At 71.4% G+C, this 57671-nt stretch carries 48 protein-coding genes (2 of these 48 only partly in view); 25 read left to right on the plus strand and 23 right to left on the minus strand.

All coding sequences use genetic code 11. The features are described 5' to 3' along the window. The 3 genes in view from HW130_RS02185 to HW130_RS02195 are tightly spaced (at most 1 nt apart) and all read right to left on the minus strand, a layout consistent with a single transcriptional unit that may run on beyond the window. Positions 1-75, minus strand: partial view of an AIM24 family protein gene (locus HW130_RS02185; protein ID WP_177147627.1) — the 5' end (the start) only. The gene continues 708 nt to the left of window position 1, outside the view; the window shows 75 of its 783 coding nt (coding positions 1-75); it begins with the start codon at positions 73-75; the stop codon falls past the left edge of the window. Next, positions 72-722, minus strand: a complete 651-nt coding sequence (locus tag HW130_RS02190; RefSeq protein ID WP_177147628.1) for an AIM24 family protein — start codon at positions 720-722, stop codon at positions 72-74. Before HW130_RS02190 ends, HW130_RS02185 begins: the two co-directional genes overlap by 4 nt. Position 723: 1 nt before the next feature. After that, positions 724-1362 (minus strand): AIM24 family protein, encoded by a 639-nt coding sequence (locus tag HW130_RS02195; protein ID WP_177147629.1) that lies wholly within the window; start codon positions 1360-1362, stop codon positions 724-726. Between the two features lie 167 nt (positions 1363-1529). Here HW130_RS02195 and HW130_RS02200 point away from each other — a divergent pair, with 167 nt between their 5' ends. The 5 genes from HW130_RS02200 to HW130_RS02220 all read left to right on the plus strand — a co-directional run bounded on the left by HW130_RS02200 (position 1530) and on the right by HW130_RS02220 (position 5028). Next, positions 1530-1874 (plus strand): DUF3817 domain-containing protein, encoded by a 345-nt coding sequence (locus HW130_RS02200; protein ID WP_177147630.1) that lies wholly within the window; start codon positions 1530-1532, stop codon positions 1872-1874. After that, positions 1871-2164 carry an MTH1187 family thiamine-binding protein gene (locus tag HW130_RS02205; protein ID WP_177147631.1) on the plus strand — a complete coding sequence of 98 codons (294 nt, stop codon included), beginning with the start codon at positions 1871-1873 and terminating at the stop codon, positions 2162-2164. The genes HW130_RS02200 and HW130_RS02205 overlap by 4 nt, the downstream gene beginning before the upstream one ends. 193 nt (positions 2165-2357) lie before the next feature. Beyond that, a complete protein-coding gene (locus HW130_RS02210) occupies positions 2358-2867 on the plus strand; it encodes a MarR family winged helix-turn-helix transcriptional regulator (protein ID WP_177147632.1) in 510 nt (169 codons plus the stop codon). A gap of 51 nt (positions 2868-2918) precedes the next feature. Beyond that, positions 2919-3248 carry a DUF3817 domain-containing protein gene (locus HW130_RS02215; RefSeq protein ID WP_177147633.1) on the plus strand — a complete coding sequence of 110 codons (330 nt, stop codon included), beginning with the start codon at positions 2919-2921 and terminating at the stop codon, positions 3246-3248. Positions 3249-3327: 79 nt separating this feature from the next. Next, the gene (locus tag HW130_RS02220) at positions 3328-5028 is read left to right on the plus strand and encodes a methylmalonyl-CoA mutase (RefSeq protein ID WP_177147634.1); all 1701 of its coding nucleotides are present in this window, start codon (positions 3328-3330) and stop codon (positions 5026-5028) included. A 193-nt stretch (positions 5029-5221) separates the two neighbouring features. Here HW130_RS02220 and HW130_RS02225 read toward each other — a convergent pair whose 3' ends face one another. Then, a complete protein-coding gene (locus tag HW130_RS02225; protein WP_256355782.1) occupies positions 5222-5857 on the minus strand; it encodes a TetR/AcrR family transcriptional regulator in 636 nt (211 codons plus the stop codon). A 226-nt stretch (positions 5858-6083) separates the two neighbouring features. On the opposite strand from HW130_RS02225, the gene HW130_RS02230 reads away from it, so the two are divergent. The 4 genes from HW130_RS02230 (at position 6084) to HW130_RS02245 (ending at position 10306) form a co-directional block, all read left to right on the plus strand. Next, complete coding sequence (locus HW130_RS02230) at positions 6084-7052, plus strand: tetratricopeptide repeat protein (protein WP_177147636.1); 969 nt, start codon at positions 6084-6086, stop codon at positions 7050-7052. A 648-nt stretch (positions 7053-7700) separates the two neighbouring features. Beyond that, positions 7701-8357: a DUF6230 family protein gene (locus HW130_RS02235; RefSeq protein ID WP_177147637.1), complete on the plus strand. Its 657-nt coding sequence runs from the start codon at positions 7701-7703 to the stop codon at positions 8355-8357. Between the two features lie 97 nt (positions 8358-8454). Further along, on the plus strand, positions 8455-9012 hold the full coding sequence (locus HW130_RS02240) for a DUF6114 domain-containing protein (protein ID WP_177147638.1): 558 nt from the start codon (positions 8455-8457) through the stop codon (positions 9010-9012). A 1-nt stretch (position 9013) separates the two neighbouring features. Then, positions 9014-10306 (plus strand): hypothetical protein, encoded by a 1293-nt coding sequence (locus HW130_RS02245; protein WP_309140292.1) that lies wholly within the window; start codon positions 9014-9016, stop codon positions 10304-10306. 189 nt (positions 10307-10495) lie between these two features. Here the strand turns inward: HW130_RS02245 and pyk are convergent, their stop codons facing one another. From pyk to pta, 3 genes are all read right to left on the minus strand, one after another. After that, entirely contained in the window at positions 10496-11926 is a 1431-nt protein-coding gene (gene pyk, locus HW130_RS02250; RefSeq protein WP_177147640.1) for a pyruvate kinase, read from the minus strand. Between the two features lie 74 nt (positions 11927-12000). Next, entirely contained in the window at positions 12001-13221 is a 1221-nt protein-coding gene (locus tag HW130_RS02255) for an acetate kinase (RefSeq protein WP_177147641.1), read from the minus strand. Beyond that, a complete protein-coding gene (pta, locus tag HW130_RS02260) occupies positions 13218-15311 on the minus strand; it encodes a phosphate acetyltransferase (RefSeq protein ID WP_177147642.1) in 2094 nt (697 codons plus the stop codon). The genes HW130_RS02255 and pta overlap by 4 nt, the downstream gene beginning before the upstream one ends. 264 nt (positions 15312-15575) lie before the next feature. Here pta and HW130_RS02265 point away from each other — a divergent pair, with 264 nt between their 5' ends. The 4 genes from HW130_RS02265 (at position 15576) to HW130_RS02280 (ending at position 21120) form a co-directional block, all read left to right on the plus strand. Beyond that, a complete protein-coding gene (locus tag HW130_RS02265) occupies positions 15576-16601 on the plus strand; it encodes an ATP-dependent 6-phosphofructokinase (RefSeq protein ID WP_177147643.1) in 1026 nt (341 codons plus the stop codon). A 252-nt stretch (positions 16602-16853) separates the two neighbouring features. After that, positions 16854-17906: an XRE family transcriptional regulator gene (locus HW130_RS02270; RefSeq protein ID WP_177147644.1), complete on the plus strand. Its 1053-nt coding sequence runs from the start codon at positions 16854-16856 to the stop codon at positions 17904-17906. A gap of 492 nt (positions 17907-18398) precedes the next feature. Next, a complete protein-coding gene (locus tag HW130_RS02275) occupies positions 18399-19949 on the plus strand; it encodes a M4 family metallopeptidase (protein ID WP_177147846.1) in 1551 nt (516 codons plus the stop codon). A 196-nt stretch (positions 19950-20145) separates the two neighbouring features. Continuing rightward, positions 20146-21120: a helix-turn-helix transcriptional regulator gene (locus HW130_RS02280; protein WP_177147645.1), complete on the plus strand. Its 975-nt coding sequence runs from the start codon at positions 20146-20148 to the stop codon at positions 21118-21120. Between the two features lie 22 nt (positions 21121-21142). Here HW130_RS02280 and HW130_RS02285 read toward each other — a convergent pair whose 3' ends face one another. From HW130_RS02285 to HW130_RS02310, 6 genes are all read right to left on the minus strand, one after another. Then, entirely contained in the window at positions 21143-21754 is a 612-nt protein-coding gene (locus HW130_RS02285; RefSeq protein ID WP_256355806.1) for a helix-turn-helix domain-containing protein, read from the minus strand. A 218-nt stretch (positions 21755-21972) separates the two neighbouring features. After that, the gene (locus HW130_RS02290; protein WP_256355783.1) at positions 21973-22809 is read right to left on the minus strand and encodes a carbohydrate ABC transporter permease; all 837 of its coding nucleotides are present in this window, start codon (positions 22807-22809) and stop codon (positions 21973-21975) included. Next, positions 22809-23675, minus strand: coding sequence for a carbohydrate ABC transporter permease (locus tag HW130_RS02295; RefSeq protein WP_177147647.1), 867 nt, complete (start codon positions 23673-23675; stop codon positions 22809-22811). Before HW130_RS02295 ends, HW130_RS02290 begins: the two co-directional genes overlap by 1 nt. A gap of 7 nt (positions 23676-23682) precedes the next feature. After that, positions 23683-25041 carry an ABC transporter substrate-binding protein gene (locus HW130_RS02300; protein WP_177147648.1) on the minus strand — a complete coding sequence of 453 codons (1359 nt, stop codon included), beginning with the start codon at positions 25039-25041 and terminating at the stop codon, positions 23683-23685. A gap of 143 nt (positions 25042-25184) precedes the next feature. Then, positions 25185-25865 carry a response regulator gene (locus tag HW130_RS02305; protein ID WP_177147649.1) on the minus strand — a complete coding sequence of 227 codons (681 nt, stop codon included), beginning with the start codon at positions 25863-25865 and terminating at the stop codon, positions 25185-25187. Between the two features lie 355 nt (positions 25866-26220). Continuing rightward, positions 26221-27882, minus strand: a complete 1662-nt coding sequence (locus HW130_RS02310; protein WP_177147650.1) for a sensor histidine kinase — start codon at positions 27880-27882, stop codon at positions 26221-26223. A 96-nt stretch (positions 27883-27978) separates the two neighbouring features. Here HW130_RS02310 and HW130_RS02315 point away from each other — a divergent pair, with 96 nt between their 5' ends. After that, positions 27979-29370 (plus strand): cation:dicarboxylate symporter family transporter, encoded by a 1392-nt coding sequence (locus tag HW130_RS02315; RefSeq protein ID WP_218183033.1) that lies wholly within the window; start codon positions 27979-27981, stop codon positions 29368-29370. Positions 29371-29589: 219 nt separating this feature from the next. Here the strand turns inward: HW130_RS02315 and HW130_RS02320 are convergent, their stop codons facing one another. Continuing rightward, positions 29590-30468 (minus strand): aldo/keto reductase, encoded by an 879-nt coding sequence (locus HW130_RS02320; RefSeq protein ID WP_177147651.1) that lies wholly within the window; start codon positions 30466-30468, stop codon positions 29590-29592. Then, positions 30465-31385 carry an NAD-dependent epimerase/dehydratase family protein gene (locus tag HW130_RS02325; RefSeq protein ID WP_177147652.1) on the minus strand — a complete coding sequence of 307 codons (921 nt, stop codon included), beginning with the start codon at positions 31383-31385 and terminating at the stop codon, positions 30465-30467. Before HW130_RS02325 ends, HW130_RS02320 begins: the two co-directional genes overlap by 4 nt. 84 nt (positions 31386-31469) lie before the next feature. Between HW130_RS02325 and HW130_RS02330 the strand changes: the two genes are divergently transcribed. From HW130_RS02330 to HW130_RS02340, 3 genes are read left to right on the plus strand one after another with little or no spacing between them, the layout of a single operon-like run. Further along, positions 31470-31991: an Lrp/AsnC family transcriptional regulator gene (locus tag HW130_RS02330; protein ID WP_177147653.1), complete on the plus strand. Its 522-nt coding sequence runs from the start codon at positions 31470-31472 to the stop codon at positions 31989-31991. A 52-nt stretch (positions 31992-32043) separates the two neighbouring features. Next, positions 32044-32436 (plus strand): MerR family transcriptional regulator, encoded by a 393-nt coding sequence (locus HW130_RS02335; protein WP_177147654.1) that lies wholly within the window; start codon positions 32044-32046, stop codon positions 32434-32436. A gap of 3 nt (positions 32437-32439) precedes the next feature. Then, positions 32440-32778, plus strand: coding sequence for a co-chaperone YbbN (locus HW130_RS02340; protein WP_218183034.1), 339 nt, complete (start codon positions 32440-32442; stop codon positions 32776-32778). 82 nt (positions 32779-32860) lie between these two features. Here HW130_RS02340 and HW130_RS02345 read toward each other — a convergent pair whose 3' ends face one another. Continuing rightward, the gene (locus tag HW130_RS02345; RefSeq protein ID WP_256355784.1) at positions 32861-33508 is read right to left on the minus strand and encodes a DUF6817 domain-containing protein; all 648 of its coding nucleotides are present in this window, start codon (positions 33506-33508) and stop codon (positions 32861-32863) included. Between the two features lie 141 nt (positions 33509-33649). On the opposite strand from HW130_RS02345, the gene HW130_RS02350 reads away from it, so the two are divergent. After that, the gene (locus HW130_RS02350) at positions 33650-35917 is read left to right on the plus strand and encodes an ATP-binding domain-containing protein (RefSeq protein WP_177147655.1); all 2268 of its coding nucleotides are present in this window, start codon (positions 33650-33652) and stop codon (positions 35915-35917) included. 96 nt (positions 35918-36013) lie between these two features. Here the strand turns inward: HW130_RS02350 and glgB are convergent, their stop codons facing one another. The 5 genes from glgB to HW130_RS02375 all read right to left on the minus strand — a co-directional run bounded on the left by glgB (position 36014) and on the right by HW130_RS02375 (position 45710). Beyond that, positions 36014-38365: a 1,4-alpha-glucan branching enzyme gene (gene glgB / locus HW130_RS02355; RefSeq protein WP_177147849.1), complete on the minus strand. Its 2352-nt coding sequence runs from the start codon at positions 38363-38365 to the stop codon at positions 36014-36016. A gap of 770 nt (positions 38366-39135) precedes the next feature. Beyond that, positions 39136-40500: a phosphotransferase gene (locus tag HW130_RS02360; protein ID WP_177147656.1), complete on the minus strand. Its 1365-nt coding sequence runs from the start codon at positions 40498-40500 to the stop codon at positions 39136-39138. A 178-nt stretch (positions 40501-40678) separates the two neighbouring features. Next, entirely contained in the window at positions 40679-42433 is a 1755-nt protein-coding gene (treS, locus tag HW130_RS02365; RefSeq protein WP_177147657.1) for a maltose alpha-D-glucosyltransferase, read from the minus strand. Beyond that, the gene (locus HW130_RS02370; protein WP_177147658.1) at positions 42430-44529 is read right to left on the minus strand and encodes an alpha-1,4-glucan--maltose-1-phosphate maltosyltransferase; all 2100 of its coding nucleotides are present in this window, start codon (positions 44527-44529) and stop codon (positions 42430-42432) included. The genes treS and HW130_RS02370 overlap by 4 nt, the downstream gene beginning before the upstream one ends. A gap of 233 nt (positions 44530-44762) precedes the next feature. Continuing rightward, complete coding sequence (locus HW130_RS02375; RefSeq protein WP_177147659.1) at positions 44763-45710, minus strand: SDR family oxidoreductase; 948 nt, start codon at positions 45708-45710, stop codon at positions 44763-44765. Between the two features lie 118 nt (positions 45711-45828). Between HW130_RS02375 and HW130_RS02380 the strand changes: the two genes are divergently transcribed. The 6 genes from HW130_RS02380 (at position 45829) to glgP (ending at position 55251) form a co-directional block, all read left to right on the plus strand. Beyond that, complete coding sequence (locus tag HW130_RS02380) at positions 45829-46794, plus strand: AraC family transcriptional regulator (RefSeq protein WP_177147660.1); 966 nt, start codon at positions 45829-45831, stop codon at positions 46792-46794. A gap of 148 nt (positions 46795-46942) precedes the next feature. Beyond that, entirely contained in the window at positions 46943-48403 is a 1461-nt protein-coding gene (locus tag HW130_RS02385) for a 4-hydroxyphenylacetate 3-hydroxylase family protein (protein ID WP_177147661.1), read from the plus strand. Further along, entirely contained in the window at positions 48400-49860 is a 1461-nt protein-coding gene (locus HW130_RS02390; RefSeq protein WP_309140295.1) for an MFS transporter, read from the plus strand. The genes HW130_RS02385 and HW130_RS02390 overlap by 4 nt, the downstream gene beginning before the upstream one ends. 107 nt (positions 49861-49967) lie before the next feature. Then, positions 49968-51089, plus strand: coding sequence for a monodechloroaminopyrrolnitrin synthase PrnB family protein (locus HW130_RS02395; RefSeq protein WP_177147662.1), 1122 nt, complete (start codon positions 49968-49970; stop codon positions 51087-51089). Positions 51090-51132: 43 nt separating this feature from the next. After that, entirely contained in the window at positions 51133-52416 is a 1284-nt protein-coding gene (locus HW130_RS02400; RefSeq protein ID WP_177147663.1) for a flavin-dependent oxidoreductase, read from the plus strand. A gap of 180 nt (positions 52417-52596) precedes the next feature. Further along, complete coding sequence (gene glgP / locus HW130_RS02405; protein WP_177147664.1) at positions 52597-55251, plus strand: alpha-glucan family phosphorylase; 2655 nt, start codon at positions 52597-52599, stop codon at positions 55249-55251. A gap of 313 nt (positions 55252-55564) precedes the next feature. On the opposite strand, the gene HW130_RS35550 is transcribed toward glgP, so the two are convergent. Both HW130_RS35550 and HW130_RS35555 read right to left on the minus strand, forming a co-directional pair. Next, complete coding sequence (locus HW130_RS35550; RefSeq protein ID WP_256355785.1) at positions 55565-55717, minus strand: hypothetical protein; 153 nt, start codon at positions 55715-55717, stop codon at positions 55565-55567. Between the two features lie 155 nt (positions 55718-55872). After that, the gene (locus HW130_RS35555) at positions 55873-56370 is read right to left on the minus strand and encodes a hypothetical protein (protein WP_256355786.1); all 498 of its coding nucleotides are present in this window, start codon (positions 56368-56370) and stop codon (positions 55873-55875) included. A 1282-nt stretch (positions 56371-57652) separates the two neighbouring features. Here HW130_RS35555 and HW130_RS02415 point away from each other — a divergent pair. Further along, a protein-coding gene (locus HW130_RS02415; RefSeq protein ID WP_309140296.1) for a VCBS repeat-containing protein crosses the window boundary here: on the plus strand, positions 57653-57671 show its 5' portion. 1427 nt of this gene lie beyond the right edge of the window; only the first 19 of its 1446 coding nucleotides appear in the window; its start codon is at positions 57653-57655; its stop codon lies beyond the right edge, outside the window.

Consider the following 57671-nt stretch of genomic DNA (forward strand, 5'->3'; position numbering starts at 1 on the left):
CACGCAGAACGTGTGCGCGTTGACATTGTCGTCGCTCGGCAGGGTCGTCGGGTCGAGAATGACGGGCGTGCTCACAGCTTCTCCTCCGACGCCTGGACGTACACCGCACCACTGCCGCTGAGCTCCAGCTGGAACGCCTCGCCCGAGCCGCGCCCCACCATGTCGCGCCAGCCGAGCGCCGTGGAGAGCTTGTTGCGTACGTCGCCGTGGTGCGCGACGTACGCCTGGGGGTCGACATGGACGGCCCGGCCCGGGGTGATCGGCAGCTCGATCACTCCTCCGTGTGCCATCACCGCGACCGCGCCGTGGCCCTTGAGTGTCGTGGTGAACAGACCCTGGCCGGTGACCTGCCCGCGCACCATGCCCATGACCCCGCCCTGGGAGCCCATGAACATCGTGCCCTGCTGCAGCGTCCCGTCGAAGGCGAGCAGCCGGTCGGCCTCCACGTAGAGCGTGTCGCCGGTCAGCTGGATCACCTGGATGTGGTGGCCGCCGTGGCCGAACAGCACCGTGCCGCGGCCGTCGACGGTCATCAGGGGCGTCGCCTCGTTCGCCACGCGGCGGCCGATCATCGACGCCAGCCCGCCCTGGCCGCCCTGGATGTTCGGGGTGAAGGACACCTCGCCCTGGTAGGCGAGCATCGCGCCCCGCTGGCTGAACATCTTCTGGCCGGGAGCGATCGTCGCCTCGACCATCTTCGAGTTGATCTCGCGGAACGGCATGTCAGACGTCCCCTCCCACCGTGTTGCGCTCGCTGGGCTGGACGTAGACGAGCCCGTCGCCCTCGAAGCGGATCTGGAACGCCTCGCCACCGCCTTCGCCCAGGAAGGTGCGGAACGTCACACCGGACTGGAAGTCCTGGCGCAGGTTCCCCTGGTGGGCGATGTAGGCGCCGGGGTCGACGGAGAGCGGGTAGGCGGGCGTCACCCGCAGGACGACGGCCGGGCCGTCCGACATGACGGCGACCTGGCCGCTGCCCTCGACGGTCGTCGTGAACAGGCCGTTGCCCTGCGAGGCGCCCCGCAGGCCGGTGAAGGTGGTGCCGGTGCGCAGTCCGCCGTCGGTGCACAGCAGGTTGCTCGACTCGACGTAGAGCTTGTCCCCGTGCAGGTGCACCAGATTGATCTCACTGGCGCGGTCGGCGAAGTAGCAGGTGCCCTGCCCCTTCACCTCCATCATCTCCATCTGCTCGCCGGTGAGCCGGCGGGTCACCATCCCGCGGATGCCCTCACCGCCGCCGGACATCTTCTTGAACGCCATCTGGCCGTCGTACGCGACCATCGAGCCGTTCTTCGCTTTGACGGCGTCGCCGGTCATGTCGACGGCGAGCACCTTGCTGCCTTGGAGTCGGAACGTTGCCACGGGCTGACGTTAACCGGTCATTCGGCCTGCGGACAGCATTCCCGGGGAGGACTCGGACCCTGACAAAGGCTTGGCGAAGAGAGCTGCCACAATGGGGGACGGCGCTTGTGCATTCGTTCACAAGATCGCCCGCCCGTCATGCCCGCCCGACGTCGAAGGTGCCTTCCGTGGACATCAAGACCGCCTCCTCCCTCCACCGCCTCCGCCTGGTCTCCGCGCCGGAGGCCGTGTCGTTCCTGCTGCTGCTCGTCTGCTCGGTGCTCAAGCGGACGACGGAGTTCAACGCGGTCCCGGTCATGGGTGCGATCCACGGTGTGCTCTTCATCCTCTACGTCCTGTTCTGGCTGGACGCCTGGAACCGCACCAAGTGGAGCCTGAAGACGGCGGCGCTCTACTTCGTGCTCTCCGTCCTGCCGTTCGGCGGCTTCTTCGCCGAGCGCAAGCTCAAGCGCGAGGCCGAGGCCGCCGTCATCGCCTCCCGCGCCCGCCGGGAAGGCAAGGTCGACGCATGATCGTCGCCTTCTCCGTCACGCCCCTGGGTGTCGGTGAGGACGTCGGCGAGTACGTCGCCGACGCCGTCCGCGTGGTGCGCGAGTCCGGACTGCCCAACCGTACGGACGCGATGTTCACCTCGGTCGAAGGCGACTGGGACGAGGTGATGGACGTGGTCAGGCGCGCCGTCGCCGCGGTCGAGGCCCGCGCTCCACGCGTCTCGGTCGTCCTGAAGGCCGACATCCGCCCCGGCGTCACCGACGGCCTCACCTCCAAGGTCGACACCGTCGAGCGGCACCTGAGCAGCTGAGCGCCGCTCGCTCCGCGAACCCCCGGCCGGTGCGGCCGGGGGTTTCCCGTGCTCGCTCCTCCTGGTACGGGAGTGCGCCGGGAGGGCCGGGAAGCCGGCCGGACCGCCGCCGGAGCGGCAACCGCACCGGCAACCGGGACCGAAGAGCGAGACAGGGCTGACCACGATATGACCAGTCGGTAAGGTCTCTGCCGTGCCGAAGCCGCTCAGCCTCCCCTTCGACCCGATCGCCCGCGCCGACGAACTCTGGCAGCAGCGATGGGGCCCCGTGCCGTCGATGGCGGCGATCACCTCCATCATGCGCGCGCACCAGATCCTGCTCGCCGAGGTCGACGCCGTGGTCAAGCCGTACGGACTGACCTTCGCCCGTTACGAGGCGCTGGTGCTGCTGACCTTCTCCAAGGCCGGCGAACTGCCCATGTCCAAGATCGGCGAGCGTCTGATGGTGCACCCGACCTCCGTGACGAACACCGTCGACCGCCTGGTGCGGTCCGGCCTGGTCGACAAGCGTCCCAACCCCAACGACGGACGCGGCACGCTCGCCTCCATCACCGACAAGGGCCGCGAGGTCGTGGAGGCGGCCACCCGCGAGCTGATGGCGATGGACTTCGGGCTCGGCGTGTACGACGACGAGGAGTGCGCCGAGATCTTCGCGATGCTGCGGCCGCTGCGGGTTGCGGCGCACGACTTCGAGGAGAAGTAGCCCGGCAACCCGGGCGAAGATCGCCCCTTGCGCCCCGTTACGCTCGATGCCATGAAAGCGAATGTGCTGACCCGCTACCGGGTGATGGCCTACATCACCGCCGTGTGGCTGCTCGTGTTCACCGGCGCCATCGTCCTGAAGTACGGGTTCGACACCGGCGACACCATGCTGATCTCGCAGATCCACGGTGTGCTGTTCATCATCTACGTGATCTTCGCCTTCGACCTCGGCTCCAAGGCGAAGTGGCCGTTCGGCAAGCTGCTGTGGGTGCTGGCCGCCGGCTGCATCCCGTTCGCCTCCTTCTTCGTCGAGCCGAAGGTGACCCGCGAGGCCCGCGCCCTGGTCACGGACGGCGCGACCCCGGTCAAGGCCGAGGCGTAATACCTGGTCACGGCCGCGAGCAGGGGCTCGCGGCCGTCAGGCGTCGACATTTACTAGGACGTCCTAGTAAATTTGAAGCATGGACGCTGACGCGATCGAGGAAGGCCGCCGACGCTGGCAGGCCCGTTACGACAAGGCCGGCAAGCGGGACGCCGACTTCACCACGCTCTCCGGGGACCCGGTCGAGCCCGTCTACGGGCCGCGGCCCGGGGACACCTACGAAGGATTCGAGCGCATCGGCTGGCCCGGTGAGTACCCCTTCACCCGCGGGCTGCACCCCACCGGCTACCGGGGCCGCACGTGGACCATCCGCCAGTTCGCCGGCTTCGGCAACGCCGAGCAGACCAACGAGCGCTACAAGATGATCCTGGCCGCCGGCGGCGGCGGGCTCTCCGTCGCCTTCGACATGCCGACGCTGATGGGCCGCGACTCCGACGACCCGCGCTCGCTCGGCGAGGTCGGCCACTGCGGTGTGGCCATCGACTCGGCCGCCGACATGGAGGTCCTGTTCAAGGACATCCCCCTCGGCGACGTGACGACGTCGATGACCATCTCCGGCCCGGCCGTCCCGGTCTTCTGCATGTACCTGGTCGCCGCCGAACGCCAGGGCGTCGACCCGGCCGTGCTCAACGGCACCCTGCAGACGGACATCTTCAAGGAGTACATCGCGCAGAAGGAGTGGCTGTTCCAGCCCGAGCCCCATCTGCGCCTGATCGGCGACCTGATGGAGCACTGCGCGCAGGGCATCCCCGCCTACAAGCCGCTGTCCGTCTCCGGCTACCACATCCGCGAGGCCGGCGCGACGGCCGCCCAGGAGCTCGCGTACACCCTCGCCGACGGCTTCGGCTACGTCGAACTCGGGCTGTCCCGCGGTCTGGACGTGGACACCTTCGCGCCCGGCCTGTCCTTCTTCTTCGACGCGCACCTCGACTTCTTCGAGGAGATCGCCAAGTTCCGTGCCGCGCGCCGGATCTGGGCCCGCTGGATGAAGGAGGTGTACGGGGCGAAGACGGACAAGGCGCAGTGGCTGCGGTTCCACACCCAGACCGCCGGCGTCTCGCTCACCGCCCAGCAGCCGTACAACAACGTGGTGCGCACCGCCGTCGAGGCCCTGTCCGCCGTCCTCGGCGGCACCAACTCGCTGCACACCAACGCCCTCGACGAGACCCTCGCGCTGCCCTCCGAGCAGGCCGCCGAGATCGCGCTGCGCACCCAGCAGGTGCTCATGGAGGAGACCGGCGTCGCCAATGTCGCGGACCCGCTGGGCGGTTCGTGGTACGTCGAGCAGCTCACCGACCGGATCGAGGCCGACGCCGAGAAGATCTTCGAGCAGATCAAGGAGCGCGGACTGCGCGCCCACCCGGACGGCAGGCACCCCATCGGCCCGATGACGTCCGGCATCCTGCGCGGGATCGAGGACGGCTGGTTCACCGGCGAGATCGCCGAGTCCGCCTTCCGCTACCAGCAGGCGCTGGAGAAGGGCGAGAAGAAGGTCGTCGGCGTCAACACCGCCACCGGCTCGGTCACGGGCGACCTGGAGATCCTCCGGGTGAGCCACGAGGTCGAGTGGGAGCAGGTCCGCGTGCTCGGCGAGCGCAAGGGCCGGCGCGACGACGCGGCGGTGCGGGCCGCGCTGGACGCGATGCTCGTCGCCGCGCGCGACGGCTCCAACATGATCGGCCCGATGCTCGACGCCGTCCGCGCGGAGGCGACTCTCGGCGAGATCTGCGGGGCGCTGCGCGACGAGTGGGGCGTCTACACGGAGCCGCCGGGCTTCTGACGGCCGGCTCGCGCCGCATGCACGGGCCGGGGCCGGGTACCGAATCCGGCCGCCCGGCCTCGGGCGGGCGGGCCAACGGTCGCCTGACCTCGGCCCGGCCCGGCCCGGTGACGGTCATCCGGCCTCGGTCCGGCGTGGCCGGGCGCGCCCGGCCGCCGGGGCAGCCGGGCGCGGGGACGTCGGTCCACGGCCGTCAGGCCGAGAGCGCGCCGAGGCCGGACACCAGCAGGGAGGTGAACCGGCGCGCCCACTCCTCGTCCACCGGCTCCGCGCTCACCAGCGCCCGGTGGACCACGGCGCCCGCCACCACGTCGAAGATCAGGTCCGTGGTGCGGGCCTCCGCCACGGGGTCGTCGTCGTACGGAAGCTCGCCCCGGGCCTGTGCGCGTTCCCGGCCCTCCACCACCAGCCGCTTCTGCCGCTCGACGATCGCCTCGCGGATCCGGCCGCGCAGCGCGTCGTCGCACGTGGACTCCGCGACGACGCCCATGAGCGCGGTCTTTGTCTCCGGCTGCGCGAGCAGGTCCCCGAACTGGAGGACCACACCCTCCACATCGGCGGCGAGGCTGCCCCGGTCGGGGAGTTCGAGCTCGTCGAAGAGCACGGCGACGGCGTCGACCACGAGCTCGTTCTTGTTGGTCCAGCGGCGGTAGAGCGTGGTCTTGGCGACTCCGGCCCGGGAGGCCACATCCCCCATCGTCAGCTTCGACCAGCCGAGCTGGACGAGCGCGGCACGGGTCGCGGCCAGGATCGCGGCGTCGGTCTCGGCGCTGCGGGGCCGTCCCGTACGACCCTTACGTGTGGGTTCGGGGTGGGCGGTGCTGGGCATGCCCGAGACCATACCGGCCGGTAAGCAGATTGCTGTGAGGCAGTTCACGGGAAATCTCACACGCGTCGAACAGGATGCAGATACGCTACGACCCGTAGCGAAAGCCTGGTCCGAGCGGCCGGGCGCGGAGCGACGACCACAGGCGCCGAGGTGGGGACCCGGCGCCGTTCGGCCGACCGCAAGGCCGGTTTTTCACATGCGCGCGCGGAAGGGGGAGGATGTACCCATGCAGCCTAGGAACATGTCCATGAGCGGCGTCGTCGACCTCGCCGCGGTGAAGGCGGCCACAGAGGCCAAGGCGAAGGCGGAGCAGGCCCGCGCGGAGTCCGCCCGGCAGGGTGGCGGCGGTGCCGTGTCGCCCGCCGCGCTGGTGATCGACACCGACGAGGCGCGCTTCGAGCGCGACGTCCTGCAGCGTTCCACTGAGGTCCCGGTCGTCATCGACTTCTGGGCCGAGTGGTGTGAGCCGTGCAAGCAGCTCAGCCCGCTCCTGGACCGCCTCGCGAAGGAGTACAACGGCCGGTTCGTTCTCGCCAAGATCGACGTCGACGCCAACCAGATGCTGATGCAGCAGTTCGGTGTCCAGGGCATCCCGGCGGTCTTCGCCGTGGTGGCGGGCCAGGCACTGCCCCTCTTCCAGGGCGCGGCCCCCGAGGCGCAGATCCGCCAGACGCTGGACCAGCTGATCCAGGTGGCCGAGGAGCGCTTCGGGCTCACCGGCATCACCGTGGACCCGGACGCCTCGGGCGAGGCGGTCGAGGCCCCCGTTCCGGCGGGCCCGTACGACGCGCTGTTGGGTGCGGCCATGGACGCGCTCGACGCCGGTGACTTTGGCGGCGCGATCCAGGCGTACAAGAACGTGCTGGCGGACGATCCGGCCAACAGCGAGGCCAAGCTGGGCCTCGCCCAGGCCGAACTGCTCGGCCGCGTACGGGACATGGACCCGCAGAAGGTCCGCCGGGACGCCGCCGACAACCCGGGCGACGTGCAGGCCCAGATCGCCGCGGCCGACCTCGACCTGGTCGGCGGTCACGTGGAGGACGCGTTCGGCCGGCTCGTGGAGGCCGTGCGGCGCACGGCGGGCGCGGACCGCGACGCTGCGCGGGTGCGGCTGCTCGAACTCTTCGAGGTGGTCGGTCCCGAGGACCCGCGGGTGACGGCGTCGCGTCAGGCGCTGGCGCGGGTGCTCTTCTGACGCACGTTGACAGACCTTCTGACAACGGCGCCCGAATGCGCCTTGTCTGAATGGTTTTGCGGCGGTGGTGCCGGGCGCGGCACCACCGCCGATTTGGCGACACAGTGACAAAACGCAGCCGTGCTTTACCAAAACTTGGCAATGTGAACGGCTGTTACTCCGAGTACAACAGCCCGCTGGTTCTGTCCGTTTATTGACGGCAATCTCCCCTCTGCTCCCTCGTCGGGTGGCACCCTGTGTGCTCGGTCGACGCCGCGCGGTCGTGACGTGGTTATCAGGCCGTTACTAGTGAGTAACGAACCCCCTTGTATCCGGGCTTGGAATGGACCACGATCGGCGACGCTCGGTCCAATACCGCACCCGCCCGGCTTCCAGCCGTGCCGCGGTCCGTTGGGTCCCCACCGGGCCGGTCGGCGGCAGTGGCGCCGGCCGCGGACAGGGGGGTTCCTGCTGACCGGCAGGGCCTGTCCGACCGGTTGCGCGAGAGTGCGGCCAGTGGTTGTCGCTCGGGGGTGATCGCCGGTGTTTCGGACGCAGCAGCGCCTGAAAGTACAGGCGCTCTCCTTCCCGAGGACGTAGCACTTCTCCCATCCCAGGACGGGCCCGAGGGCCCGGACCGGAGATGTACGTCCGAGAAGGAGGAAAGTCATGGAGTCTGTGGCTCGTGGCGGAACCAGATGGAAGCGGTTCGCCCTGGTCATGGTGCCGAGTGTGGCCGCGACGGCCGCGATAGGCATCGGCCTGGCACAGGGCGCGCTCGCCGCGTCGTTCGCTGTGTCCGGCCAGGAATTCAAGGTCACCGCAGGCAAGCTCGTCGGACATGGGTTCTCCCAGTACGGCGGCGTCGACATGGGGTACAAGGACCTCAAGGGTGACGAGAAGGTCGCGCGTCCCGTCGCGATCTCGACCTTCAAGAACGCCTCGATCACCAAGATGTGCCAGTCGGTCGTCACCGACGTGCCGTTCGTCGGCAAGGTCACCCTGCGGCTGACCGCAGGTGACAAGGGCAAGGACGTCAAGGCGGAGAACCTCTACCTGGACGTGTCCGAACTGGACGCGGACGCCAAGTTCGAGAACATCGACATCGGCGTCGCGGCCAAGGACACGGACAACCCCGGCACGGGCAAGGGTCCTGAGGTCAAGGACAAGTCCATCCTGCCGAACGGCTTCGGACAGCAGGCCGATGTGGCCACGCTGACCGGTGTCGAGCAGAAGGCGTGGGCGACCACCGCCGGCACCTTCGAACTGAGCGGTCTGAGCATGCGCCTGCACAAGGGCGACGGACCCAAGGTCGAGTGCTACTGACGGTCATCCCGTCCGGGCGGGCGGGTGAAACTCTGGCAGCTTCGCCCGCCCGCCACTCTCTTCACACAGCAACGCCAGTACCAGGGAGCTGTTTTCCATGAGCGCCGAGTCTGCAGTGTCACAGGGGCGGGACGAGCACGTCGTCCGCGTCGTTCGGCGGAACTTCCGCAACTGGCGGGGACAGCGGCCCTTCTGGGCCGGCCTGTTCACCCTGCTCGGCGGAATCCCGATCGCCTACTTCCCGTATGCGACCTTCAAGCTCGGTCACATGACCCTGTCGATGGCGACAACGGCGGGCGCGGGCTCCCTGATCATCGGCGTACTGCTGGTCACGCTCGGTCTGACGATGTGGTTCCACCACATCGTCAGGGTGTTCGCGGGCATAGCCACGATTCTCCTGGCACTGATCTCCATCCCGATCGCCAACCTGGGCGGGTTCATCGTCGGCTTCCTGTTCTCTCTCATCGGTGGCGCGCTCGCTCTGTCGTGGGTGCCGGGGAAGCCCGCGGCGGCGACAGCCGTGCCGTCCGCCGACGAGACCGCAATGCCGAGCGACGTGGAGATTCCCGGCGTGCCCGAGCAGTGGGACGGCTACGGCGCGGCCGCACACGAGACAACCATCGAAGGCAACGGCGGGAGGAACAGTGCCGGGTGACGTGACACCACCGCTGACCGCGGGCGCGGGCGGCGACGGTTCGCGCGAGAGGAAAGGGCCGCGGCACGCCGCCCCCAAGAAGTCGCTGCTGACCAGGATGCAGCTGCCCGCGAGCAAGGCCATAGCCCTGGCCGCGATGCCCACCGCCGTGTTCGTGGGCATGGGCCTCACCCCCAAGCTGGCGCTCGCCGACGACAAGGACATCCCGTTCGCGCCCGGTCCGTGCGTGACCCGCTCGGACGAGCCGGCGGAGTCCGAGTCCCCGTCGCCCTCCGAGTCGGCGAAGCCGTCCGAGACGCCGTCGCCCTCCGAGAGCGCGAAGCCGGAGCCGACGCCGAGCGACACGTCCCTCACGGACGTCCTGAAGCCGAAGCCGTCCGAGAGCCCGTCCGCGGACACGGCCGACAAGACCGCGGAGGCCGTGTCACCGGAGCCGACTCCGAGCGAGACCAGGAACCCGCTGGACCCGCTGGGCGTGGGCGACGCGCTCAAGGACCTGTTCGACGGCCCCGACATGGAGCCGGAGACCAGCCCGACGCCGACGCCGACGCCGACGCCAACTGAGAGTGCGAGCACCGAGCCGGCCGACGAGCCCTCCGAGACGCCGTCCGTGACGCCGTCCGAGACGCCGACGGAGAAGCCCGCCGACGCCGTGGGCGACGTGGTGGACGACACGGTCGACACGTCCAAGGAAGCGATCAAGGACGCCGCCGACAAGGTCGGCGCGACGGTCGAGGAGCTGGACGAGGACGCCAAGGGGCTCGACCCGAAGGCTGACGAGGACATCCCGGACGGCGCCAAGCCGCGCTTCCCGTGCCCGACCCCGGACCCGGAGGCGCTCGCCGCCGCGGAGCTGGAACCGGGCCGTCCGCTGCTCCCGGACGAGCCGTGGATCCTGGAGAGCACCCGGCTCACCCTGAACGGCCTGGACTACCACGGCATCGTCGAGGTCAGGACGGGCAGCGGAAAGATCAAGAAGGTCCTGAAGTTCACGGCGACGGGCGTCGACATCAAGGACCTGCACCAGCTGGTGCAAGGCCCGAACGGCACGATCGCGCACGTCGAGGCCGACAAGGGCTCCACCTCGACGATCCGCGACGGCGAGGTCACGATGTACACCGAGGAGCTGAAGGGCAACCTCTTCGGTCTCATCCCGGTGACGTTCAGCCCGGAGACACCGCCGCCGCTGAATGTCCCGTTCGCCGTCTTCACCGACGTGAAGGTCACGCAGGCCGGCCAGTTCGGCGGCACGCTGACGGTCCCAGGACTGCACAACTACTTCACGGGCGCGTAGAGCGACCCGAGAGGACCGGAACCACCGGGAGCCGCGAAAAGAACTGCGGGCCGCACCCCTTCGGGGGTGCGGCCCGCAGTGCGTCCGGGTGCGCCGCGTCGACGAGCGGGACGGCCAGGCCTTCGTGAACGCCGCGCAGCAGGGGCCCCCGGTGTTCCCACCGGAGGCCGCCCGTCGAGCGAGGGAGTGTCAGGACTTCGACTGACCGCCCAAGTGGTGCACCCGGACCATGTTCGTCGTGCCCGGGACGCCCGGAGGGGAGCCCGCGGTGATGATCATGGTGTCGCCCTCGTTGTAGCGCTGGAGCTTCAGCAGTGCCGCGTCCACCAGGTCCACCATCGCGTCCGTCGTCTCCACGAACGGCGCCAGGAAGGACTCCACGCCCCAGCTCAGCGACAGCTGGTTGCGGGTGGACTCGTCCGTCGTGAAGGCCATGATCGGCTGGGACGCGCGGTAGCGGGACAGGCGGCGGGCCGTGTCGCCTGACTTGGTGAAGGCCACCAGCGCCTTGCCGTCCAGGAAGTCCGCGATCTCGCACGCCGCGCGGGCCACCGAACCGCCCTGGGTGCGCGGCTTCTTGCCCGGGACCAGCGGCTGGAGGCCCTTGGAGATCAGTTCCTCCTCCGCGGCAACGACGATCTTCGACATCGTCCGGACCGTCTCGATCGGGTACGCGCCGACCGAGGACTCCGCGGAGAGCATGACCGCGTCCGCGCCGTCCAGGATCGCGTTGGCCACGTCGGACGCCTCGGCGCGGGTGGGACGGGAGTTGGTGATCATCGACTCCATCATCTGGGTCGCCACGATCACCGGCTTGGCGTTGCGGCGGCACATCTCGATGAGCCGCTTCTGCACCATCGGGACCCGCTCGAGGGGGTACTCGACGGCCAGGTCGCCGCGCGCCACCATCACGCCGTCGAACGCCATCACGACGTCCTGCATGTTGGCGACGGCCTGCGGCTTCTCCACCTTGGCGATGACCGGGACCCGGCGGCCCTCCTCGTCCATCACCTTGTGGACGTCCTTGACGTCGCTCGCGTCGCGGACGAACGAGAGCGCCACCAGGTCGCAGCCCATGCGGAGCGCGAAGCGCAGGTCCTCGACGTCCTTCTCGGACAGGGCAGGGACGTTGACCGCCGCGCCGGGCAGGTTGATGCCCTTGTGGTCGGAGATCACGCCGCCCTCGACGACGATCGTCTTGACCCGCTGCCCGTCGACCTCGACGACGCGCAGCTCGACGTTGCCGTCGTTGATCAGGACCTGGTCGCCCTTGGAGACGTCTCCGGGCAGGCCCTTGTACGTGGTACCGCAGATCGACTTGTCGCCGGGGACGTCCTCGGTGGTGATGGTGAACTCGTCGCCGCGGACCAGCTCGACCGGTCCCTCGGCGAAGGTCTCCAGGCGGATCTTGGGACCCTGGAGGTCGGCCAGCACGCCGACGGCGTGTCCCGTCTCCTCGCACGCCTGACGCAGGCGGTGATACCGCTCCTCGTGCTCAGCGTGGGTCCCGTGGCTCATGTTGAAACGGGCCACGTTCATGCCGGCCTCGATGAGCGCTTTCAGCTGCTCGTAGGAGTCGACGGCGGGGCCCAGTGTGCAGACGATTTTGGAACGGCGCATAAGGCGGATCCTATCGGTTTGTTTCCCTGCGGAATATTCCGTCTGGTGGAATGTACAAATGGGCGCCATGCCGCTCAGGCGTTCACCCTTTCTCGCACCAGTTCGAAGGTCTGTCGGGCGATCTCCAGCTCCTCGTCGGTCGGGACCACGGCCACGGCGACCCGTGCGCCCCGCGGCGAGATCAGCCGCGCCTCGTCCGAGCGCACGGCGTTCAGCCCGGCGTCCAGCGCGAGGCCCAGCTGCTCCAGGCCGGCGATCGCAGCCTCCCGCACCGGCGCGGCGTTCTCACCGACGCCGGCCGTGAAAGCGACCGCGTCCACCCGGCCGAGTACCGCGTAGTACGCCCCGATGTACTTCTTCAGCCGGTGGACGTAAATGTCGAACGCCAGCTTGGCCCGTTCGTCGCCCGCGTCGACACGGCGGCGGATCTCCCGCATGTCGTTGTCCCCGCAAAGGCCCACCAGGCCGCTCTTCTTGTTGAGCAGGACGTCGATCTCGTCGGCCGACATTCCCGCCACCCGCATGAGGTGGAACGTCACCGCCGGGTCGATGTCCCCGGAGCGCGTACCCATCACGAGCCCTTCCAAGGGGGTCAGCCCCATCGAGGTGTCCACGCAGCGGCCGCCCGCCACCGCGGAGGCGGACGCGCCGTTGCCGAGGTGCAGCACGATGACATTCACCTCGGACGGGTCCTTGCCCAGCAACGCCGCCGTCGCCCGCGACACGTAGGCGTGCGAGGTGCCGTGGAAGCCGTAGCGGCGGATCCGGTGGGCGTCGGCCGTCTCGACGTCGATGGCGTACCGGGCGGCCGGCTCGGGCATCGTCGTGTGGAACGCGGTGTCGAACACCGCGACCTGCGGCAGGTCCGGCCGCAGCGCCTGCGCGGTACGGATGCCGGTGATGTTCGCCGGGTTGTGCAGCGGGGCGACCGGGACCAGACGCTCGATCTCCGCCATCACCTCGTCCGTGATCACGGTCGGCTCGGTGAACCGCAGGCCGCCGTGCACCACCCGGTGGCCGATCGCCGCCAGCTCGGGGGAGTCCAGGCCGAGACCGTCGTGCGCCAGCTCGTCGGCGACCGCCTTCAGCGCGGCCGAGTGGTCGGCGATCGCGCCCGTGCGCTCCCGCCTCTCGCCGCCGGCCAGGGGGGTGTGCACCAGGCGTGAGGTGGACTCGCCGATCCGCTCGACCAGGCCGACCGCCAGCCGGGTGCTGTCGCGCATGTCCAGCAGCTGGTACTTCACCGACGACGAGCCGGAGTTGAGGACGAGAACGCGGGTGGCGGTGCGGGTCATGCGGGAAGCTCCTGAGCCGTCGACGGGTCCTGGGACTGGATCGCGGTGATCGCGACCGTGTTGACGATGTCGCTGACGAGCGCGCCGCGCGACAGGTCGTTGACCGGCTTGCGCAGACCCTGCAGCACCGGGCCGACCGCCACGGCGCCGGCCGAGCGCTGGACGGCCTTGTACGTGTTGTTGCCCGTGTTCAGGTCGGGGAAGATCAGGACGGTCGCCCGGCCCGCCACCTCCGAGTCGGGCAGCTTCGTCGCCGCGACGGACGGCTCGACCGCCGCGTCGTACTGGATCGGGCCCTCGGTCCGCAGGTCGGGCCGGGACTCACGGACCAGCTTGGTCGCCTCGCGGACCTTGTCCACGTCCGCGCCCGAGCCCGACGTGCCCGTGGAGTACGACAGCATCGCGATGCGCGGCTCCACGCCGAAGCGGGCGGCCGTCGCCGCCGACTGGATCGCGATGTCCGCGAGCTGCTCGGCGTCCGGGTCGGGGTTGACCGCGCAGTCGCCGTACACGAGCACCCGGTCGGCCAGGCACATGAAGAAGACGGACGAGACGATCGACGCCTCGGGCTTGGTCTTGATGATCTCGAAGGCCGGGCGGATCGTCGCCGCGGTGGAGTGGACCGAACCCGACACCATGCCGTCGGCCAGGCCCTCGTCGACCATGAGCGTGCCGAAGTAGTTGACGTCCGCGACCACGTCGTACGCCAGCTCCACCGTCACGCCCCTGTGCGCGCGCAGCGCCGCGTACCGCTCGGCGAAGGTCTGGCGCAGCTCCGAGGTCTGCGGGTCGATCAGCTGGGCCGGCGCGAGGTCGATGCCGAGGTCGGCGGCCTTCTTGCGGATCTGCTCGGTGTCGCCGAGCAGCGTCAGGTCGCACACGTCGCGGCGGATCAGCACGTCGGCGGCGCGCAGCACCCGCTCCTCCGTGCCCTCGGGCAGTACGACGCAGCGGCGGTCGGCACGGGCCTGCTCCAGCAGCTCGTGCTCGAACATCATCGGCGTCACCCGGCCGCTGCGCGCGACCGCGAGCCGGGCCAGCAGGTCCGCGGTGTCCGCGTGGCGCTCGAACAGGCCCAGCGCGGTCTCCGCCTTGCGGGGCGTGGTGGCGCTCAACTTGCCCTCGAGAGCGAACAGTTCGCCGGCCGTGGGGAAGCTGTTGCCGGCGACCGACACCACCGGCGTGCCGGGGGCGAGGCGGGAGGCGAGGGTGAGGATCTCCTCGCTCGGGCGCTCGTTCAGGGTCAGCAGCACGCCGGCGATGGGCGGGGTGCCCGCGGAGTGGGCGGCGAGCGCGCCCACCACGAGGTCGGCGCGGTCGCCCGGCGTGACCACCATGCAGCCGGGCGTCAGGGCGCCGAGGAAGTTCGGCAGCATCGCGCCGCCGAAGACGAAGTCCAGGGCGTCGCGCGCGAGGCCGGAGTCGTCGCCGAGCAGCACGGTGCCGCCGAGGGCGTGCGTGATCTGGGAGACCGTGGGGGCGGCGAGCGCGGGCTCGTCGGGCAGCACGTAGCAGGGGACCGGGAGACGCGCGGCGAGCCGCTCGGCTATCGCGGCGCGGTCGCCGGGCACGACCCGGTTCGCGACCATGGCGAGGACGTTGCAGCCAAGTCCCTCGTAGGCGCGGTAGGCGTTGCGGGTCTCCGCCCGTACGGCCTCCGGGGTCTGGCCCTTGCCGCCGACCACCGCGATCACCGAGGCGCCGAACTCGTTCGCCAGCCGTGCGTTCAGCGCCAGCTCGTCCGGGAGCTGGGTGCCCGCGTAGTCCGTGCCGAGGACCAGGACCACCTCGTAGTCCCTGGCCACCCGCAGGAAGCGCTCGACCAGGGCGGAGACCAGCTCGTCGGTGCCCTTCTCGGCCTGCAGCGCCGCCGCCTCGTGGTAGTCGATGCCGTACACCGACGCCGGGTCCTGGGAGAGCCGGTAGCGCACCCGCAGCAGCTCGAAGAGCCGGTCGGGGCCGTCGTGGACGAGCGGGCGGAAGACGCCCACCCGGTCCACCTGGCGGGTCAGGAGCTCCATGACCCCCAGCTCGACCACCTGCCGTCCGTCTCCGCGGTCGATCCCGGTCACGTACACGCTGCGCGTCACGCGTGCTCTCCCGTCCATAGCGTCGTTCCGGTACGTCGTACCGGCCGTGCCGCGGGCGGGCGGCCGACCGGATGCGGGCGTGCAGAAAAACCGCCCGGGGCGGCATTGCCCTCTTGACAATACCCCTGAGGATGGATAGAGCGCCCGTCGGGCACCGTACGGCCCGGCCTTCCGGAGGCGGCTGGGAGCGCGCGGGCGGTTCGGGCACCGTGGGACAATCGGACCGGGCTCACACGTACCACGACGAGCAGGAGACACGGCACGATGCGTATCGGAGTTCTCACCGCAGGCGGCGACTGTCCTGGCCTGAACGCAGTGATCCGGTCGGTCGTACACCGCGCCCTGACCGGCCACGGCGACGAGGTCATCGGCTTCGAGGACGGCTTCCGTGGTCTGCTCGACGGCCACTACCGCCCCCTCGACCTCAATGCGGTGGGCGGCATCCTCGCGCGCGGCGGCACCATCCTCGGCTCCACCCGCCTGGAACGCGGCCGCCTGCGCGAAGCCGCCGAGAACGCGGCCGACTTGGCGAAGCAGTACGGCATCGACGCGCTCATCCCCATCGGCGGCGAGGGCACGCTCACCGCGTCCCGCCTGCTGTCGGAGGCCGGGATGCCCGTCGTGGGCGTCCCCAAGACGATCGACAACGACATCTCGTCCACCGACCGCACCTTCGGCTTCGACACCGCCGTCATGGTCGCCACCGAGGCCATCGACCGCCTCAAGACCACCGCCGAGTCGCACCAGCGCGTGATGGTGGTCGAGGTCATGGGCCGGCACGCGGGCTGGATCGCCCTGGAGTCGGGCATGGCGGGCGGTGCGCACGGCATCTGCCTGCCCGAGCGGCCCTTCGAGGTCGACGACCTGGTGAAGATGGTGGAGGAGCGCTTCGCGCGCGGCAAGAAGTTCGCGGTCGTCTGCGTCGCCGAGGGCGCGCACCCCGCCGAGGGGTCGATGGAGTACGCCAAGGGCGAGATCGACCAGTTCGGTCACGAGCGCTTCCAGGGCATCGGCAACCGGCTGGCCGCGGAGCTGGAGCGGCGCCTGGGCAAGGAGGCCAAGCCGGTCATCCTGGGCCATGTGCAGCGCGGCGGCACACCGACCGCGTACGACCGGGTCCTCGCCACCCGCTTCGGCTGGCACGCGGTGGAGGCGGCGCACCGTGGCGACTTCGGCAAGATGACGGCGCTGCGCGGCACGGACGTGGTGATGGTGCCGCTGGCCGACGCGGTCACGCGGCTGAAGACCGTGCCGGAGGACCGGGTGTTCGAGGCGGAGTCCGTCTTCTGAGCGGTCCGCCCCCGCTGTTCTCCGACGAGCGGCCCCGACCGTCCTTCCGCGGACGGTCGGGGCCGCTCGTGCTTCCCCCGCATCCCCCGTGATCCCCCGTTTCCCCCGTACGCCCCGGGTGGCCGCGCGGTCGGCGCGGAATCCGGTTGGCGCAGATCACTCTTGAGTTCCGCGGGCCTCGTCGCAAGGCTGTTCCCCGTCCGGGACATGTCCCACCCTGTCCCAGCTGGTGAGTCGGCAGAAGGAGAGCGGATGGCGGGGACCAGGAGCGGTGCTCCGGATCCGGAACGGGCCACCGACGCGGCCGAGTTCGTGGCCGCTCTGCAGGCGCTGAAGGACTGGTCGGGGCTGACGTATCGCGAACTGACGTCCCGCGCCGAGGCGGTGGGCGACGTGCTGCCGCGCTCCACGGTCGCCAACATGCTCGGCCGCGCCACGGTGCCGCGCGAGGAGCTGGTCGCCGCCTTCGTGCGGGCGTGCGGGTGCGACCCGGGCGACCTGGACACCTGGCTGCGGGTGCGCAAGGAGCTGGCCCGCGGGGAGCGGCAGGCCTCAGAGACACCGGACGCCGCCCCGTCCTGCGCCGACACGGCCGACGGCGAGGCCGTGGGCGGGGCCGCCCAGGCACCCGACAGCGCACCCGCCGCGCCCGCGTCCGCATCCGGTCCCTCCACGCCCAGGCCGCGCCGCCGGGCACGAGCCCTGCTGCCCGTCGCCGGGTTCCTGGTCGCGGCAGCGGCGGTGGCCGCGGCCGTCGTCCTTCCAGGCGACGGCGACGGCGACGAGGACGGACGCGGTCAGGGGCAGGGGAACGGCCGGCCCGTCGCCGCCGCGTCCGGGCCGGGGCCCGCGCCCGCTCCCGGGGCCGTGACGATCCGAGCCGTGCACTCGGGTCTCTGCCTCGCCGAGGACGGCGGCCAGAACGGTCAGTTGTACCAGCGAGCCTGCGCACCGGACTCGGTCCCGCGCTTCTCGCTCAAGCGGATCGAGGGCGGCTGGCGGCTGGTGACGTTCCACCAGAAGTTCGGTGAGGGCTGCACAGGCGTGCAGGACAAGTCGGTGTGGGACGGCGCCCCCGTCGAGGACCAGGAGTGCGGCAAGCGCGGCCCGGCCGAGGCGTTCCGGCTGGAGCCGGTCGGCAGCCCCGTCCGCGGATACCGGCTGCGGCCGCTCCACAGCGACCTGTGCGTCGGCGTGGAGGAGGGCACGAAGCGGGCGGGGGCACCGCTGCGGCAGCTCGCCTGTGCCGCTGACGCGAAGGGCCAGCTCTTCGCCTTCGACCGCAGGTCCTCGACGACGGGGTGAGAGGCCGCCCACCGGCGCGCGCACGTTCCGCGTGACGCACGTTCCTCCTGACGCACGTTCCGGGTGAACCGCGCCTTCCCGCTGTCGCCGTCAATTCACCTGAAACGGGCTTGAACGGCCCGTCGGCGGGCACCTCGGGCGGGCAAATCGGAAATCCCGCTGACGCGATTCGGCATGTCGGGTATACGACAGCCCTTCACTTGTCTGACCACTGTCATTCTCGCGCCGGTTGCTGGCAGTCTCGGCCGGGTTCCATCAGGCAGGCCGAACACCGCGCCCCGATCCGGCACTTCCTCCCCACGTCGTGCTCCGGGCCGCGGTACCGGTCTGCCCGCGAGCTCCTGACACCCCATCAGAGCGGCACCACCCTCGCCGCTCACCCCCCACCGGGCCGCGGACCCCGCGCGGCTCCCTGCCGAGGAGACCTGAGTGACACGCAGCACCACCCGCAGGGCGACCACCCGAGCCGCGGTTCTCGTGGCGTCGGCCGCGATGGTCGTCGTCGGTATGCAGACCGGTTCGGCGACCGCCCAGGCGGACCGGGCCGACGACGCGACGGCCACCGCCCAGGCGCCCGCCGACCGCGTCTTCGCCCTCAAGGAGGCGCAGGCCGGGGCCGGTGCCGAGGCGCATGCCCTCGGTCTCGGTGACAAGGAGAGGCTTGTCGTCCGCGATGTCGTCAAGGACGCCGACGGCACTGTGCACACGCGGTACGAGCGCACGTACGCCGGGCTGCCGGTCCTCGGCGGCGACCTCGTCGTCCACGAGAAGAAGAACGGCAAGCGCTCGGTCACCAAGGCGACCGCAGCCCGCATATCCGTGACCGGCACGGACGCGAAGGTCTCCGCGTCCGCCGCGGAGAAGTCCGCGCTGAAGGCCGCCGCGGCCGGGGACACCGACGAGGTCGCCGCCGAGGGCGCGCCGCGCAAGGTCGTCTGGGCGGCGTCCGGCAAGCCCGTACTGGCCTGGGAGACCGTCGTCACCGGCGTGCAGCACGACGGCACGCCGAGCGAGCGGCACGTCGTGACCGACGCGACCACCGGAGCGGAGCTGTTCTCCTACGAGACGGTCCACACCGGCACCGGCACCGGCGACTACAACGGCACCGTCCCGCTGACCACCACGCCGAACGGCAGCACCTTCGACCTGAAGGACGGCCAGCGCGGCGGCCACCGCACCTTCGACCTCAACGGCGGCACCTCGGGCACCGGCACCCTGTTCAACGACGCCGACGACGTCTGGGGCGGCGGCCGGCAGAACGCCGCGGTCGACGCGCACTACGGCGCCGCGGTCACCTGGGACTACTACAAGAACGTGCACGGCCGCAGCGGCATCAGGAACGACGGGGTCGCCGCGTACTCCCGGGTCCACTACGGCAACGCGTACGTCAACGCCTTCTGGTCGGACTCCTGCTTCTGCATGACCTACGGCGACGGCGCGAACAACACCAAGCCGCTCACCTCGCTCGACGTCGCCGCCCACGAGATGACCCACGGCGTCACCTCCAACACCGCCAGGCTCGTCTACCGCGGCGAGTCGGGCGGCCTGAACGAGGCCACCTCCGACATCTTCGGCGCCGCCGCCGAGTTCGCCGCGTCGAACACGGCCGACGCGGGCGACTACCTCATCGGCGAGAAGATCGACATCCGCGGCAACGGCACCCCGCTGCGCTACATGGACAAGCCCAGCAAGGACGGCAACTCCAAGGACTACTGGTACAGGGGCATCAACCGGATCGACGTCCACTACTCGTCCGGCCCCGCCAACCACTTCTTCTACCTGCTGTCCGAGGGCAGCGGTGCCAAGACGATCAACGGCGTGAGCTACGACAGCCCGACCTACGACGGCAAGGCCGTCAGCGGCATCGGCCGCGACAAGGCCGAGCGGATCTGGTACAAGGCGCTCACCGCGTACATGACCTCCACCACGGACTACGCGGGCGCCCGCACCGCCACCCTGTCGGCCGCGACCGACCTGTACGGCGCGAGCAGCGCCGAGTACCAGGCAGTGAACGCCGCCTGGGCCGGGGTCAACGTCAAGTGACCACCCGCTGATCGAGCGGGGCGACACCGTCGCCCCGGGCCGTGCCGTACCGCCGCTCCACCGGCGGTGCGGCACGGCTTGTCTTCGCCTTTGGCAAGGCGCCCGCAAAAACTGTGGTTCCCCTCACCGCGCTCCGGCTGGGCCTCTGAGATCATCCCTTGCGCCGAACGCAACGGGCCGAGGGGAGCTGACTGTCATGGCGGAGCGGGTAAGAGGCAAGGGCCGCGTCCTCCCGGTCGACGACCCCGTCGCGGAGGAGGTCTACGCCGAGCTCGCCCGGTCGCCCTGGCTGGAGATCGCGGAGCTCGCCGCCCTGACCTCCCTCACCGAGCAGGAGACCGACGAGGCGCTCGGCCGCCTGGTGGACATGGGGGCCGCGGAGCACGCCGCCGGGGTGCCGCTGAAGGTGGTCGTCCTGCCGCCGAGCGCGGTCGCAGCCGAGTGGGTGCGCCGGCTGGAGGACCAGGTGATCCAGTCGCACCAGGCCGTCGAGTCGCTCACCCAGGAGTACCTCGCCGCACGTGGCGCGGGCAGCGCGTCGCGGATACGGGCCGTGTCCGCCGAGGAGATGCTGCACCTCTTCGAGACCGGCCAGGAGAACTGCCGCAGCAGCGTGCGGGGGATAGCGGCGCCGCCCTTCGCGGCGGTGATCGGCACCAACGACGAGCGTCAGCTGCGGCGGATGAGCCAGGGCATCTCGTACCGGACGGTCTACGCGGCCGAGGCGCTGAACAACCCGGCCGCCCGCACGAGCATGCTCCACATGCTCGCGCACGGCGAGGAGGGGCGTTTCATCGCCAGGACCCCGATGAAACTCGTCGTCTTCGACGAGGATCTCGCCCTGGTGCCGGTGGTGTCGCGGACCCGGACCGCCGAGTCCCTGGTGATCGGCCGCTCCGACCTGCTCGACGGGTTCCTCAGCCTCTTCGAGACCGTCTGGGAGATGGCGATGCCGCTGGGTGTCGAGGGCACGGTCGACACCGATCTGGGGGACGACGAACGGGAGTTGCTGTACCTGATGGCCGCGGGATCGACCGATCTGCGCATCGCCCGCCACTTCGGGGTCTCATCGCGCACGGTCGAACGCCGGATCAAGACGGTGCTCGAACGGCTGGGCGCCACGAGCCGGTTCCAGGCCGGTGCGCTGGCCGCCCGCCGCGGCTGGCTGTGACCCCCGCCCGCGCCGGCCGTGGTCAGCCGCCGGACAGGGCCCAGAAGTGGTCCACGATGCTCTCCAGGAAGTCACGGCCGGGCTCGCCCGTGTCCCTCGACGTCTCGCCCCAGCTCAGGGTCGCCATCATCCGGGACTGGTAGTCGGCGTGCAGCCGCTGGAGCACGGCCTCCAGGTGGCCGCGGTCCAGCGGGAGCATCTTGCCGACCGGACGGACGTACGCCTGCCAGCGCGCGGTCACCGCGCTGCGCAGGAGCTCCGCCAGCTCCTCGTCGCGGCCCGTGGCGGCCAGCAGCGCACGCGGGGTCAGGCGCAGGGTCTCGGCGAGCGCAGCGGTCTGGCGCTCGTTGCCGCGCCAGCGGCCCGATTCCTCCATCCTCTGGTACACGGCGGTGTCGAGACCGACCCGGCGGGCGAGGTCGTCGGTCGCCATGCCGCGCGCGATGCGGTGCTCGCGCAGGGTCGTCGCGGCCGCGAGCAGTTCGCCGGGGGAGCACCACAGGACGCCCGCGAGGGCGGTCAGTTCGCGGGTGCCGGGCGTCGCGAGCCCGCGTTCCCAGGCCATGACCGTGTCCGGCGAGACGTGGAGTCCGTACTGGGCCCGCAGTCCGTAGGCGACATGACCGGGCGCCATCCCCAGGGCCTCGCGGAGTCGGCGCGCGGCGGGGGCGTTGAAGGGTGGGGAAGGGGTGTGCTGCACGGGCACAACGTACGGGGAAGTGAACGCCGGCGACTACGGTGCGTTCCCCTCAAGCTACATGTCGTAGGAATCTCCGAGCTGATCCACAGCCGTGGACGTACGCCGGAGCTACCGAAGGGTACCGGCGTATCCGGGTGGCCCCGGGCCCGGCGTCACCCCTTGACCGCGCCGCCGAGGGCGAACCCGCCGCCGAGCCTGCGCGCGATCAGCACGTACAGGACCAGCACCGGCGCCGAGTACAGCAGCGAGAACGCCGCCAGCTGACCGTAGACCACGGAGCCGTAGTTGCCGAAGAACGTGAAGATCGAAACGGACGCGGGCAGTTGGTCGGGGGACAGGATCAGCATGAAGGGGACGAAGAAGTTCCCCCACAGCATGATGAACGTGTAGATCGACACCACCGTCACGCCGGGGCCCATCAGCGGCAGCACCACCCGGGTCAGGGTCTGCAGGTTCGACGCGCCGTCCGTCCAGGCCGCCTCCTCCAGCACCACCGGCACGCCGTCCATGAAGTTCTTCATCAGCCAGATGGCGAAAGGGAGTTGGGACGCGGCGAGGAACAGCGCCGTACCGTACGTCGTGTCGATCAGGTTCACCTGCACGAACAGCCCGTACACCGGGACCATGATCGCGGTGATCGGCACGCACGTCGTGAAGAGGATCGTGAGCAGATACGGGCGGGTGAACCGCGAGCGGTGCCGCGAGAGCGGATACGCGGCGAGCGCCGCGCACACCACCGACACCACGGTCGCCCCTCCGCACAGCACCAGGCTGTTGAGCATCGGCGTGAACGTGATCTCGTCCGTGAGCACCGCGTCGAAGTTCTCCGTCGTCGGCGACGCCGGAATCCGTACGCGCAGGTCGGCGTCCGCGTCCACCGACGCCAGCAGCAGCCACACCAGCGGCAGGGCGAAGGCCGCCGCTGTCAGCAGCAGTGCGCCGTTCGCCGCGAGGCGGGCGCGGGTGGTACGGCGCATCACGGCCCGCATCACACCTCCACCTTCATCAGACGCAGGTACACCACCGAGAACAGCGCCCCGACCAGCAGAAGCAGCAGCGCCACCGCCGTGCCGTAGCCGATCAGGGACTTGAGGAACGCCTGGTCGTACATGAACACCGGCAGCGTCTGGCTGCGGTTGCCCGGGCCGCCGCGGGTCATCGCCCAGATCAGCCCGAAGACGGACAGCGTGGAGAGGGTGTTGAGCATCAGGTTGGTGCCGATGGAGCGGCGGATCATCGGCAGCGTCACGTGCCAGACGCGGCGCGGGCCGCTCGCCCCGTCGACCTCGGCCGCCTCCGTGATGTCACGCGGGATCTCGGCCAGTGCGGCGGAGTAGATGAGCATCGAGAAGGCGGTGCCCCGCCAGACGTTGGCGAACGACACGGCCAGGATCGGCAGCGTGAACAGCCAGTTCTGCGAGGGGAGCTGGAGCCAGTCCAGCATCGCGTTGAGCGTGCCCTCACGCCGGAAGAAGGTGTACAGCAGGAACGCCGCGACGATCTCCGGCAGCACCCATGCCGTGATCACCACAACGCCCGTGAGCGTGCGCACCGGACGCGACGCGACGCGCATCAGACCGGCCAGCGCCAGGCCCAGCGTGTTCTGGCCGACGATCGCCGAGACGAACGTGAAGACGAGCGTGAGCCACACCGCGTTGCGGAAGCCGTCGTCGGCCAAGGCCCGCCGGAAGTTCGCGAGGCCCACGAAGCCCGCGCCCGACTGGCCGGTGAGCTGCGTGTTCGTGAAGGCGATCCACACGCAGTAGGCGATGGGGCCCGCGAGGAACAGCAGCAGGAGGACGGTGGCGGGGGCGAGCGGGGCCCACCGCCACCGTCCCGTCCGGGACGCGCTCACCGGCCGCTCACCGGGAGACGACCGCGCCGTCGGCGATGGTCCTCAGCTGCTCGTCGTAGGCCTTCGCCGCGTCGGCCGGCGACGCGTCACCCGTGGTCACCTTCTCCATGGCCTCGCCGATCGCCGTCGACACCTGCGGGTAGACGGGCAGCGCCGGCCGGTAGTGGGTGTGGCGCACCAGGCCGGTGAAGAAGTCGATGCCCGGCATGGACTTCAGATACCGGGGATCGGCGGCGACGTCCTCGCGCACCGCGATCTGCGCGCCGACCACGCACCACTCGGTCGCGTTCTCCTTCGACTGCAGCGTCCTGATGAACTCGAAGGCCAGATCGGGGTTCTGGGCCTTCGCCGGGATCGACCAGGCCCAGCCGCCGGACATCGAGACCTTGCCCGGAGCCTGGCCGTTTTGCGTCGGCATGGGCGCCTGCGCCAGCTTCTCGCTCCACTCCGGCCACTCCTTGGGGCCCTCGTTCACCCAGTTCTGGCCCATCCACGAGCCGTCGAGGGAGATCGCCAGCTTCCCCTCGGGGAACAACTCGGTGGCGACCCGCGTGCCGATGTTCGGGTCGAGGGCGTCGGACACGTCCGGACCGAGCTTCTCCTTGTACACCGTGCTCACGAAGCCGAGGGCGTCCTCGAACCCCTTGCCGCCCGCCACCCACTTCTTGGCCGACGAGTCGTAGAGAGGGTCCTCGCCCGTGCCGTAGAGCAGCATCTCGAAGCCCTGCATGACCGCCGCCTCGCCGGGGCCCTTGCCGGTGTAGACGTTGATCGGGATGACGCCGGGGACCTTCTTCTTGACCGTACGGGCCGCGTCCAGGACCTCCGCCCAGTTCTTCGGCGCCCAGTCGGCCGGCAGCCCGGCCTCGGCGAAGATCTCCTTGTTGAACCACAGCCCGCGGGTGTCGGTGCCGTCCGGCACCCCGTACGTCTTGCCGTCCTCCGCCTTCGCCGCGGCCTTCGCGGTGTCCACGAAGCGGTCCCACTGGTCCCACTCGGCCAGATAGTCGTCCAGCGGCTTCAAGTAGCCCGCCTTGATGTCGGAGTTGATGCGGAAGGTGTCCTCGTAGACCAGGTCGGGCGCGGTCTTGGGGGAGCGCATCATCTGCTGCGCCTTGGTGGCGTAGTCGTTGTCCGGGGCCTGGATCGGGATCAGCTTGACCTTCTTGCCCGGATGCTCCTTCTCGAACTGCTCCTTGGCCGCCTCCAGATAGGCGTCCTTGAAGCGGATCTTGTTGTCGGTGGACCGGTTGTAGGCGACCTCGACGGTGTCCGGATCGGCGCCGGAGCCGCTGCCGCATGCGGTGAGGCTCGCCGCGAGGGCGGTGACGGCGGTGATGAGGATCAGTGGGGCGGTGGGGCGCACGGGCACGACCTCCTCTGAGCCGGGGGAGCCGGGCGCCGGACTGGCGGCGCGGGGCTGCGGGCTGCTGTCCGTGACGGTATGACCGGTCTGTTGACAAAATCAATCCCCGTGCAGAGCACGGGAATTGAGGCCCGTGGCGGTGCTCAGTGCCGGGCGCTGACCCAGCGGTACTGGAGCTCCGGGCGGCCGATCTGGCCGTACTGGGGGCTGCGGACGGCCCGCCCGGCCATGACCAGATGCTCCAGGTAACGGCGGGCCGTGATCCGGGAGATGCCGACGGCCGCGGCGGCCTCGGTGGCGGTCAGCCCCTCGCCGGAGTCGCGCAGAGTACGGGTGACCGCCTCCAGGGTGGGCGCGCTCAGGCCCTTGGGGAGCGTCGTCGCGTTGCGCGGCGCGCGCAGTGCGGACAGGGCGCGGTCGACCTCCTCCTGGCCGCTGGCCTCTCCGGCGGCGGCCCGGAACTCGGCGTAGCGGCCGAGGCGGTCGCGGAGGGTGGCGAACGTGAACGGCTTCAGCACGTACTGCACGACCCCGAGCGCCACGCCCTCCCGGACGATGGCGAGGTCGCGGGCGGAGGTCACGGCGATGACGTCGGTGGAGTGTCCGGCGGCGCGCAGGGACCGTACGAGATGCAGGCCGTGCCCGTCGGGCAGGTACAGGTCGAGCAGCAGGAGGTCGACCTCGGCCCGCTCCAGCGCGCGCACGGCCTCGGCACGGGAGTGCGCGATCCCCACGACGACGAACCCGGGCACGCGCCCGACGTAGAGCGCGTGCGCGTCCGCGGCGACGGGGTCGTCTTCGACGACCAGCACCCGGATGGTCACGGACGCACCTCCCGGGCTCGGGCCACCCCGGAGCCGACGCGCCCCGCGGGCAGGCCGTGTGGGCCGGCCACGGGCAGGCGCCCCGCCGACGGAGCGTACGGGCCGGACCGCGTCCCTGGGCCAACTGCGGTCCTGCGCCCGCGGGAGACGCCTGCTGTCCTGCGCCCGCGCGAGACGTCCACGGTCGGCTGCAGGGTGCGGGCGTCCGGCCTTCGGCCGGGGCGGGTGGCCTCGGTCCGTGCCTGCGGGGTGCTGTGGCGCGGGGAGGCTGCGCGGGCCCGGGGCGCACGGTCGGGACCGGTGCTCGTGGACCGTGGCCGCGGGGCGGGCGGCGTCGCCGGCGCGTACAGGGGCGTCATGGGCGGGGCTCCGGGGTCAGGGGAAGACGGACCGTGAATATCGCTCCGCCTTCCGGAGCGCGCGTGAGCGTGATCGTGCCATGGCCGCGGTGGACCGCCTGGCGGACCAGCGCCAGGCCGATGCCCCGGCCGGGGCCGTGCGTCGACCAGCCGCGGCGGAAGACGTCGTCGACGGACTCGGGTTCGACACCGGGACCGGTGTCGGCGACGCGCAGCAGCAGCTCGTCCCGTTCGGCCCGCGCCGTCACGGTGACGCGTGCGCGGACGCCGCCCGGCGGGGGCGGCGCGACCCGCAGGTCGTCGCGGGGCTCGGCGGGGCCGGCCGGCACCAGGGCGCCGACGCCGGCCGCCGCGTCGACGGCGTTGTCGACCAGGTTGCCCAGGATCGTCACCAGGTCCCTCGACGGCAGCGACGCCGGCAGGACGCCGTCGTCGATACGGCTGTCCTCGGTGAGGACCAGCTCCACACCCCGCTCGTTCGCCTGCGCCGCCTTGCCGAGCAGCAGCGCCGCGAGGACCGGTTCGCCGACCGCGCCCACCACCCGGTCGGTCAGTGCCTGCGCCAGTTCCAGTTCCGCCGTCGCGAAGTCGACCGCCTCGTCCGCGCGGCCCAGCTCGATCAGCGACACCACCGTGTGCAGCCGGTTCGCCGCCTCGTGGGCCTGCGAGCGCAGGGCCTGCGAGAAGCCGCGCTCCGAGTCGAGCTCGCCCGAGAGCGCCTGGAGCTCCGTGTGGTCGCGCAGGGTCACCACCGTGCCCCGCTTCTCGCCGCCGACGACCGGCTGCGTGTTCACCACGACCACCCGGTCCGCCGTCAGGTGCACCTCGTCGACCCGGGGCTCGGACGCCAGCAGCGCACCCGTGAGCGGGGCGGGCAGGCCGAGGTCCGCCACCGGGCGGCCCACGGCGTCGTCGCCGAGCCCCAGCAGCTCCCGCGCCCCGTCGTTGACGAGTGCGATGCGCCGGGAGCCGTCGAGCATGATCAGACCCTCGCGCACCGCGTGCAGCGCGGCCTGGTGGTAGTCGTGCATCCGCCCCAGCTCCGCCGCGTTCATGCCGTGCGTGTGCCGGCGCAGCCTGGCGTTGATCACGTACGTGCCGACGCCGCCGAGCGCGAGCGCCCCGCCCGCCATCACGAGCAGTGCCGTGACCTGCTTGGCCACCTGCTCGCTGATCTCCTCGATCGTGATGCCGGCGCTGACGAGCGCGACGACCTTCCCGTCGTCGCGGACCGGCGCCACGGTGCGCACGGAGAGCCCCAGCGTGCCCGTGTACCGCTCGCTGTAGATCTCGCCGCGCAGCGCCGGCTCGATGTGGCCGAGGTACGTCCGCCCTATCTCGCCCGGCTCCGGGTGGGTCCAGCGCCGCCCCTGCGGATCCATGATCACGACGAAGTCCATGCCCGCGTCCTTGCGCAGGGCCTCCGCGTACGGCTGGAGCGCCGCCGACGGGTCGTCCGAGCGGACCGCCTGGACGACCGACGGGGACCGCGCCGCGGCCGCGGCGGTCGCGCTGGTCTGCAGCCGGGCCGACTCCTCGGCCTGGGAGCGGTCGGTGAAGTACGCGAAGAGCGCGCAGCCCGCGACGATCGCGGCGACCAGCACGACCTGCATCGCGAAGAGCTGGCCCGCGAGGCTGCGGGGGCGGGGAATGCGCATGCGTTCAGTCTGCCTGGCCGGATTTGTGTGAACGAAACGAACGCAAGGGTGACCGGGGTCACAGGGCTGGTGGATATTCACGGCATCCATCGGGACATGGACGCACAGGAAATCGAGGAGGACCCCGTGGCCACAGGAGCCGTCAGGCGGGACCGTACCCACTATCTCTACATCGCCGTGATCATCGCGGTCGCGCTCGGCATCGCCGTCGGCCTGGTCGCTCCCGACTTCGCCGTGGAGCTCAAGCCGATCGGCACCGGGTTCGTGAACCTGATCAAGATGATGATCTCGCCGATCATCTTCTGCACCATCGTGCTGGGCATCGGCTCCGTGCGGAAGGCCGCCAAGGTCGGCGCGGTCGGCGGCATCGCGCTCGGCTACTTCGTGGTGATGTCGCTGGTCGCCCTGGGGATCGGCCTGGTCGTCGGCAACATCCTGGACCCCGGTTCGAGCCTCGCGGTGACCGACGCGGTCAAGGAAGTGGGCCAGGAGCAGGTCTCCGCCGAGGCCAAGGACACGACCGAGTTCCTGCTCGGGATCATCCCGACCACGATCGTCTCCGCCTTCACCGGCGGTGAGGTCCTGCAGACCCTCCTCGTCGCCCTGCTCGCGGGCTTCGCGCTCCAGGCCATGGGCCCGGCCGGCGCCCCGGTGCTGCGCGGCATCGAGCACATCCAGCGGCTCGTCTTCCGCATCCTGGCGATGGTCATGTGGGCCGCGCCCGTCGGTGCGTTCGGCGCGATCGCCGCGGTGACCGGTTCGGCCGGTCTCGACGCGCTCAAGAGCCTCGCCGTGCTGATGCTCGGCTTCTACGTGACCTGTTTCCTGTTCGTCGTCATCGTGCTCGGCGCGCTGCTGCGGGTCGTCGCGGGCCTCAACATCCTCTCGCTCTTCAAGTACCTGGGCCGCGAGTTCCTGTTGATCCTCTCCACCTCCTCCTCCGAGTCCGCCCTCCCGCGGCTGATCGCGAAGATGGAGCACCTGGGCGTGAGCAAGCCGGTCGTCGGCATCACCGTCCCGACCGGATACTCCTTCAACCTCGACGGCACCATGATCTACATGACCATGGCCTCGCTCTTCATCGCCGACGCCATGGGCAGCCCGATGTCGATCGGCGAGCAGATCGCGCTCCTGCTGTTCCTCTTCGTCGCGTCGAAGGGAGCGGCGGGTGTCACGGGCGCCGGTCTGGCGACGCTGGCGGGCGGTCTGCAGTCGCACCGGCCGGAGCTGGTCGACGGTGTGGGCCTGATCGTCGGCATCGACCGCTTCATGAGCGAGGCCCGCGCCCTGACGAACTTCGCGGGCAACGCCGTGGCGACGGTGCTCATCGGCACCTGGACCAAGGAGATCGACAAGGGGCAGGTGCACGAGGTCCTCTCGGGACGTCTGCCGTTCGACGAGAAGACCCTGCTGGACGACCACGCGGTCGCGGAGCAGGCCGGGGTGCCGGCGCCGCGCGACGACGAGCGCGAGCCGGTGAAGGTCTGACCCCTACCGCCCACCGGCGGGGGTGACGACCGTCGCCACCGCCACCGGCGGAGCTCCGCTCCCGCCACCGTCACCGGAGTGCGCCGGGCCCCACCCCCTCGGGCCCGGCGCACACCGCTGACCGGCCGTGGCGCAGCCGCCTCGAACGTGACCGGCCCTCGCGGAACCGCCCCGAACGCCGTTGATCCGGCCGGAGCCGGAGCCGCCGCCGTTCCGTGTTCACGCGTCCAGCGCCGCCAGCTCCTCATCCGTCAGCTCCAGTCCGGCCGCCGCCGCGGAGTCCGTGACGGTGGCCGGGCGGCTCGCCCCGGGGATGGGCACGACCGTGGGCGACTTCGCCAGCAGCCAGGCCAGCGCGACCTGTTGCGGGCTGACCCCGCGCTCGCGCGCCACGGTGTGGAAGGCTGCGTACGGGCTCGCCGCCGCGAGTGGCGACGGGCCGTCCAGGGAACTGCGCGAGATCCCGCCGAGCGGGCTCCAGGGCAGGAACGCCAGCCCCAGGTCCGCGCACAGGCGCAGCTCGGGTTCGCTGTCGCGCACCTCGGGCGAGTAGCGGTTCTGCACGGACACCAGGCGGTCGCCCAGCATGTCGTGCGCGAGGGCGATCTGCTCGGAGTCGGCGTTGGAGATGCCCGCGTACCGGATCGTCCCCTCCTCCAGCAGGTCCCGCAGCGCGCCGACGGATTCGGCGTACGGGACCGCCGGGTCCGGCTTGTGCAGCTGGTACAGCCCGACGGCGGGGCCGCCCAGCCGGGCGAGCGAGGCCCGCGCGGCCCGCTTGATGTGCCGCGGATCCCCGTCGACCGTCCAGCCCCCGTCGGCCGTGCGCCCCCGGCCGCCCTTGGTGGCGACGAGCACGCCGTCGGTGTCCCCGCCGTACGAGGCGAGCGCGCGGGCCACGAGCCGTTCGCCGGTCCCCGGTTCGCCGCCGGGCACGTGGTACGAGTCGGCCGTGTCGATCAGGGTGACGCCCGCGTCGAGCGCCGCGTGGACGGTGGCGACGGCCCGCCGTTCGTCGGGGTGACCCTCGATGGACAGGGGCATGGCCCCGTACCCGATGGCGCCGACCCGGAGATCGCCGAGCATGCGGTGCCTCATCGCCGGGCCTCCCCGTCTCCCCCGCGCGCGCCGAGCGTCTCGGCGACGGCCCGGCCGAGCCAGTCGGAGGTGTGGCCGAACGCGAAGCCGAGTGCGGTGGCGCGGGCGTTGTCCATTGCGTAGGAGCGGGCGAAGGAGAACGGGGACGTCTCGCCGACCTCCACCGTCGTGAATTGCGCCTCGGCGCCCGTGAGACGGCCGATCGCCGCGCAGATGCCGGCAGTTGTGAGCGGTCCGTGGGAATTCGCGTTCACGGGGCCCGTGAAGTCCTGGCCGGCCGCCCAGAGGAGGAAGTCGGCGATCTCCTCGACGTGAATGTAGGTCGCCGGCTGGTTCCGCGCGGACACCGCGACGGGCCTGCCCGCACGCATCAATGACGCGTAGTGCTCCAGTCTCCCGGTGAAGTCGTCGGCCCCGCCCAGCACATGGGCGGTCCGCACGGACACCCAGTCGAACCCGTCGCCGGCCGCGAAGACGGCCTCCGCCTGCCGCTTCCCCTCGCCGTAGTGCCCGTCCCGGAAATCCGCGTCGTCCCACCGGGCCGTGAGGTCGACGGGCACGCTCAGCGGGTCGACGGCGGCCTCGCCGACCGGCGCGGCCGAGTCCTCGTACTCGTAGACCTCCACGGTGGACGTCATGACATAGCGGCCGGTGCGGCCCGCGAACACCCGGCGGGCGACGTCCGCCTGGCGCGGGGTGTAGCAGACCTGGTCGATCACCACGTCGAATGCGCGCGGGCCGACCGCGGTCCGCAGAGCGTGCTCGTCGTCGCGGTCGGCCCGCAACGCCGTCACGCCCGCGGGCGGTGCGGAGGAACCGCGATTCAGCACGGTGACCCGGTCACCGGAATTCAGCAGCCGGGATATCAGCCGCTTTCCGAAATACCGATTTCCCCCGATGACCAGTACGTCCCTCATCCGACCGGATCCTCTTTTCCTGTCGCCGATTTCCTTGTGGGACACCAGTGTTATGTTTGCGGGCCGCGTGATGAAGGGGGAGACATGGGAGATCCGGCCACCGCGCCGAAAGAACCACGGCATCCGAGGGCCGTCGCCGGGGAAACGTCGGTGGCCGCTCTGGATGCCGTCGACCGGCACATCCTGGAGATCCTCCAGAGGGACGGTCGCGTCAAGCTCAGCGAGCTCGGACGCCGGGTCCGGCTGAGCCCGGCTGCGGTCACCGAGCGGGTCCGCAGGCTGGAGGCGTCCGGGGTGATCACGGGCTACGGGGCGCACGTCTCGCCCGCCCGGCTGGGACACGGCATCCAGGCGTTCATCCGCGTGAATCCCCACGGCGGCCACAATTTCAAGCACCCGAGGACGCTGGAGCTGCTGGAGCGCCCGGAGGTGATCGAGGCGCACCACGTCGTCGGCGAGGACTGCTGGATCCTCAAGGTCGCCGTCAGCGACACGGTCCACCTGGAGGACGTGCTGGAACAGGTCTCGGCGCTCGGCCGCACGACGACGTCGATCGTGCTGACCTCCCCGCTGGAGCGCAAGCCGCTGCTGCCGCACGGCGGTTGAGCGGCCGTCGGCCGTTGCCTTGACGTCGGCGTCAAGGATTACGGTCGGGGGCATGCGAATCGGCGAGCTTGCGGAGCGGGCCGGCACGACCACCCGCACTCTGCGCTACTACGAGTCCCGCGGGCTCCTGCCCGCCCGGCGCGCGGTGAACGGCTACCGCACCTACGACGAGGACGACCTGCGGCTGCTCCGGCAGATCCGGACCCTGCAGGACTTCGGGTTCGACCTGGAGGAGACCCGGCCGTTCGTCGAATGCCTGCGCGCCGGGCACCCGGCGGGGGACTCCTGCCCCGCCTCGCTCGCCGTCTACCGGGCCAAGCTCGCCGAGCTGGACGCGCTCATCGACCAGTTGAGCTCGGTGCGCGCCCAGGTCGGCGCGCAGTTGCTGCGCGCCGAGGCGCAGCAACAGGCCGGCCCGGAACCCAGATGCGAATTCGGAGGCTGATCGATGATTCTGGCCAAGGACGTGGCCGTGGTGACGGACGCGGATTTCGACGCCGAGGTGCTGGGCGCCGACCTCCCGGTCCTGGTGGAGTTCGGCGCCAACTGGTGCGGTCCGTGCCGGCAGCTCGCGCCCGTGCTGAGCGCGGTGTCCCGTCAGGAGGCCGACCGCCTGAAGGTCGTGCAGATCGACGCGGACGCCAACCCGGAGACGGTGACCCGCTACGGGGTGCTCTCGCTGCCGACGCTGCTGGTGTTCAGCAACGGCGAACCGGTCGGCTCGATGGTCGGCGCCCGCCCCAGGCGCCGGCTCCTCGAGGAACTGGAGGACGTGCTCACGCGCTGACGAGCGCGCCTGCGGGGCGACGGTCCTCGCCGCCCCGTGCGGCAACCGCGAACGGCCGGGACGCAAGTCCCGGCCGTTGCCGTCATCCGTCTCCACGCCCGGCATCGTGACGGGTGGGTTCCTGGCCCGTGGGGACGCCCTCGGCGGGGGAGTCGGAGCGGCGCTCCTCGCCGTGCGGGGTGAGGATCTCTTGGGCGTCCTCGTACGCCGCTTGCGACAGCAGCGGACGCCATGCGGTGAACAGCCGCAGCAGTCCGCCGCCGTGCTCGGCCCGTATCGCGTCGTTCACCGCCGCGAGGTCCAGCTCGTTCGCCGCCGTCAGTTCGGCGAAGTCCCGCAGCCGCGCGGGCGCGGGCGCGGACGTGCGGCCCGTGAAACGGTCGCGGAAGAGCGCGCCGGGCTGCGCCAGGGTCCCGTAGGACGCCTCGCGGTCGCAGCTCGCGTAGAAGTGCACGACCTCCTCCGCCTCGGCGCCGATCACGGCGGCCAGTTCCCCGCGCCGCTCCCGTGGCAGCAGCGACGCGGCGAAGCCGTCGGTGCCGTAGAAGGCGTGGCACAGTCCCGCCAGCCGCAGCGCGGGGCGCGCACCCCAGCCGGCGAGGCGCTGCTCGACCCGCTCCAGGTGAGCCAGGAGGGTGCCTCCCGGGTGGCCGAGGTCCGCCGCGCCGTGCCGTCGCAGCAGCGCCGTCGCCGCGGTGACGCCCGCCGATATGTCCGTCGGTGTGTCCATGGGCAGAAAAATACCCCGACCGAATTGACGGCCGGGGGCTTTCTCTGCGTATATTGAATGTTTCCGAGTTTGCCTGCCTCAGGGCGCAGAGATAAACGCGGAGAAGTTCATTGGTGACACCATATCGCGTCAGGAGCTGAATTGTCAACCGAGGAATTGCAGAACGAGCAGCAATTCATCACCGGGCTCTACGAGCGTCTCGACGCGCTGCGCGAGGAGGCGGAAGGGGCCATCGCGACCACGTTGAGGCAGGCCAGCACCGGACTCGCCCAGTCCCGCGTGGAACGGGACGTGAGCGTCGCCGAACACGGTGCGCACCTCTCCGCGCTCAATGCGGTCGACAACGGTCTGTGTTTCGGCCGCATCGATCTCAAGGACGGCACACGTCATCACATCGGCAGAATCGGAATGCGCAAGGACGATCCGCAGCGCACTCCAATGCTCATCGACTGGCGCGCGCCCGTCGCACGGCCCTTTTACCTCGCCACCGGCCACGAGGCGATGGGGCTCAGCAGGCGGCGGCACATCAGCACCCGGGGCCGGACCGTCACCGCGCTGCACGACGAGATCCTCGACCTCGCGGACACCACCCGCACCGGCTACGAGGCGCACGACGCCGACGAGGTGCTGCTCGCCGCGCTCGGCGCCGCACGCACCGGGCGCATGGCCGACATCGTGCAGACCATCCAGGCCGAGCAGGACCGCATCATCCGTGCCCCGCGCCACGGCGTGCTCGTCGTCGAGGGCGGACCCGGCACGGGGAAGACCGCGGTCGCCCTGCACCGGGCCGCGTACCTCCTCTACGCCCACCGCGAGCAGCTCGCCCGCCGCGCCGTCCTGATCGTCGGCCCCAACCCCGCCTTCCTCGGCTACATCGGCGAGGTGCTGCCCTCCCTCGGCGAGACCGGCGTCCTGCTGTCCACGATGGGCGAGCTGTTCCCCGGCGTGCACGCCACCGGGACCGACACCCCCGAGGCCGCCGCCGTCAAGGGCGCGGCCCGGATGGCGGACGTCCTCGCCCGTGTCGTCGCCGGCCGGCAGACGCTGCCCGAGACCCTGCCGAGGGCCACCGGCGAGGACGGCGGCACCCTGCCCGAACCCGCCCTGGAAATCGACCACGCCGGGTACGGGACGCTGCTGCTGCACCGGGAGATGGCGTACGAGGCCCGCGACCGGGCACGGGACACCGGACTCCCGCACAACCTGGCCCGCCCCCACTTCGCCTTCCGCGTCATCGACGCGCTGACCGAGCAGCTCGCGGACCGGCTCGGCGCGGACCCGTACGGCGGCGAGAACCTGCTGGGACCCGACGACATCGCCCAGCTCGGCAAGGAGATCGCCACCAGCGCCGAGGTTCACGCGGCCATCGACACGCTGTGGCCCCCGCTCACGCCGCAGCAGCTGGTCGCCGGCTTCCTCGCCGAGCCGGAGCCCTACCTGGCCCCCGAGGACGCGGCGGCCGTCCGGCGCGCCGGAGGTCCCTGGACGCCTGCCGACGTGCCGCTCCTCGACGAGGCAGCCGAGCTCCTCGGCGTCGACGACAGCGCGGAGCGGGCCGCGGCCGAGGCCGAGCGCCAGGACCGGATCGCCTACGCGCAGGGCGTGCTGGAGCTGTCGCACGGCTCGCAGACCTACGAGTTCGAGGACGAGGAGTCCGAGGTGCTCGCCGCGCACGACATCATCGACGCCGAGCGCATGGCCGAGCGCCACGAGGAGGCCGACCACCGCAGCGCGGCCGCCCGCGCCGCCGCCGACCGCACCTGGGCGTTCGGGCACATCATCGTCGACGAGGCGCAGGAGCTGTCCGCGATGGCGTGGCGGCTGCTGATGCGCCGCTGCCCGACCCGGTCGATGACCCTGGTCGGCGACCCGGCGCAGACCGGCGACGCGGCGGGCTGCGGATCGTGGCGGGAGATCCTGGAGCCGTACGTCGGCGACCGTTTCGAGCACACCCGGCTGGGCGTCAACTACCGCACACCCGCCGAGGTCATGGCGCTCGCGGCCGAGGTGCGGCGCGCCGAGGACCCGGCCTTCGAGCCGCCGCGCTCGGTGCGCTCCACCGGCGTCGACCCCTGGCAGGTCGTCGTCGCCCCGGACGAACTCGCCCGCACCGTGGCCGCGCACGTCGCCCGCGCGCCGCACGAGGGGCGGCTCGCGGTGATCGCGCCCGCCGCGCTGCACACCGTGCTCGCCGCCGAACTGCCGGAAGTGACCGCGGGCGAGGAGCCGGACCTCACCCGGCCCGTCGTGCTGCTCGACCCGAAGGCGGCGAAGGGGCTGGAGTTCGACACGGTGATCGTGGTCGAGCCCGGCCTCATCCGCTCGGGCTCCACGCGCGGCGTGAACGACCTCTACGTCGCCTGCACCCGCGCCACCCAGAGGCTCGGCCTGGTGAGCACCGGCGCGTAGGTCCTCTCAGGGCGCGCGAGCCCGGCAGGATCCGAAAGAGAGGGCGTGGCCGAAGGCGCCCCGCTGCCGCACCGGCAGCGGGGCACGGCCCGCCCGTCAGGCCGGGCGCAGCCAGATCGTCGCCAGCGGCGGCAGCGTCGGCGCGATCGACGTCCGCCGGCCGTGCGACTCCACCTGCTCCGGCTTCATCGGCTCAGCGTTGCGCACACCCGAGCCGCCGAACCGCTCCTCGTCCGTGTTCAGGACCTCCACCCAGGCGGACACCGACCCCGGCACCCCGAGCCGGAAGTCGTGACGCACCACCGGCGAGAAGTTGCTCACGGCGAGCAGCGGCGTGCCTTGCCTGTCGAACCGCAGGAAGGCGAAGACGTTGTCCTCGGCCGCCCCGCCGTCCACCCAGGCGAAGCCCTCCGGCACGGTGTCGAGCTGCCACAGCTCGGGCGCGTCGCCGTAGACCGCGTTCAGCTCGCGCACGAGGTCCCGGACACCCCGGTGGTCGGGCTCCGCCGAGTACGACGGGTCCAGCAGCCACCAGTCGGGACCGTGCCCCTCGGACCACTCCGCGCCCTGGGCGAACTCCTGCCCCATGAACAGCAGTTGCTTGCCCGGATGGGCCCACATGAAGCCCAGGTACGCGCGGTGGTTCGCCCGCTGCTGCCACCAGTCGCCCGGCATCTTGCTCACCAGCGCACGCTTGCCGTGGACCACCTCGTCGTGCGAGATGGGCAGCACATAGTTCTCGCTGTACGCGTACACCATCGAGAACGTCATCTCGTTGTGGTGGAACTTGCGGTGCACCGGCTCCTTCGCCACGTACTGAAGCGAGTCGTGCATCCAGCCCATGTTCCACTTCAGACCGAAGCCGAGGCCGCCGTGGTGGGTGGGCCGGGTCACGCCGTTCCACGCCGTCGACTCCTCGGCGATCGTGACGACGCCGGGGTTGCGCCGGTAGACGGTGGCGTTCATCTCCTGGAGGAAGGAGACCGCGTCCAGGTTCTCCCGGCCGCCGTGCTCGTTCGGCGACCACTGGCCGTCCTCGCGCGAGTAGTCGAGGTAGAGCATCGACGCGACGGCGTCCACGCGCAGCCCGTCGACGTGGAACTCCTCGCACCAGTACGTGGCGTTCGCGACCAGGAAGTTGCGCACCTCCTTGCGGCCGTAGTCGAACTCCAGCGTGCCCCAGTCCGGGTGGGCCGCCCGTGCCGGATCGCTGTGCTCGTACAGCGGCCGCCCGTCGAACTGCGCCAGCGCCCAGTCGTCGCGCGGGAAGTGCGCCGGCACCCAGTCCACCAGCACGCCGATGCCCGCCCGGTGCAGGCTGTCGACGAGGAAGCGGAAGTCGTCCGGGGTGCCCATCCGGGAGGTCGGCGCGTAGAAGCCGGTGACCTGGTAACCCCAGGAGCCGCCGAAGGGGTGCTCGGCGACCGGCATGAACTCCACGTGCGTGAAACCGAGGTCCTTCACGTACCGCGGCAGCTGCTCGGCGAGCTGGCGGTATGTCAGACCGGGGCGCCATGACGGCAGATGCATCTCGTACACGGAGAACGGCGCCTCGTGGACGGGGCGGTCGCCGCGGTGCGCCATCCACTCGCCGTCCTGCCACACGTGGTGGGATTCGGTCACGATCGACGCGTTCGCGGGCGGCACCTCGGTGCGCCGGGCCATCGGGTCGGCCCGCTGCGTGCGCGAGCCGTCCGGGCACGTGATCTCGAACTTGTACAGGGTGCCCTCGGCGACGCCGGGCAGGAACAGCTCCCACACGCCCGTCGCGCCGAGCGACCGCATGGGGTGGCCGGTGCCGTCCCAGAAGTTGAAGTCGCCGACGACCCTGACGCCGCGGGCGTCGGGCGCCCAGACCGTGAACCGGGTGCCGGTCACGCCCTGATGCGTCATGGGATGCGCGCCGAGCGCCTTCCACAGCTCCTCGTGCCGGCCCTCGCCGATGAGATACAGGTCGAGGTCGCCCAGCGCGGGCAGCAGGCGGTACGGGTCCTCGACCTCGAAGCCGTCCTCGTGGCCCTCGTAGGCGACCAGGAGCCGGTAGTCGGGAACGGTCCGCTGGGGGAGCACGCCGGAGAAGAAGCCGTCGCCGTCGTCGTTCAGCTCGGCGCGCAGCCCCTTGGCGAGGACGGTCACGGAGAGCGCGTGCGGACGCAGGACGCGGATCTGGATGCCGCCGCGGACCGAGTGCGCGCCGAGCACGGCGTGCGGGTCGTGGTGGCTGCCGTACAGGAGCCGTCCGCGGTCGTCGTCCCCGAGCGGCTTGGCCGCCCGTACGCCGCCGGTCCGGGGGCGCGGCGCGCCCCGACCGCCTCCGGAGCCCTTGGCGGGCGCACCCGCCGTGCCCGTGCGGCCGCCGCCGGAGCGCTTCGCGGGCGCGGACCCGCCGGCCGCGTCCGCCGTGCCGGTCCGAGCCGCGCGCGCTGCGCCTGCCGTGGACCCGCCCACGGCCAACGGCTCGCGCGCCGGGCCGTCCTCCACCGGATCGGCCTTGCGCGCCGCGGTGACGCGTCGCCGGGCGGATGCCTCGCCGCCGGCCCCGGGCACGGGGTCCGCCGTGGGGGCGGGGGCGTCGTCCGCGGTGTGCTCGTCCGCCGCGGCGTCGCGGGCGGAGACGACGCGTCGTGCGGTGGGGGCGGGGCTGTCTGTCGCGGCCTGCTCGTCGGCTCCGGCGTTGCGGGCGGAGGCCACGCGTCGCGCCGTGGGGGCGGGGCCGTCGGCCCCGGTCCTGCCGGCCGCGTCCGTGCGCCGGGCCGTGGGCTTCGTCCCGGCTGCGTCCCCGTCCGCGGCCCTGGGCGCCGCGGTCGGCGCGGCCTCCGCGTCGCCCGCCCCGGCGGTACCGGACCCGGTCCCGGGCGACGACCCCGACGCGCTGTCCCCGCCCGGCCCGGCCCCCGTCGGCGTGGAGGTATCGCCCGGCTGCGGCGGGGCGCCGGACACGGACCCGTCCGCCGTGCCGGGCTCCGCGGGCGGGGGCTCCGGCGCGGCAGCCGCACCGGCCGCGGCCCGGCCGGTGCCGGACGCGGTCCCCGAAGACGCCGACGTGCCGTCCCCGCCCGCCCGAGCGGTCTCGGCGCCCGGGGCGGGGGCCTCGGGCGGGGTCGCGCCGTCGTGGCCCGGTGGGGGCGGGGCAGGGGTCGGGGCGGCGGCGGGGCGGGAGGAGCGTCGGGGGGTCACGGGGGTCGGCCTCCTGGGCGCGAGTAAGGGAGCGGGGAGAGTCAGTCGAGCGTCGCGAGGCGGTCGATCGCGGCCATCGGAACCGGCAGCCAGTCCGGCCGGTGCCTGGCCTCGTACACGACCTCGTAGACGGCCTTGTCGGTCTCGTAGGCGCGCAGCAGTTCGGGCTCGGCGCGCGGGTCGCTGCCGCAGGCCTCCGCGTAGCCGGTGCAGTACGCGTCGCGGCACGCCTCCGCCCAGGCCGGGTTCGACGGGCGGTGCGTACGGGCCGCGTAGTCGAAGGAACGGAGCATTCCGGCGACGTCGCGCACCGCCGGCTGCGGGCGGCAGCGCTCGGTGAGCGGCCGGGCCGGCTCGCCCTCGAAGTCGATGACCGACCAGGGCGTCGCGACGGGGCCGCGCAGTATCTGGCCGAGGTGCAGATCGCCGTGCACGCGCTGCGCGGCCCAGATGCGGCCGCGCCGCCCGAGCGCCGCCACCGCCTCGAACGCCGTCCGCAGCCGGGGCGCGTACGGCTCCAGAGCGGGAACCGCGCCCACGGCGGCCTCCAGCCGCCGGGTCATCGCGGTGGCCAGCTCCTCGCTCTGCGCTCCGCTCAGCTTCACGCTCGGCAGCGCGCGGGCCAGCGCCGTGTGCACCTCGGCGGTCACGCGCCCGAGTTCACCGGCCTCGTTCCGGAAGGAGCGGCCCTCGGCCAGGGCCTCGAGGGCGAGCACCCATCCGTCGCGCGAGCCGCGCAGGAACGGCTGGAGCACGCCCAGGGTGAAAGGTTCCGGCGCGGCCGACTCGTACCAGGCGACAGGAGTGGGCACCCGCTCGCATCCCGCGCGGGCCAGCGCGAGCGGCAGCTCCAGATCCGGGTTGGGGCCGGGGTGCAGGCGGCGGAAGAGCTTGAGGATGTACGTGTCGCCGTACACCAGCGAGGAGTTGGACTGCTCCGCGCCGAGCGGCCGGGGCGCGAGTCCGCCGGGGATCGCGGGCGAGCCGTCGTAGCGCTGGAAGCGCAGCGGCCCCAGCGAGCCCGGCGTACGCAGCCGCTCCAGGAGCAGGGCGGCGAGCCGTGGGTCGTGGGTGCCCTCGTACACGGTGCGCCCGGCGAGCGGGCCGTCGGTGAGGTGGCCGATGAGCGCGGGGGCGAGAGCGGGCGGCAGGGCCTCCCGTACCCCGATCAGCAGTTGGTAGCAGTCGCCCGGCGCCCCGGGCTGCTCGACCCGTACGAGCAGGTGCAGCAGACCCGGTCCCGGGCCCCGCACAGGCAGCAGTTCGGTCGCCGATACGAGCGAGAAGCCGGTGACCGGCGTTCCTTTGCCCGCGAACCAGCGCTGCCGGGGCAGCCATTGGTGGAGCAGGGGGGCGAGCGACGGAAGCAGAGCGAGCGGGATCCGGGTGGATGCAGCCTCCGACATGGGCATCGCGTCCTTTCCCCGGGTACACCACGAATGCGCAAAGTGTCCCGGATTACAGCTGTGGCTGTCCGGCGGCGCGCGGGGATGAGGGGGAGAGTGCCCGGTGCGGGGCGGCGGAAACCGCCCCGCCGGCGCAGGGGGCGCCTTTCGGACCCGTGACTCCCCCTCCGGGGGGCCGTCAGGCCGGGGTGGTTCCCGTTCCGGTGCCCGGCATCACGGTAGGCGCCGGCACCGGTGCGGCGTCCTTCCGCAGCCGGAACCAGTAGAAACCGTGGCCCGCGAGCGTCAGCAGGTACGGCCACTGGCCGATGGCCGGGAACCGCACCCCGCCGATCAGCTCCACCGGGTGCCGTCCGTTGAACGTCTGCAGATCGAGCTCGGTCGGCTGTGCGAACCGCGAGAAGTTGTGCACACAGAGCACGAGATCGTCCTTGTACTCGCGCAGGAAGGCGAGCACCGCGGGATTCGACGACGGCAGCTCGGTGTACGAACCGAGTCCGAACGCGGGGTTCTGCTTGCGGATCTCGATCATCCGACGGGTCCAGTGCAGCAGCGACGACGGAGAGGACATCGACGCCTCGACGTTGGTGACCTGGTAGCCGTAGACCGGGTCCATGATGGTCGGCAGGTACAGCCGGCCCGGGTCGCAGGAGGAGAAGCCCGCGTTGCGGTCGGGGGTCCACTGCATCGGTGTGCGCACCGCGTCGCGGTCGCCGAGCCAGATGTTGTCGCCCATGCCGATCTCGTCGCCGTAGTAGAGGATCGGCGAGCCGGGCAGGGACAGCAGCAGTGCGGTGAACAGCTCGATCTGGTTGCGGTCGTTGTCCAGCAGTGGCGCGAGACGGCGGCGGATGCCGATGTTGGCGCGCATCCGCGGGTCCTTGGCGTACTCCGCGTACATGTAGTCGCGTTCTTCGTCCGTGACCATCTCGAGCGTGAGCTCGTCGTGGTTGCGCAGGAAGATGCCCCACTGGCAGTTCTTCGGGATGGCGGGGGTCTTGGCCAGGATCTCCGAGACCGGGTAGCGGGACTCGCGCCGCACCGCCATGAAGATCCGCGGCATCACCGGGAAGTGGAACGCCATGTGGCACTCGTCGCCGCCGGCCGCGTAGTCGCCGAAGTAGTCGACGACGTCCTCGGGCCACTGGTTGGCCTCGGCGAGGAGCACCGTGTCCGGGTAGTGCGCGTCGATCTCCTTGCGCACCCGCTTCAGGAAGGAGTGCGTGCGCGGCAGGTTCTCGCAGTTGGTGCCCTCCTCCTGGTACAGGTACGGCACGGCGTCGAGCCGGAATCCGTCGATGCCCAGGTCCAGCCAGAACCGCAGCGCGGAGACGATCTCCTCCTGCACGGCGGGGTTCTCGTAGTTGAGGTCGGGCTGGTGGGAGAAGAACCGGTGCCAGTAGTACTGCTTCCGTACCGGGTCGAAGGTCCAGTTCGACGACTCCGTGTCGACGAAGATGATGCGGGCGTCCTGGTACTGCTTGTCGTCGTCGGCCCAGACGTAGTAGTCGCCGTACGGGCCGTCGGGGTTGGTCCGGGACTCCTGGAACCACGGGTGCTGGTCGCTGGTGTGGTTCACCACGAAGTCGATGATGACGCGCATGCCGCGTTGGTGGGCGGCGTCCACGAACTCCACGAAGTCGGCCAGGTCACCGAAGTCGGGCAGCACCGAGGTGTAGTCGGCGACGTCGTAACCGCCGTCCTTCAAGGGTGACTTGAAGAACGGCGGCAGCCACAGGCAGTCGACGCCCAGCCACTGCAGATAGTCCAGTTTGGCGGTGATTCCCTTGAGGTCGCCGATGCCGTCGCCGTTGCTGTCCTGGAAGGAGCGGACGAGGACCTCGTAGAAGACGGCCCGCTTGAACCAGTCGGGGTCGCGGTCGCGGGCGGGAGTGTCCTCGAACGTGTCGGGAACGGGTTCATTGACGATCATGATGTGGGTGACCCTCCGGTCTGCGGGGACGGTCGCAGGGTGACGATGTGCGCGGGCGTGATGCCCGGCTCGAGGCGCACATAGTTGGCCCTGCCCCAGTGATAGGTCTCGCCGGTGAGCTCGTCGCGCACCGGTACGGTCTCGTGTTCTTGGAGTCCGAGTCGCGGCATGTCCAACGAGACCGTGGCCTCCTGGGTGTGGTGGGGGTCGAGGTTGGCGACGACGAGCACGACGTCCTGGCCCGAGCGCTTGGAGTAGGCGATCACCGCCTCGTTGTCGGCGTGGTGGAAGTGGACGTCGCGCAGCTGCTGAAGTGCCGGGTGGCGGCGCCTGAGCCGGTTGAGCAGGGTGATGAGAGGAGTGATGGTGCGGCCCTCCCGCTCGGCCGACTCCCAGTCCCGCGGCCGCAGTTGGTACTTCTCCGAGCAGCGGTACTCCTCGCTTCCGACGCGCAGCGGGACGTTCTCGCACAGCTCGTATCCGGCGTACATGCCCCACGACGGCGACAGCGTCGCGGCCAGCACCGCCCGCACCTCGAACGCGGGCCGGCCGCCCTCCTGGAGGTAGGCGTGCAGGATGTCGGGGGTGTTCACGAAGAAGTTCGGCCGCATGTACGAGGCGGCCTCACCGGACAGTTCCCTGATGTACTCGGTGAGTTCGTGCTTGCTGTTGCGCCAGGTGAAGTAGGTGTACGACTGCTGGAAGCCGATCGCGGCCAGGGTGTGCATCATGGCCGGTCTGGTGAACGCCTCCGCGAGGAAGACCACGTCGGGGTCGGCGCCGTTGATCTCGTCGATCACCTGTTCCCAGAAGACGACGGGCTTGGTGTGCGGGTTGTCGACGCGGAAGATGCGCACCCCCCGGTCCATCCAGAAGCGCAGCAGCCGCACCGTCTCGCGGACCAGGCCAGGCATGTCGGCGTCGAACGCGATGGGGTAGATGTCCTGGTACTTCTTCGGCGGGTTCTCGGCGTACGCGATGGAGCCGTCGGGGCGGTGGCGGAACCACTCCGGGTGCTCCTTCACCCAGGGGTGGTCGGGCGAGCACTGGAGCGCGAAGTCCAGCGCGACCTCCATGCGCAGTGAACGGGCAGCCCGCACGAAGTGGTCGAAGTCCGTGAGCGTGCCGAGGTCGGGGTGGATCGCGTCGTGACCGCCCTCGGCCGAGCCGATCGCCCAGGGCACGCCGACGTCATGGGGACCCGGCGTCAGGGAGTTGTCGCGGCCCTTGCGGTGGGTGGTGCCGATGGGGTGGACGGGCGGCAGGTACACCACGTCGAAGCCCATCGCCGCGATGGCCGGAAGCCGCTCGGCCGCGGTGCGCAGCGTGCCGGAGACGGGCGGCTCGCCCTCCTTGACCACCGCGCCCTCCGAGCGCGGGAACAGCTCGTACCAGGAGCCGTACAGCGCGCGCCGGCGCTCGACCTTGAGCGGCAGCGGCGGTGAGGAGCTGACCAGTTCGCGCAGGGGGTGACGGGCGAGCGCGGCGGCGGCGTCGGCGGCGAGGGCGGCGGCGAGCCGTGCGGCTGCGGGCCGTTCCGTGTCGCGGAGCGCGTCGGCGACCGCGAGGACCGCCTCACGGCCGTCCTTCTTGGGTACTCCGGCCGCAGCGCGCTCGTACAGCTCGGCGCCCTCCGCGAGGACCAGTTCGGTGTCGATGCCGGCCGGGATCTTGATCTCGGCGTGGTGTCGCCAGGTGGCGACCGGGTCGCTCCACGCCTCCACCGTGTAGGTCCACGCGCCTTCGCAGTCGGGGGTGACGTCGGCGCCCCAGCGGTCGGTGCCCGGAGCCAGCTCCCGCATGGGGGTGAAGGGCCCCGGGCGGCCCTTCGGGTCGTGCAGCACGACATTGGCGGCGACCGCGTCGTGGCCCTCGCGGAAGACCGTGGCGGTGACCCGGAAGGTCTCACCCGCCACGGCTTTCGCCGGCTTTCTGCCGCAGTCGACGAGCGGGCGTACGTCCAGGACGGGAATGCGACCAATGAGCGAGTTCACAACATCACCTGAGGGCTGTGCGGGCAGGGCGGGTCGAGCACGTAGAGGCAGTGTTTGTCTTCTTTGTAACTGCTCGGTCGGTGACTGGCCGGGTGCGGGCATGTCGGCTCCTGTCCGCGTTCACTCGGGTGGCCGGAAAGGATGCGATCTTCAGGGCGCGCTCGCGTACGTACCGGATGAGCCTTCCCACGCCCTTGGGGAGGCCAATCCGGCGATGTGTTAACTACTAGGACGTAGCGGGGCGCGCAAGACGGACGAAAAAGGACCGGACCCGTCACATGAACGGAACCGGTCCTTCCTGACTGCCCTTGTATACGGTCGCTCCCGACGGGCCGTCAGGCCGTCTCGGCGGACTCCGCCGTACGGCCCGACCACATCTGCCACGGCTGCCGGGTGACCCACTCGTCCACCGCCGACGCCGTGAACGCCAGCTCCCGCGCCGCTCGGCCGCCGTCGCCCGCCATCAGGCCCGGCTCGGCGCCGCTCGCCATGAAGTGGTAGATCCCCGCCACCCCGGCCGCCGTCCGGGGGCCCAGGATCTGCGCGAGTCCCTGCTCGAAGACGTGCGGCTCGAGTGCTGTGTAGCGCACCGGACGCCCGAGCCCCCGGGCGAACGCCTCGGCCAGCTCCGGGCCGGTCAGGGTCTGCGCGCCGCCGATGTCGAAGACCCGGCCGCCCACACCCTCCGCGGCGAGGGCCCCGCACACCGCCTGCGCCAGGTCGCGATGGGAGATCCAGGCGGTACGGACGCCGGCGGGCAGCGGGTAGGCGAGCACGCCCTCGTTCACCAGCGCCGGTCCGTTCCAAGGGCTGAAGAGGTTGTCCAGATACACGGGAGGGCGCACGACGACCAGTTCCACGCCGCTCTCGGCGAGGCCCTCGCGCAGCACCGTCTCCACCAGGCGGCGCGTCTCGAAGGCCGCGACGTTCGTCGTCTGCTGCGGGACACGCGTGTTGGCGTTGTAGACGATCCGGTGGACCTTGCTGTCCCGGGCCGCCTTCGCGATGTGCTGGGCGTAGCGCATGACCTTCTCGGCCTCGTACACCAGCGGGATCGTCACCGCGGCATGGGTCGCGCCCTCGAAGAGCTGCCGCACGTCCTCCTGCCGGCCCAGGTCGCCGCTCGCGACCGAGACCCCGGGCAGCTTGGGGCGGTCCTCCTCGGGCTTGCGGCTCAGCGTGCGTACCCGGTGGCCCCTCTCGGCCAGCAGACGGGCCGTGGCGCCGCCCTGGAAACCGGTCGCCCCCACCACGGCTACGCGCATCGGAATGTGATCGGACATGTCTCAGAAGGGCCCTTCGATAGGGTGTGGCTGCTGCCGTGAACGGCACGTCCAGGCTCGCGGCGGCGGCTTCGGCCGATCAATTAACAATCCGGGGCGGGGGTTGAAGGATCGTCCAATGGACCGACCACTGGAACCGACCCATAGTGAGCGTGACGACCTCCTGAGCGAGCTGCTGAAACCACTGCGGCTCACCGGGGTGTTCGACAGCCGGTGGCATCTGCGCGCGCCGTGGGCCATCGAGGGGGACGCCGAGCAGAGCTGCGCCGTACTGCACTTCGTCACCGAAGGGGGCTGCTGGATCACCGGCGAGGACCAGACGCCGATCGAACTGCGCGCCGGCGACCTCGCCGTCTTCCCCACCGGGACCGCGCACCGGCTCGCCGACCGCCCCGACCGGCGGGGCGTCTCGCTCGCCGCGATGCTGCCCGAGCGCCGGCCCGGCACGTCCGGCGAGATCCGTATCGAGGGGGAGGGACCTGTCAGCCGGATGCTGTGCGCCGGACTGCACTACGACGCGAGCGCGGCGACCGGCCTGTACAAGGCGCTGCCCTGGGCCCTGGTGCTCGACGGCTCCCAGGTCGACCAGGAGCCGCTGCTGCGCGACACCCTGCGCCTGCTCGCCACGACGGACCGGCCGGTGGGCCCGGGCGACCGGCTCGTCACCCTGCGCGCTTTCGAGATGGCGCTCGTGCTCGCGCTGCGGCCGCTGCTGCGCGACCTGGCCGGCAATCCGTCCGCGCTGCCCGTCCTCGGGCACCCCGGCATCAGCAGGGCCATGGTGATCATCGCGACCCGGTTCGCCGAGCCCTGGACCATCGAGTCGCTCGCCCGCGAGGTCGGCATGTCCCGCTCCGCGTTCACCGCGGCCTTCCGGGACCTCGTCGGCGAGGCGCCCGCCCGCCATCTGACGGGCCGCCGGATGCAGGAGGCCGCCCGGCTGCTCGGCGAGACCTCGCTGCCGCAGTCGGCCGTGCCCGAACGGGTCGGCTATCAGAGCACGGTCGGCTTTCACCTGGCCTTCCGCAAGTGGTACGGGATGACGCCCGGCGAGTACCGCAGCAAGGGTGCGTCAGCCGCATGAATGGCCGGTTCTTAAGGACCGCTGGACGGTCGTTCATTGCCCGGTGTCCCGGCGGGGGACAGGCTCGGCTGAAACCGGCCGCCGCCGGCCGGCCCCGAGCGCGGCCAGGCGGAGGTCCGTCCAGCCGCAGTCCCTTCGAGGAGAGACGTTGACCAGGTCCGGCCAGGAATACCTCGCATCGCTGCGGGACGGGCGCGAGGTGTGGCTCGACGGCGAACGCGTCGCCGATGTCACCCGCCATGCCGCCTTCCGCAACACCGCGGCATCGATCGCGCGGCTCTACGACCTGGCACGCGACCCGCGGTACGCGTCCGTGCTCACCGCGGACGGTGCGCATCGCGCGTTCAAGGTCCCGCGCTCGTACGAGGACCTCGTCGAGCGTCGCCGCGCGTACAAGGTGTGGGCCGAGTCGAGCTTCGGCTTCCTCGGGCGCACGCCGGACTGCATGGCGGGCGGGGCGGCCGGATTCGCGGCGGCGCCGGAGCTGTTCACCACCGACGGCTTCGACGGCGCGGACAACGCGGTCGCCTACCACCGCAGGCTGGCCGAGGGCGACCTCTACCCCACGTTCACCCTCACCAACCCGCAGATCGACCGTACGAAGGCGGCGTCCGAGCAGGAGGAGGACGACCTGGTCGTGCGGGTCGTCGCGGAGAAGGACGGCGGCGTCGTGGTGCGCGGCGCCAAGATGATCGGTACGGCGGCCGTCTTCGGCAACGAGGTCATCGTCGGCACCATCGAGCCGCTCGCACCGCAGGACGTCGACCACGCCCTGTGCTTCTCGGTCCCGATCGACACGCCCGGCCTGAAGTTCCTCTCCCGTACCTCCTACGAGGGGCAGGCCCGCAGCGTCTTCGACAACCCGCTCTCCTCGCGGTTCGACGAGAACGACGCGCTGCTCGTGTGCGACGACGTGTTCGTGCCGTGGGAGCGGGTGCTGACGTACCGGAACGTCGACGCGACGTTCGACATGTGGTGGCGCACCCCGGCGTACGTGAACTTCGTGCACCAGGCCGCCACGCGCTTCTGGACCAAGCTGGAGTTCCTGACCGGCATCGCCATCCTGCTGACCAAGGCGAACAACACCTACCGGCTGCCGCCCGTCACCCAGGCGATCGGCCGGCTGATGGGCAGGGTGGCGCAGGCCAAGGCGTTCGTGCTGGCGGCCGAGGCGTCGTACGAGCAGGTGGACGGCGGACGCGGGGGCGTGATGCCCGGAAAGGAGATCTCGTTCGCGCAGCGGATCATGGCGGGTGAGCTGTACCCGGCGGCGGTCCAGGAGATCAAGGCGCTGGCGGGCGGCGGAGTCATCCAGCTTCCTGCCTCCGCCGAGGATCTGCTCCACCCGGAACTGGGGCCGCTGGTGCGCAAGTACATCCGCTCGCCCGGCCACCCGGCCGAGGACCGCGTCAAGCTGCTGAAGCTGGCGTGGGACGCGCTCGGTTCGGAGTTCGCCTCCCGTCACGAGCAGTACGAGCGCTTCTACCACGGCGCACCGCACGTCTACCTGATGCAGCAGGCGTGGGAGGGCGACACGGACAGCTGCGAGGCGCTGGCGCGGGCGTGCCTGTCCGGGTACGCGCTCGACGAGAGGACCCCGCAACGGTGACCCCCGACCGCACCACGGACGCGGCCCACGCCGACCGCGCCGCGTCCGGGGCCGGCCCCGCGCTCCTGCTGCTCGCCGCCACCCAGCTGCTCCTCATCATGGACACCGCGATCGTCAACGTCGCCCTGCCCTCCGTGGGCGACGACCTCGGGTCCGGCTCCGCCGGTCTGTCGTGGGTGGCCAACGCGTACCTCATCACCTTCGGGGGACTGCTGCTGCTCGGCGGGCGGACCGCCGACGTGTTCGGGCACCGCAGGCTCTACCTGACCGGACTGGGGCTGCTCGCCGCCGCGTCCGCCGCGGGCGGCGTCGCCGGCAGCGCCGGGCACCTGATCGCCGCGCGCGCCGCGCAGGGCGTGGGCGCGGCGCTCGCCGCTGCCGCCGCCTTCGCCCTGCTGCTCACCCTGTTCCCCGACGGACCCGGCCGGCACAGGGCGCTCGGGGTGTTCGCCGCCATGGGCGGGCTCGGCGGGGTGCTCGGCACGGTGCTCGGCGGCGTGCTCACCGATCTCCTGGGCTGGCGCGCCACGTTCTGGCTCAACGTCCTCGTCGCGCTCGTGCTCGCCGCCGCCGCCCTGCGACTGCTCGCCCCGGGCCGACGGCGCCGTGAACGAGGCTTCGACATCGGCGGCGCCCTCACCGCGACCGGCGGGCTCGGGCTCCTGGCGTACGCCCTCGTCGGCGCGGGCGAGGCGGGCTGGACCGCGGCGCGGACGCTCGCGAGCGGGGCGGCGGGACTCGCCCTGCTCGCCGCGTTCGCCCTGCTGGAGCGGCAGGCCGCCCGGCCGCTCGTGCCGCCCGCCGTGCTGCGCCGCCCCGCCCTGAGGCTCGCCAACCTCCTGGCCGCACTGGCCCAGATGGCGCTGTTCCCGATGTTCTTCCTGGTCAGCCTCTTCCTGCAGAGTGTGCTCGGCCAGTCCCCGCTCGCCGGCGGTCTCGGCCTGCTGCCGCTGTCCCTGGTCGTCGTCGCGGTCGCGCCGCAGACCGGCCGGCTCATCGGCCGGCTCGGGCTGGGCCGCACCATGACGCTCGGCTTCGGCCTGCTGCTCTCCGGCATGGTCTGGCTCGCGCTCGCGCTCGACGCCGGCGGAACGTTCCCGACCACCGTCCTGGCCCCGAGCCTCGTCCTGGGCGTCGCCCTGCCGCTCGTCATGGTCACCACCAACGTGGCGGCGACCGCCGACGTGTCGCCCGACGAGACCGGGCTCGCTTCCGGACTCGTCAACACCAGCCAGCAGTTCGGCTCTGTCCTCGGGCTCGCCGTCCTGGTCGCCGTCGCGACCGCGGGGACCACGGCGGCAGGTGACGCCGCGGCCGAGACCGCGGGCTTCAGGTCCGCCCTTCTGGCCGGGGCCGTGTTCGCGGCCCTGGCCGCCCTGCTCTCCTCCCGGCTGCGGCTGCCCGCGCCCGCCATGGCGCCGCCACGCCAGGACCGGGTCGGCGGCGCCGTGGAGTGACCGGGGGCGGGACGGTGCCCCGGCGGGAGCCGTGCGGCCCTGCGGCGCCCGCGCACCGCCCGCCCCACATCCCACCAGTGAACCGTTCTGTCCGAAGGGACGTTCCGTTGACCCTGTACGACCTTGTCGCGCCCGGTCTCGATGTGCTTGGCGAACCGCGTTACCGGATAGCCGAGATACGCGCGGCGGACCCGCTCGGCGCGGACGCGCTCCTCGCCGCGCTCCCCGCGATGAACGCGGAGGCGGACGTGCCCGCCCTCACCGTCGCCCTGCGCACCCTCGTACCCGACGAGGACCGGGTGGCCTCGCTCGGCGTCGTCGACGCGCTCGCCGCGATGCGCGACCTCGGCATCCTCCTCGGCTCGCTGAAACGACACGGCACGCAGCCGCTCGCGGCCGTGCCGGAGGCGCTTCCCGTCCTGGAGGAACTGGGCCGCCGCACCGACATGGTCCCGCGTGACACCGTGCACCACTACACGACCTGGAACCCGTTGGGGAAGCGCCGGCGGATGTACACGGGCGACCCGATGGAGGGCAACCTCCAGGACGCCGTCCGCATGGTCTTCCCCAGCCTCGTCGCCTCGCTCGACACCTGCGCCGAGCTCGCCCGCCTGGAGCCCTACGATCCCTGCTTCGCCCTCGTCCTCGACCGCATCGCCCAGCAGGTGCAGGCCATGGTCGACGCCATCGACCTCACCGTCGCCCGCGTCTCGCCCGTCTTCTTCGCCCGCGAAATGCGCTCCTACTTCGAGGAGATCGACGTCGCCGGCCGCGACTACCTCGGCCCCGCCGCCGCCCAGGTCCCGCTCTGGCTGGTCGACCTGACGCTGTGGCAGTGCGATCGCGGCAACGAGCGCTACGACGCCTTCCTCGACGACTCTGTCCAGTACAGCCTGCCGTCCTGGCGCGCCCACTACGCGGCCCACCGCGGTGGCGTCTCGGCGGTCTCCAAGCTCTCCGCCGCCTTCAGCTGGGAGGGAGGCGGCCGCGTCCCCGCCACGCTCACCGCGTCGGCCGTCTCCCTCGCCCGTGTCCTGCGCATCCTCAAGACCTTCCGCGCCCGCCACCTCACCATCGCGCGCAAGGCCTACAGCGAGGAGGTACGGCTCTACGACGCGGGCAGCGGCGGCGCCCCCGTCGCCCTCCTGCGCTCCGTGCTCGACCTGACCCGGGACAACGAGACCCTGGTGCGCCGCTCCGTGGAGCCGCCCGCCCGGGCCGCCCGCTGACCGCCGAAGGAGAGCCACAGGAGAGTACGAGGAGACCGTCCCCATGACCCACATCTTGATCGCCGGCGGCGGCATCGCCGGTCTGACCGCGGCACTCGCCCTGCACACGGCCGGGTTCGAGCGGATCACGGTCGTCGAGGCGACCCAGGAGATCCGCCCCGTCGGCGCCGGCGTGAACATCATGCCCAACGCGGTGCGCGAACTCGACGCGCTCGGCGTGCTCGACCGCGTCGAGGAACGCGCCGTACGCACGCGGGAGCTGCGCTACTACCACCGCAGCGGCGGCCTCATCTCCCGCGATCCGCGCGGGCTGGGCGCCGGCTACCACTGGCCCCAGCTGTCCGTCCACCGCGGCGACCTGCAGCTCGTGCTGGCCGAGGCCGTGCGGGCCAGGCTCGGCGAGTGCGCCCTGCTCAGTGGTGTACGCGTGACCGGCGTCGACCCTCTCCCCGACGGCCGTCCGCGTGTCACCCTGGAGCACAGCGAGGGCACCCGGCGCGGCCGGGCCTCGCTGGAGCCGGACCTGCTCATCGGCGCGGACGGCATCCGCTCCGCCGTACGCGCCGCGCTCCACCCCGGCGAGGGGGAGCCGCCGTGGAACGGGATGCTCGTCTGGCGCGGGATCTCCCGGGTGCCGGCCGCCCGCGCGGGCCGCTTCATGCTCATCGCCGGGGACGACCGGCTGCGGGCGGTCGTCTACCCGATCTCCGAGCCCGCCGACGGCGGTGACGTCCTCGTCAACTGGGCGCTCGCCGCGCCCTCCGAGACGGCCCAGGGCACCTTCCGGGGCGACTGGAACCGGGCCGTCCCCGTGGAGACCTTCGCGGGCCGCTACGAGGGCTGGGAGTTCGACGGGGTCAGCGTCCCCGAGGTCCTCGCCGCCGCCGACGCCGCGTACGAGTACCCGATGGTGGACCGCGACCCGCTGCCCGCCTGGTCCCTGGGCCGTACGACGCTGATCGGCGACGCGGCCCACGCGATGTACCCGATCGGCTCCAACGGGGCGACCCAGTCCATCGTCGACGGCCGCGCGCTGGCCCACGCGCTCGCCCGCCACCGCGACCCCGTGACCGCGCTCGCCGCCTACGAGGCGGACCGCCGGCCGGCCATGACCCGGCTTCAGCTGTCCAACCGGCAGCAGGGGCCCGAGGTGGTCATCGATCTGGCGCACCGGCGTGCGCCCGGCGGATTCACGGACATCCGCGACGTGATCCCGGAGCGCGAACTCGCCGAGATCGCGGCACGCTACGCGGCCACCGGCGCGTTCGACCCGCGGAGCGTGAACCAGGGTTCCCCGTACGGAGGAACCGTGCACGCCCAGCGGTAGCTGCGGTCACGGCCGCGTGGGGGTCCCCCGGCGCAGCCAGGGGAGAAGCGAGCCCCCAGGAGGGGGCCGTGCGCCGTGGTCGGGGAGGACGGGGTGCGACTAACGTCGGGAACGACGGAAAAGGACGCACACCGTCGTGCGTCCGCTCGGATGCGTACATCCCCTGCGAAGGTGGGACCTGTGAAGGCCATTCGTCGATTCACCGTCCGCCCCGTCCTCCCCGAACCACTGCAACCGCTCAGCGGCCTGGCGCGCAATCTGCGCTGGTCCTGGCACGCCGAGACCCAAGAGCTGTTCCGCTCCGTCGATCCCGAGGGGTGGCAGGCCGTCGCCGGCGATCCCGTGCGGCTCCTCGGGAACGTGTCCGCCGCCCGGATGGCGGAACTGGCCAAGGACCGGCGCTTCCTGCGCCGGCTCGCCGCGGCCGCCGACGACCTGGACGACTACCTGCACGGACGCAGGTGGTACCAGTCCGGGGACGGCGACCTCGGCGACGGCGGATTCCCCGCCGCCATCGCCTACTTCTCGCCGGAGTTCGGTGTCACCGCCGCCCTGCCCCAGTACTCGGGCGGCCTCGGCATCCTCGCCGGCGACCACCTCAAGGCCGCCAGCGACCTCGGCGTGCCCCTGATCGGAGTCGGCCTGCTCTACCGGCACGGCTACTTCCGCCAGTCGCTGTCCCGCGACGGCTGGCAGCAGGAGCACTATCCCGTGCTCGATCCGAACGAACTGCCGCTCACCCTGCTGCGGGAGGCCGACGGGACGCCTGCCGGAGTGTCCCTGGCCCTGCCCGGCGGCCGCCTGCTGCACGCCCACATCTGGATCGCCCGGGTCGGCCGCGTCCCCCTGCTGATGCTCGACTCCGACGTCGAGGGCAACGGACCGGGCGCCCGAGACGTCACCGACCGGCTCTACGGCGGCGGCAGCGAGCACCGCCTGCTCCAGGAGATGCTGCTCGGCATCGGCGGCGTCCGGGCGGTCCGCGCGTACTGCAGGATCACCGGGCACGAGGCGCCCGAGGTGTTCCACACCAACGAGGGCCACGCCGGCTTCCTCGGCCTGGAGCGCATCCGTGAACTGGGCGAGAGCGCCGGCCTCGGATTCGACGCGGCCCTCGAAGCCGTGCGCGCGGGCACGGTGTTCACCACCCACACACCGGTGCCCGCGGGCATCGACCGCTTCGACCGTGATCTCGTCGCCCGGCATTTCGCGGACGGGGCCGAGCTGCCCGGAGTGCCCGTCGACCGGGTGCTCCAGCTGGGCACCGAGAGCTACCCCGGCGGCGAGCCGGGCCTGTTCAACATGGCGGTGATGGGCCTGCGGCTCGCCCAGCGCGCCAACGGCGTCTCCCGGCTCCACGGAGCCGTCAGCCGCGAGATGTTCTCCGGGCTGTGGCCGGGCTTCGACGCGGCCGAGGTGCCCATCACCTCGATCACCAACGGCGTGCACGCGCCGACGTGGGTCGCGCCCGAGGTCTTCCGGCTGGGGGCGCGTCAGATCGGCCCGGGCCGCGCGGAGGACGCCCTGTCGGTCGGCGGGTCCTCGCGCTGGGACGCCGTCGCGAACATCCCCGACGCCGACATCTGGGAGCTGCGCCGCTCGCTGCGCGAGCAGCTGGTGCAGGAGGTGAGGGAGAGGCTGCGCGCGTCCTGGCGACAGCGTGGCGCGGGCGCCGCCGAACTGGGCTGGATCGACGGGGTGCTCGACCCCGACGTGCTCACCATCGGGTTCGCCCGGCGGGTGCCGTCGTACAAGCGGCTCACGCTGATGCTGCGCGACCGCCGCAAACTCACCGAGCTGCTGCTGCACCCCACACACCCGATCCAGATCGTCGTCGCGGGCAAGGCCCACCCGGCCGACGACGGAGGCAAGCGTCTCGTACGCGAACTGGTGCGCTTCGCCGACGACCCGAAGGTGCGCCACCGCATCGTCTTCCTGCCCGACTACGGCATGGCGATGGCGAAGAAGCTCTACCCGGGCTGCGACGTGTGGCTCAACAATCCGCTGCGTCCGCTGGAGGCGTGCGGCACGAGCGGGATGAAGGCCGCGCTGAACGGATCCCTCAACCTGTCGGTGCTCGACGGCTGGTGGGACGAGTGGTACGAGCCGGACTTCGGCTGGGCGATCCCCACCGCCGACGGCGCGGCCACCGACGAGGACCGCCGCGACGAACTGGAGGCCGCGGCGCTGTACTCGCTGATCGAGGACCGGGTCGCGCCCCGCTTCTACGAGCAGGGCTCGGGCGGCCTGCCCGACCGCTGGATCGCGATGGTGCGCCGCACCCTGACCACGCTCGGCCCCAAGGTGCTCGCGGGCCGCATGGTGCGCGAGTACGTTGAGCGGCTCTACGCCCCCGCGGCGAAGGCCCACCGGGCCCTGGACGCGTCCGCCGCCGAGGAACTCGCGGACTGGAAGGCACGGGTGCGGGCGGGCTGGCCGCAGGTCGCGGTCGACCATGTGGAGGCCGTGGACCAGGACGCGGGTGCGGGTGCCGCGGCGACGGCGGGTCTCGGGTCCACGCTGACCCTGCGGGTGCAGGCCCGGCTCGGTGAACTGCGGCCGGACGACGTGGAGGTGCAGGCGGTGGCGGGCCGGGTCGACTCCGACGACGCGATCCGCGACGCCCAGACCTTCCCGCTGAAACCGTCGAGCGGGCCGGATCTGGAGGGCCGCTGGGTGTACGAGGGGCCGTTGGCGCTGGACCGCACGGGACCGTTCGGCTACACGGTGCGGGTGCTGCCCGCCCACCGGCTGATCCCGGCGGGCGCGGACATGGGGCTGGTGGCGCTGCCGCCGGAGGCCGCGGGGCAGGACGCGGGCGTGCTGCTGCGCTGAGCCGTTCCGCCGTACGGGGCACGGCCCTTCCGGAATCCGGAGGGGCCGTGCCCTCTTCTGCGCTGTCTGTGCGGATTCACGGCACGGCGTGAATCCGGTGCGCTGCTGCATGCAGGGCGAGGCTGTTCCGTCGCCGCCGTTCAGCCGGGGAGGGGCCCACCAGGCCGAAGTCGGTCCGTTCGGGCACCGAGTCGAGGAGTCCCGTGGTGACCGCCTGGATCCGTGGATCGAGCCCGCCCACCGCTCAGAGACACCTCTGCGAGGCAGACCCGGCTCCGGCGTGGCGAGGGAGCTGAAGTCGGAGCGGGAGGCGTCAGCTCTGCTTGGCGAGCTTGCCGACCTGCGCGTCGATGACGGCGTTGGGCAGCGGGAAGTCCTTGCCGCCGGTCGCCGCGGAGCTGAGGTTGAAGGACACGAAGGAGACGAGTGTCGAGCCCTGACGGACGATGGCCACCTTGACGGGCACTTCCATGTCCTCGATTTCGGCGGTAAGGGCCCAGCCGACGGCCTCCTGGCCACCGGATACCGTCAGTTCCTCGACCTTGGTGACTTTGGTCTTCTCACCGTCGGCGTCGACGGTGTACCCGTCGGCACAGGCGGAGGCGGAAGTTTTGATCGCCGTCAGGGCCTCCCCCGCTCCCTTGCGTCGTACGTGTCAAGGGAGTCGAGGGTCGCAGTCATGCTGAGAGCCGAGGTGAACGAATCCTCGAACTCCTGGAGCGCCTTGTCGAGCTCATCCTCCGTCATGTCCGAAAGTTTCTTGTCCTCATCGGACCCCGTGACCACACCCTCGGAGGGTTTCTTGGCCGGCTCCTGCAGCACCTTCCGCTGCACGGTGGCGACAGGCTCACCCTGCGCGAGGCCGGAGGAGACCTCCGCGAGCGGTGTGCACTCGGCCCTATTAGCGGTGGCCTTCTCGGTGATGTCGGCCGGCCCGGGCTTGGTGACCTTGTAGCCTTCGACGTCACCGTCGGCCAGCACGGCCTTCTCCAACTCGTCTGTGGAGAGCGCCTTTGCGTTGGGCTCGGCGGATGTGGAGGCCTCGCTCTTGGCTCCGTCTTCGGCGACGCTGTCACTCTTGCCGGCACCGCAGGCGGTGACCAGCAGAGCGAGGGACACTGCGGAGGCGGCGGTAGCGGAACGTCGGATGAACGCGGCTCGCATGACGTCACTTTTTGTAGAGAAGAATGTGATCACCTATGAGCCCCGCTGCCTCACTTGATCACACCTGCTTCATACGGAACCCGAACCGTGATGCCCATGTGGCCAGAGTGATCGCCCGGTCCGGCCCGCCAGGACCCGCCGTGAAGCCCGGATTCCCTCTCCGTCCCGCCGACGATGTCCTGCTCGTGTGTTGCTCATGACCTTATGGCGTACGTGAAGTGATCAAGTTGTGACCGTATTGGATGGGCCGATGTCGGACATCTGATCTTGTCCGGCGTATCGGCGGCTGCGATATTGCGTTCGATTCCGCGGGTTGTGGGGGCCTCACCTGCGAAACAGGCTTACAGCCGGGGGAGCGAGCGATGTTGCCGGTCGGTGTGCAGCGGGGGCGGGCCGTCACGGCGCTGCTCCTGGCGACGCTTGTTGTGCTGCTGGGCCGGGCTATGGAGCCACGTACCACGGCAGCCACCGGGATCCGCCACGTGCCGACTGCTTACCTGTCGTGCACTGCCGAAATCGGGCTGCGGGACGGTGACTTCCCCGGCGAAGAGGCTGTCGAGGCTGCCCCGTCGCTCCAAGTACCCGGGACGGGTGGCCTCTTGGGCCGGGGCGGCGGCTATGCCGAGCCCACACCGCGTGGTTTCCATGGTTCCGGACCCGGGGCGGACGACAGCAGGAGGGCTGCAGGCAGGCTGCCTGTGTATCAGCACTCCGACTCCCTTCCTCGCGCGCGTGGGAGTGTCACTGGGGATAGCCCGTGGACGGGATGCAGAAGCGGTCCAGCAGCCGACCGTTCCGCATGGGGCGTGTTTCTGAACTGAAGGCCAGTGCGGTCGCCCACCCGGGAGTACGGCGCGATCGGAGTGTGGCATTCCCGACGACGGACGAACCATCAGCTGCCGCCGCAACCACGCAGTCGGCTGTGCGGCATGTCCACCGGGCGTTACTTGCCGTCGATCACGGATGCGCGTGCGCGGCGTCAACTCCGCGATCTCCCAGTCGTACTTGAGCCGGTCATACGCATGCAGACCGGCAAGTCGCACCCGAGTCCGGCTCGTCAGGCAGATTTTCGAAGACCTCCGGCGGAGTGCCGCCGGCATCACGCAGGGGAGGACTCAGTCCATTGAACATCAGAACGCGCCCGCGCCTGCGGGCCGTCCGACGGCGAACGGTGCTCGCAGCGAGTGCAGTCGTACTGACCGCCTCGGCCCTGGGCGTCAGTCCGGCGGCCCCAGCCGTGACTGTCGCCGGCTGCA

The organism is Streptomyces sp. PKU-EA00015 (assembly GCF_013387495.1).
Lineage (GTDB): Bacteria > Actinomycetota > Actinomycetes > Streptomycetales > Streptomycetaceae > Streptomyces.

What these genes read in the sequence shown, in the direction of transcription:
- HW130_RS02190 (WP_177147628.1), bottom strand. Translation starts at nt 722, where the DNA reads ATGCCGTTCCGCGAGATCAACTCGAAGATGGTCGAGGCGACGATCGCT.
- HW130_RS02205 (WP_177147631.1), top strand. Translation starts at nt 1,871, where the DNA reads ATGATCGTCGCCTTCTCCGTCACGCCCCTGGGTGTCGGTGAGGACGTC.
- HW130_RS02215 (WP_177147633.1), top strand. Translation starts at nt 2,919, where the DNA reads ATGAAAGCGAATGTGCTGACCCGCTACCGGGTGATGGCCTACATCACC.
- HW130_RS02220 (WP_177147634.1), top strand. Translation starts at nt 3,328, where the DNA reads ATGGACGCTGACGCGATCGAGGAAGGCCGCCGACGCTGGCAGGCCCGT.
- HW130_RS02225 (WP_256355782.1), bottom strand. Translation starts at nt 5,857, where the DNA reads ATGCCCAGCACCGCCCACCCCGAACCCACACGTAAGGGTCGTACGGGA.
- HW130_RS02230 (WP_177147636.1), top strand. Translation starts at nt 6,084, where the DNA reads ATGCAGCCTAGGAACATGTCCATGAGCGGCGTCGTCGACCTCGCCGCG.
- HW130_RS02235 (WP_177147637.1), top strand. Translation starts at nt 7,701, where the DNA reads ATGGAGTCTGTGGCTCGTGGCGGAACCAGATGGAAGCGGTTCGCCCTG.
- HW130_RS02240 (WP_177147638.1), top strand. Translation starts at nt 8,455, where the DNA reads ATGAGCGCCGAGTCTGCAGTGTCACAGGGGCGGGACGAGCACGTCGTC.
- pyk (WP_177147640.1), bottom strand. Translation starts at nt 11,926, where the DNA reads ATGCGCCGTTCCAAAATCGTCTGCACACTGGGCCCCGCCGTCGACTCC.
- HW130_RS02255 (WP_177147641.1), bottom strand. Translation starts at nt 13,221, where the DNA reads ATGACCCGCACCGCCACCCGCGTTCTCGTCCTCAACTCCGGCTCGTCG.
- HW130_RS02265 (WP_177147643.1), top strand. Translation starts at nt 15,576, where the DNA reads ATGCGTATCGGAGTTCTCACCGCAGGCGGCGACTGTCCTGGCCTGAAC.
- HW130_RS02270 (WP_177147644.1), top strand. Translation starts at nt 16,854, where the DNA reads ATGGCGGGGACCAGGAGCGGTGCTCCGGATCCGGAACGGGCCACCGAC.
- HW130_RS02275 (WP_177147846.1), top strand. Translation starts at nt 18,399, where the DNA reads ATGGTCGTCGTCGGTATGCAGACCGGTTCGGCGACCGCCCAGGCGGAC.
- HW130_RS02280 (WP_177147645.1), top strand. Translation starts at nt 20,146, where the DNA reads ATGGCGGAGCGGGTAAGAGGCAAGGGCCGCGTCCTCCCGGTCGACGAC.
- HW130_RS02285 (WP_256355806.1), bottom strand. Translation starts at nt 21,754, where the DNA reads ATGGCGCCCGGTCATGTCGCCTACGGACTGCGGGCCCAGTACGGACTC.
- HW130_RS02290 (WP_256355783.1), bottom strand. Translation starts at nt 22,809, where the DNA reads ATGCGGGCCGTGATGCGCCGTACCACCCGCGCCCGCCTCGCGGCGAAC.
- HW130_RS02310 (WP_177147650.1), bottom strand. Translation starts at nt 27,882, where the DNA reads ATGCGCATTCCCCGCCCCCGCAGCCTCGCGGGCCAGCTCTTCGCGATG.
- HW130_RS02315 (WP_218183033.1), top strand. Translation starts at nt 27,979, where the DNA reads ATGGACGCACAGGAAATCGAGGAGGACCCCGTGGCCACAGGAGCCGTC.
- HW130_RS02320 (WP_177147651.1), bottom strand. Translation starts at nt 30,468, where the DNA reads ATGAGGCACCGCATGCTCGGCGATCTCCGGGTCGGCGCCATCGGGTAC.
- HW130_RS02325 (WP_177147652.1), bottom strand. Translation starts at nt 31,385, where the DNA reads ATGAGGGACGTACTGGTCATCGGGGGAAATCGGTATTTCGGAAAGCGG.
- HW130_RS02330 (WP_177147653.1), top strand. Translation starts at nt 31,470, where the DNA reads ATGGGAGATCCGGCCACCGCGCCGAAAGAACCACGGCATCCGAGGGCC.
- HW130_RS02335 (WP_177147654.1), top strand. Translation starts at nt 32,044, where the DNA reads ATGCGAATCGGCGAGCTTGCGGAGCGGGCCGGCACGACCACCCGCACT.
- HW130_RS02340 (WP_218183034.1), top strand. Translation starts at nt 32,440, where the DNA reads ATGATTCTGGCCAAGGACGTGGCCGTGGTGACGGACGCGGATTTCGAC.
- HW130_RS02345 (WP_256355784.1), bottom strand. Translation starts at nt 33,508, where the DNA reads ATGGACACACCGACGGACATATCGGCGGGCGTCACCGCGGCGACGGCG.
- HW130_RS02360 (WP_177147656.1), bottom strand. Translation starts at nt 40,500, where the DNA reads ATGTCGGAGGCTGCATCCACCCGGATCCCGCTCGCTCTGCTTCCGTCG.
- treS (WP_177147657.1), bottom strand. Translation starts at nt 42,433, where the DNA reads ATGATCGTCAATGAACCCGTTCCCGACACGTTCGAGGACACTCCCGCC.
- HW130_RS02370 (WP_177147658.1), bottom strand. Translation starts at nt 44,529, where the DNA reads ATGCCCGCACCCGGCCAGTCACCGACCGAGCAGTTACAAAGAAGACAA.
- HW130_RS02375 (WP_177147659.1), bottom strand. Translation starts at nt 45,710, where the DNA reads ATGTCCGATCACATTCCGATGCGCGTAGCCGTGGTGGGGGCGACCGGT.
- HW130_RS02380 (WP_177147660.1), top strand. Translation starts at nt 45,829, where the DNA reads ATGGACCGACCACTGGAACCGACCCATAGTGAGCGTGACGACCTCCTG.
- HW130_RS02400 (WP_177147663.1), top strand. Translation starts at nt 51,133, where the DNA reads ATGACCCACATCTTGATCGCCGGCGGCGGCATCGCCGGTCTGACCGCG.